The organism is Actinomadura sp. NPDC048021, from assembly GCF_040653135.1.
Taxonomy (GTDB): domain Bacteria; phylum Actinomycetota; class Actinomycetes; order Streptosporangiales; family Streptosporangiaceae; genus Spirillospora; species Spirillospora verrucosospora.
The window spans coordinates 109,896-167,153 of sequence record NZ_JBEZJQ010000012.1; the positions used below are offsets into that span (position 1 = coordinate 109,896).

The following is a 57,258-nucleotide window of genomic DNA, read 5'->3' on the forward strand; positions in this document are numbered from 1 at the left end:
CGAGGACGTGTAGGGCCGCAGCGCCTCGAAGACGGCGTCCGTGCCGGGTGCGCCCGTCCTGGCGAGGACGCCGAAACCGAACACGGCCGGGACGATCTGGAACCGCCAGTCGCCGGTCCCGTCCAGCGCGTCCTCGACGGCCGTGAGGACGCCGTTGCGGGGTCCGCCCGCCCGCTCGGCCACGGTGTAGGCGCCGTCGCCGACGAACCCGGCGGGGGTGAGCTCGTCGTGCCAGACCGTGGGGCCGTCGGTCGTGGCCGGGTGCGCGTCCTCCGGCGCGACCGGCGACGGCTGGTAGTAGAAGTCGCGGCGACCGCACGGCCACAGCACGTCGTGCAGGACGACCACGGCGTCCGGGGCGTTCGCCATGATCCAGGCGAGTTCGTCGCGGACGACCGCGTAGTTGTGGTCGCCGTCCAGGATGTAGAGGTCCGCCAACGGCAGGTCGGGCAGCACGGCGGGCGAGAGGCCCTCCACCAGGTTCAGGCGCGGGTCGCCGTCGAGGACGGCGCGCAGCTCCTCGCCGGGTGCGGGCTCGACGCAGTGGACGGTCGCGCCGAGGTCGGCGTACAGGGCGCTGACCTGGCCCGACTCCACGCCGACCTCGACGACGACGCCGATGTCGCGGCAGCGGAAGACCGCCTCGAACAGCTCGCGGAACACCGCCATCGAGTGCAGCAGCAGCGGCTGCTCCCGGGCGGCGCGGGACTGCTCGTGCGGGTCGTCCGGGGATCCGGTCGACGCCGCCCCGAGGTCACGTGTCACCGAGCTTCCTCCTGGCCACTCGTCCGGCTCCGGCGGCGATGCCGCGGACCCCGGCGGTCCGGTACTCCGTGCGGACGCGTTCGGTGATCCGCGCGGCCCGGGCGGCCCGCTCGGCCCTCCGGTCGACCGGCATGCGCGGCGCCATGCCCGTCGCCGACTGGGGCAGCATCGCGAACGCGATCGTGATCTGCCCGGACGAGACCGCCGGCACCCCGGCGCGGCGGGCGAGCGGGAGCCACACGGCCGCGTAGGAGGTGTCGAACTCCATGAGGTTGCCGCCGAGGTAGCGGCAGTCGGCGTAGTGCAGGCCGACGAAGTCCTCCGGCTTGTCCCAGCGCAGCACCTGCTCGCGACGCCGCCCCCCGGCGATGACCCTGGCCTCGATCCAGTCGACCCGCACGATCGCGGGACGGCCGGGGATCGCGAGCGAGATGTCGACCGTGTCGTGGTGCTCGAAGGAGAGCCGGGAGAACGACAGGCCGTTGTGATTGATCCGGACGCGGCGCCGGATGGGCTCGTGCCACCGGTCGTCGGCCGTCCGGAACCGCAGCCGCGTCTCGTGCTTCTCGCCGGACGGGTCGAACGCCTCGGCGTCGATGGCGCCGTCGGCGATCGCCCTCGCCATGGCGCCGAGCCCGGTGTCGGACGCGGCGATCAGCGCGGGCCAGAACGAGTCGCGCATGTGCAGGTCGCCGAGGTCGCCCGGCGACAGGTACGGGACGGCCGCCTTGAGGTCGGCGGGCAGCAGCGTGGTGACCAGGGACGAGCCGAAGTTGTCCTCGTGGGTCCAGTTGCCGAAGACGGCGGCCTCGTCGGGGGTGGGCGACTCCAGAGCGGCCACCAGGATGCGCGCGAGCCGGTTCCGCGCCGCCTCCGGGCGGGCGAGGTCGGGCCAGGCGCCGCCGGACGCGGCGACGTACCGGTTCCACATGCGCTGGAAGGCCAGGACGCCGTCCTGCACGGTCCGGCGCTCGGCGTTCTGGGACGGCGAGTCGGCCGTCCGGCCGAGGACCGGCGCGCCGTCCTCGGTGTAGCCGATGAGGGAGCCGCACAGCGCGTTGACGCACTGCTCGACGATCTCGGGGCTGCGGGTGACGGTCGCCGCGACGTGCGTGGGATGCCCGGACTGGGCCAGGTAGCCCTCGGCGCGCAGGCCGGCCATGTGGACGCGCTCGGCCCGGCCGTCGGTGGCCAGGTACAGCCCCGCCGGCCTGACGTCGATGCGGGCGATCTCCAGGGCGCGGGCGAGCTGGCGCTGGATCGTCCCGCCCCAGCCGAGGTCGACGAGCGTCAGCTCGCCCGCGGCGAGGGCGTCGTCGTCGAGGGCGCCCGCGTCCCGCAGCGACTTGATCATGCGTTCGCGGGCGGCGGTGACGGTCACCGCGAGCCGGTTGCACAGGTGCGGCGTCTCGGTCAGCGCGCGGGCGACCCGCTCGGCGATGTCGCCGTTGTCGATGACGGTGTCCAGCTCGGTCGCGAGGCCGGGCACGTCGCCGGGCTGGAGTTCCAGGACCGACAGCGCCTGCCGGACGGTCAGCCGGTAGCCGGTGCGGACGAAGGCGTGCACCGCGCCGGTGTCGTGGGGGTCGAGCCCGGCGAGCGAGGTCGTGAACCGCGACAGCCACACCGGGGCGGCGCGCACGTCCCAGCCGCGCGCCGCGGCGGCCTCGTTGATCAGCCGGGACAGCAGTTCGCCCTCGCGCATCGGGCACCACAGCCGGCGGATGCCGGTGTCGTGCGCCCGCCACGCCGCCCATTCGGCGAAGCCGGTCAGCACCGGGCCGAGGACGCCGGCGCCGTAGCGCCACGCGACGTCCAGCGCGGAGGTGGTGAACGGGACGCCGGAGTGGACCGCCTTGGCGCGCAGGCTGGTGAGGCCGAAGTCGCCGTGCCGGTCGTCCAGGTCGGGGGCGTGGTCTCCGAACGGTCCGACGGGTTCCTTCTCGCGTCCGAGCACGTCGAGGTAGGGGTCGTCGAGCCTGCGGTAGTGCACGGTGCGGATGCCGAGCTTGCGGGGCACCTCGTGGTCGGCGATCTCGTGGTCGCCGACGTGCACGATCTGCTCAGGGCCGCGGTCGAGTTCGCGCAGCACGATCTCCCAGAGGCCGGACGCCTTGTCGGTGCCGTGCTGGTTGGAGCGGAAGACGCGCACGCCGTCCAGCGGGCCGAGTTCCGGCCGGTCGAGGAGCCGGGAGAGGTGTTCCTCGGTGAAGTAGGTGTCGGACACCAGGACGACCTGGAGGTCCTGCTCGCGCGCCGCCCGGACGACCTCGGCGACGTCCAGGTCCACGACGGTGAGCTCGCGCTCCACCTGGACCTCGGCCTCGACCAGCTCCTCCAGGGACGCGGCGCCGAAGATCCCGTCCGGCATCGCGCGCCAGACGTCGAAGAGGGAGACCTCGGTGCCGAGGGCGTCGCGGCCGCGGCGCGCGGCGTCCTCGGCGGCGATGCGCATGCGGCGGAACGTCGCGTCCGTCACCCAGGGCGGGCAGAGGCCCGACTCCCGCATCCGGGCCCCGAGCAGGGCGAACGCGTCGGTGGGACGGGGCACCCGGCGCCACAGCACCGTGTCGAAGACGTCCAGCGACAGGACGGCGCACGCCCGGTCGGCGATGACGCGGTGGACGTCGTCGAGCAACGGGCTGCCGGACTCCTGCTTGGTCAACGCCGCACCTCTCCCCTGGTCCTGCATCCCCTGGTCCTGCACCGGCGGGCGCGGCCCCCGGCCGCGGCTCGGGACACCCTATCCACCGAGAACTCCGTTTCCCCCGGAAACTCCCGGTGCGGCCGTCGTCCCGGCCGCCGCGGCGCGGCGGGCGGCGCGGTCCTCGCGGACGAGCCGGCCGGCCTCCTCCGTCGGCCCGTCGAAGATCACCCGGCCCTGCCGCATGGTGACGCCGCGGTCGCACAGCCCGACGAGCATCCGGATGTCGTGCGCGACGACGACCATGGTCCGGCCCTCGCCGCGCAGCTCGCGGATGCGGTCCAGGCACTTCTCCCGGAACGGCGGGTCGCCGACGGCCAGCACCTCGTCGATGAGGAAGACGTCCGGCTCGGTGTGCGCCGCGATCGAGAAGGCCAGCCGCATGAACATGCCGGACGAGTAGAACTTCACCTGGTCGTCCAGGAAGCGCTCGACGCCGGAGAACTCGACGATCGCGTCGAACTTGCGGGCGATCTCGGCCTGCGGCATGCCGAGGATCGCGCCGTTGAGGTAGACGTTCTCGCGGCCCGTCAGCTCGGGGTGCAGGCCGGCGCCCACGTCGATCAGGCCGGCGATGCGCCCCCGGACGAGGACCGACCCGCTGTCCGGGCGCAGCACCCCGGAGATCATCTTGAGCAGGGTGCTCTTGCCGGAGCCGTTCAGCCCCATGAGCGCGACGGTCTCGCCCTGGCCGATGGTGAGGCTCACCTCGTCCAGCGCCCGGAACCGGTCCGACAGGCGCTGCCCGCGGAACGCGCGGACGCTCATCTCCTTGATCGAGCGCGCGTGCCGCAGGGTGAAGTTCTTCGTGACGCGGTCGATGACGATCGACGGGGCCGCGGTCGGGTGCGAGGCGTTCAACGGCTACAGCTCCTGCGCGAAGCGCGCCTGCATGCGGGAGAACGCCGCGTGCCCGGCGGCGAACACCAGCACGCTGGCGGCCAGGGCGACCCCGGCGTGGGCGTAGAGGTGGGGCGGGAAGGCGTGGTCGCCGCGGGTCCCGGGGTACCAGAAGGCCCGCTGGAACAGAGAGACGGCGCTGACGAGCGGGTTGGCGAGGTAGACGTCCAGCACCCAGCCGGGCGCGTGCTCCCGGACGTGGGTCCATGGATAGATCATCGGCACCGACCAGGTGATGACGATCATGGAGATGTCCACGACCTGCTCCAGGTCGCGGAAGAACACGTTCACGGCCGCGCAGAGCAGCCCGAGCCCGAAGCCGAGCACGAGGACGATCGCGAACCCGTACAGGGCCGCGCCGAGCTCCGCGGGCGACGGCCGCCATCCGGCGGCGACGGACCCGCCCAGCAGGATCATCATCCCGGGCAGGAAGTGGACGAGCGAGACCAGCACCGACGCGGTCGGGAACAGCTCGCGCGGCAGGAACACCTTGCGGACGAGCGCGGCGTTGCCCGTCACCGAGCGGGTCGTCGAGTGCAGCGTCTCGGTGAACAGGTTGATCAGCACCATGCCCGAGAACAGGTAGACCGGGAAGTCCTCGACCCGGTCGTCCATGCCGAGGAACACGCCGATGACGTAGAAGTAGACGCCGAAGTGCACGGCCGGCCGCACGTAGGACCAGCCGAGGCCGAGCAGCGAGCCCTTGTAGCGGGCTCTGAGCTCCCGGCGCACCAGCAGCCGCAGCAGGTACTTCTCCCGGAAGGTCCGCCGGAGGCCGCCGTCCCCTCCCGGCGCCCGCAGCCCCTCGTCGGCGCGGACCGGCGTGGCGGTCATCCGCGCCCGCCCCCGTCGGCGCCCCCGCCGCCCGCGTCGGCACTCCCGCCGCCCGCGGCGTCGAACGTCGCCCGCCATGCCTCGGCGGAGGCGAGGTCGGCCATCGCGGCCCGGTAGCGGCGGCTCAGCTCCGGCCACTCGCGCCCCAGCCGGGCGTGCAGCAGCGACGTGCGCCGCAGCAGCGTCCGGAAACGCTCCGGGTCGCGCTGGTACCAGGCCACCCTGGTGCCGTCGGCGGAGGAGACGAGCGCGCTGTCGACCTGCGACAGCAGGCTCCAGTGCCGGTCGATGTGCGGGACGACGGCCTGCGGGTTGCCGCGCGAGCCGGGTTCGACCGGACGGAGCTGCCTGACGGTGCCGAGCATCGCGCTCGCGAGCACGTTCGCCGTCCCGCGCGGCGGCTTGAACCCGCGCCCGCGCTTCGGCGGCTTGGCGCGCCGGACCTGCGGGAACTCCTCGTGGCTGGCGCGGTTCTGCGCGTCGGGGAAGTCGGCGCGGAACGCGAGGATCTCCGGCAGCTTCGAGGCGATGCCCGCGTGCATGTGCTCGGGGCCGCTCAGCACGTCCTCGATCGCCGACAGCATCAGCTCGGCGGTGGAGTACTGCATGGCCAGCGCGTGCTTCACCGAGATGATGAAGCTCTCCTTGAGCAGGTTGCCGCCGCGCTCGTACGGCGAGTGCATGAGGGCGGTGACCAGGCGGTTGCGCTCGTGGAAGTACGCCTGCCAGTCGATGCCGTCGTCCTTGTCCTGCCAGGGGACGTGCCAGGCGGCCATGCCCGGCAGCGTCACGGTCGGGAAGCCGGCCTCGCCGGCGCGGACGCAGTACTCGGCGTCGTCCCACTTGATGAACATCGGCATCGACAGCCCGACCTTGCGGACGACGTCGGTGGGGATCAGGCACATCCACCAGCCGTTGTAGTCGACGTCCACGCGCCGGTGCAGCCACTTCGTCTTGAGGAGGCTGCCGGAGCTGGTCCGCGCGCGGGGGCTCGGGTCGGGCGGCCTGGCGAAGTCGTGCTCGCGCTTGGTGTGCGGGGCCTCCTCCCACCACCAGCGGTACCGTCCGATGGTCTCGCCGTAGGCGTGCAGCTGCGAGCGGACGAAGAGGTTGAACATGTGGCCGCCCACGATCGTCGGCGTCCGGGCGAAGTCCGCGAACGCGACGGCGCGCAGGACGCCCTCGGTCTCGGTGACCACGTCGTCGTCCAGCAGCAGGACGTAGTCGCTGGTCCCGGCCTTGAGGGTCTCGTCCATCGCGCGGGAGAAGCCGCCGGAACCGCCGAGGTTGCCCTGCTCGATGACGTGCAGCTTCGGCCCGAGCGACGCGGCGGCGCGCGCGAAGCCGTCGTCGTCGCGGACGCGCTGGTCCCCCTGGTCGACGACGTAGACGGCGTCCACCACCTCCAGCACCTCGGGCGCGCCGCCGAGCGCGACGAGCTGGTCGACGCAGAAGCCCGGGCGGTTGTACGTCGTGATGCCCAGGCTGACCCGCCCCTGCCGGACGGGTCCGGTGGCGCCCGTGTCGGCGCACCAGTCGGCCCGCTCCAGGACGGCGTTGCTCTCCCCGGCGAGCACGTCCATCCAGTACCAGCCGCCGTCGATGAACGGGCGCAGCGTCAGCCGGAACGTCTCCTCGCGGGAGGTCGCGGAGTCGACGCGGACGGAGTCGACGCGCTGGACGTGGCCCTTCGCGCTGGACCGGTAGACGATGACCGTGGCCTGGCCCCGCAGCCGGACCCGCAGCACGACCTCCTCCACCGACGTCCAGCGGCGCCAGTAGCTGGCGGGGAAGGCGTTGAAGTAGGTCGCGAACGAGACCCGGCGCCCGACCGGCACGACCACGCTGCGCCGGCCGACGCCCTCCGGCCCGTCGGCCGGGGCCCCGGCCGAAGCCTCGGCGGCCGTCTCCGCCGCGACGGCCTCGGCTCCACGGGCGATCTCGCCCTCGACGTACAGCTTGAGCACGTCCAGGTCGCGGTCGACCGGCATGACGACGCGCTGCAGGACCCGCAGCCCGGGGGCGGCGCCGGACTCCCCGGACGCCTCGGCGTGTTCGGTCACTCGTCCATACCTCCGCTAGTGAGACGCGAACCCTCGCCGAAATGGGGACGCAGCCGGTTGTCGACCATGGTGAGCGCGCTCGCGATGGCCATGTGCATGTCGAGGTACTTGTAGGTGCCGAGCCGCCCGCCGAAGAGCACGCCGTCCTCACGCCGGGCCAGTTCCCGGTAGGCGAGCAGCCGGGCCCGGTCGGCGGCGGTGTTGACGGGATAGTACGGCTCGTCGCCGCGGGCGGCGGCCCGCGAGTACTCCCGCATGATGACCGTCCGGTCGGACGGGTAGGCGGCCCGCTCGGGGTGGAAGTGCCGGAACTCGTGGATCCGGGTGTAGGGAACGTCCTCGTCGGCGTAGTTCATGACGGGGGTGCCCTGGAAGTCGCCGGTCGGGACGACCTCCGTCTCGAAGTCCAGCGTCCGCCAGCCCAGCTCGCCCTCGGCGTAGTCGAAGTAGCGGTCCAGCGGGCCGGTGTAGACGACGGGGACGTTGCCGACGAGGTCGTCGCGCAGGTCGAGGAAGTCGGTGTTCAGCCGGACCTCGATGTTCGGGTGGTCGGCCATCCGCTCCAGCCAGGCGGTGTAGCCGTCGACCGGGAGCCCCTCGTGGGCGTCGTCGAAGTACCGGTTGTCGAAGGTGTAGCGCACCGGGAGCCGGGTGATGATCTCCGCGGGCAGGTCGCGGGGGTCGGTCTGCCACTGCTTGGCGGTGTAGCCGCGGATGAACGCCTCGTACAGCGGGCGCCCGATCAGCGAGATCGCCTGCTCCTCCAGGTTGGCCGGGCGGCGGATCTCGGCGGCCTGCTCGGCGATCAGCGCGCGCGCCTCGCCGGGGGTGAAGACCCGGCCGAAGTACTCGCAGATCGTGCCGAGGTTGATCGGCATCGAGTAGACCCGGCCCTTGTAGGTGGAGTACACGCGGTGCCGGTAGCCGGTGAAGGCGGTGAACCGGTTCGCGTACTCCCAGACCCGCTCGTTGGAGGTGTGGAACAGGTGCGCGCCGTAGCGGTGCACCTCGATGCCCGTCTCCGGCTCCGCCTCGCTGTAGGCGTTCCCGCCGATGTGGTCGCGGCGGTCGAGCACGAGCACGCGCAGGCCGAGGCCGGCCGCGCATCGTTCGGCGACCGTGAGACCGAAGAAACCGGCACCGGCCACCACGAGATCAACGTTCACTGGACGGCGTCCATCCGACTCGTGCGGGGAGCGAGGGACCTGGCCGCACGGGGGCGCCGGCCGGATCCACTGTACGGAATGCGGCTAAGATACCCGGGGTTCGTTCGGTACCGTCGCAGGAAGCCAAGGATCGCGGTGGCCCCACCCACTCCCGGCAGTGCGGCGCACAGCCCTGCCAGCGGTGCGGCGCGGGGGGCGCGCCCCGCGGTCTTCCTGCACGTCGGCGCCGCCAAGAGCGGCACGACCTTCCTCCAGCACGTGCTGTGGCACAACCGCGACCGGCTGCGCGAGCACGGCGTCCTCTACCCGGGCCGCGACCAGGCCGCGCACGTCCGCGCCGCGTTCGACCTGCGGCGGACGTTCTTCCGCGAGGCGTCCGACCCCGCCACCCGGGGGGCGTGGCACGACCTCGTCGCCGAGGCCCGCGACTGGCCCGGCACCGTGGTCATCTCGCAGGAGCTGTTCGCGCCGGCCCAGCCGCAGTGGATCCGGCAGGCCATGGCCGACCTCGATTTCGCCGATGTTCACGTGGTCTTCACCGCGCGCGACCTCGGCCGGCAGATCCCGGCGCACTGGCAGGAGGACGTCAAGAACCGCTTCACCACCTCGTTCGGCGAGTTCGTGGCGTCGCTGCGGCGGAAGGACTGGCACGCCTACGAGAGCGCGCGGCTGTTCTGGGGCCTGCAGGATCCGGTCGCGGTGCTCGGCCGCTGGGGCGAGGACCTGCCGCCCGAGCGCGTCCACGTCGTCACCCTCCCCCAGCCCGGCGCGCCCCGCGACCTGCTCTGGCGGCGCTTCTGCGCGGCCACCGGCCTCGTCCCGGACGACTACGACCTGTCCCGGACGTTCGCCAACCCGTCGCTCGGGCTGAGCGAGACGCAGTTCCTGCTGCGCCTCAACGAGACGCTCGGCGACCGTGTCGGCTGGCACGCCTACAACGAGGACGTCAAGCTGTTCCTCGCGCAGCGGCTCCTGACCGGACGTCCGTCGCCGGTCAGGATCGAACTGCCCGGCGAGCACGTTCCGTGGGCCGTGGAACGGGCCGTGGAGACCGTCGAGGCGCTGCGCGCGGCGGGCTACCACGTGGTGGGCGACCTGTACGAGCTGATGCCGGCGGCGGCGTCAGGCCCCGCCCTCGGGACCGCGCCCGCGCCGCCGCCCGACGAGGTCCGCTGGGCGGAGATGGCGGACGTGGGCCTCGACGCCGTCGCGGCGCTGCTGCGGCGCGTCCAGGACAATCGGAGGCGGGCCGAGGCGGTGCCCGGCGCCGGCCTCCCCGCCCGCGACCAGATCGGCATGCTGCGCGCGGGCTCGGCGGGGCTGCTCGCCACGACGGACCGGCTCGTGCAGGACGCCGCGCCGTTCGTCGAGCGGGCCAAGCGCACGGCGCGGGAGCGCTACCCGGCGGCGCTCCGGCTGCGCGGCGCCTACCGCAGGTTCCAGGGCGGGACGCGACGGCCCGACGCCGAGACGAGAACGAGGTGAGCGCCCGTATGGGGGATTCCGGTAAGTCCGTCTACCTGCATGTCGGGGCGCCGACGGCCGAGGCGGACTTCCTGCACCGAGCGCTGTGGAGCAACCGGCGGCGGCTGGGCGACGCCGGTGTCTGCTACCCCGTCACGGGGCCGCAGGAGCACTTCGCGGCCGTGATGGACCTGCGCGAGATGAGCTGGGGCGGCCACCGGGACCCGGACTGGGACGGCGCGTGGGACCGTGTCGTGGAGCGCGCCCGCGACTGGGACGGCCCCGCGGTCGTCTTCTCCCAGCCTCTGCTGGGCGGGGCGACCGAGCAGCAGGTCAAGCGGGCCGTCTCGGCGCTGGAGCCCGCCGAGGTGCACGTGGTCCTCGCCACCCGCGACCTCGGCTGGCAGCTGATCCTCGACTGGCAGGAGCAGATCCGCCACGCGCACACCATCACGTTCGAGCGCTTCGTCGACGATCTCGTCGCGCTCGGCATCGACGCGCCGGAGCCGTACGGGGAGATGTTCTGGGGGCTGCACGACCCGGTGCGGGTGCTGCGGGCCTGGGGGTCGGCGGTGCCGCGGGAACGCGTCCACGTCCTCACGCTGCCGCCGCCGGGCGGCCGCGCCGGCCTGATGTGGGAACGCTTCAGCGCCCTGGTCGGCGTCGAGGACGGGGTGTGCGACCTCGGCGGCATCCCCGGCGACGAGCCGCTGTCGGCGGTCGAGGCGGAGCTGCTCCGCCGCCTGAACGAGAGGATCGGCACGACGCTCGGCGGCGACTACGAGCACATGGTCCAGGACCACCTCCTCGGGCGCGGCGCCGCCGGATCCGGGGGGTCGACGCGGCTCGCCGACGGGACGGACCGCACCCGGATGGGGCTGCCCGCCCGGCACGCCGAGTGGGCCGCGCACCGGACCCGCGAGCTGGCCGAGTCGCTGCGCGCCTCCGGCTACGACGTGGCCGGCGACCTGGACGAGCTGACCACGTCCCGGGTCCCGGAGGCCGCGCTGCTCCCCGGCGACGTCCCGGAGGAGCTGGTCGCGACCGCGTCCGTCGAGGTGGCGGCGCACCTGCTGGAGGAGCTGTCGCTGGCGCGCGAACGCGTCGGCCTCGCCCACCTGCACAGCGAGATGGCGGGCGTGAAGGAGAACCTGGAGCGACTCATGGAGACCGCCGCGTCGCCGTCGCCGGCGCTGCAGCGCGCCGCCCGCAGGGCCGCGGGCAGGCGCAACCCGTGACCCCGGGCGCGAGGAGCGGCAACGGACCGTCCGTCACCGCGGTCGTCGTCACCTACAACCGGCGCGACCTGCTCGGTGAGGCCCTGACCGCGCTCGGCGCCCAGACGCGGCCCCCGGACCGGATCGTCGTGGTCGACAACGCGTCCGCCGACGGAACCGCCGCGATGGTCGCCGAGCGGTTCCCGGGCGTGCACCTGCTCGCCCTGCCCCGCAACATCGGCGGGGCCGGCGGGTTCAGCGCGGGCATGGCCCGGGCGATGGGCGAGGGCGCGGATCTGCTCTGGCTGCTGGACGACGACACCGTGCCCGAGCCGGAGGCGCTCCGAGCCCTGCTGGACGCGCGGGAGGCCGCGACCGGCGAGGACGGGCCGCCCGTGCTCGTGGCGAGCCGGGTCGTCTGGACCGACGGCCGGGACCACCCGATGAACACCCCCCGCCCCAAACCGCGGGCGACGGCCGCCGAGTCGCGGGTCGCGCACGCGGCCGGCTGCGTGCCGATCCGGTCCGCGTCGTTCGTGTCCGCGCTGGTGGACGCGGCGGCGGTGCGCGAGCGCGGGCTGCCGGTCGCCGACTACTTCCTCTGGAACGACGACTTCGAGTTCACGACGCGGCTGCTGCGCGGGCGCCGCGGGCTGCTCTGCCCCGGCAGCGTCGTCGTGCACAAGACCAGGGAGTTCGGCGGGACGGACGCGGACCCGGGCGACCGCTTCTTCTACGAGGTGCGCAACAAGATCTGGCTGTTCACCGGGAGCCGCGGGCTCGCGCCGCCCGAACGGGCCCTGTACGCGGGGTCGACGGCGCGGCGCTGGGCCCGCACGTTCGCCGGCTCCTCCGACCGCGCGGTGCTGCGCCGGGCGCTGGCCCGGGGCGTGAAGGACGGCCTGTTCACCCGTCCGAGGCCGACCGCCGCGATCCTGCGGGAGGCCGGTGTCCTGCCAGAAGCCGAGTTACCTCCCGACGGTCGCGGCCATGGTCGCGACGGCTAGCCGGCCCCGGGACGGGACCGCGCGCGTCACTCGCCTGCTCGCCGGTCCGGCGCCGCCGGTCGCGTGCGCCGCGCTGACGCTCGCCGTGGCGCTCGTCGGCATCGGCACCCCGTCCCTGTGGCTGGACGAGGGCGCCACGATCAGCATGACGACCCGGTCGTACGGCGACATGCTGCGCGTCTTCCCGCATCTGGACCTCGTGCACGCCCTCTACTACATGCTCATGAAGCCGTGGGTGGCGGTGTTCGGGACGGGCGCGCTCGCGCTGCGGCTGCCCAGCGCGCTCGCCATGGCGGCGGCCGCCGCGGGCCTCGCCGTCCTCGGCCGGCGCTGCCTCGGGCCGCCGGCCGGGCTCGCGGCCGGGCTGGTGTGGGCCGCCGGTCCGCAGACGAGCCGGTGGGCGCAGGAGGCGCGCTCCTACGCCATGACCGCGGCCGTCGCGGTGCTCGCCACCTACCTGCTCGTACGGGCCCTCGACCGGGACGAACGGCGTCCCTGGCGGTGGTTCGCCGGCTATGCCCCCGCGGTCGCGGTGCTGGGGTTCCTGCACCTGGACGGGGCCCTGCTGCTCGCGGCGCACGGCGTGACCGTTCTGCTGACCCGTCCCAAGGCCGGAGTGTGGCTGCGCTGGCTGGCGTCCGCGGCGGTGGCCGCGGCCCCGCTCGTGGTTCTGACGCTCGCGGCGCAGGACCAGAAGCGCCAGGTGGAGTGGCTTCCCCGGCCGTCGTGGGACGTCGCGTGGACGCAGCTCCAGTTCCTGACCGGAGACCGCGCGCTCGTCGCGCCGGTCGTGGCGCTCGCTCTGCTCGGCGTGGCGGCGAGCATCTCGGGCCGCGTCTCCGTCCCGCACCGCACGGCCTCCCTTGCCGCCGTCGCGCTCCCCTGGGCGCTCGTGCCGACCGTGCTGCTGCTCCTCGTCTCCAGCGTGACGGACCCGGTCTTCTACTACCGGTACACGACCTACTGCCTGCCCGCCGTCGCGCTGCTCGTCGGCGCCGGCCTGGCCGGGCTGCTCACCGTCGCCCGCCGCCCCGCCGCCCGCGCCGTACCGGTGGCCGCCGCGGCGGCGGTGCTCGTGGTCCCGTCCCTGCGCGTCCACGGCGACATCCGCCGCCAGGACAGCCGCCTCGACGACATGCGCGCCGCCGCCGACGCCGTCCGCGCGCACGCCCGGCCCGGGGACGCCATCGTCTACCTCGCCGGGAGCGCCCGGTGGAGCGCCGCCGCCTACCCCGGCGTCTTCGGGCGGCTGCGCGACGCCGGCGTGAGCACCGACCCGGTGGCCGCCGCCAACCTCAAGGGCCGTGACCTGCTCCCCCGCGAGCTGCCGCCGAGGCTCGCCGGGACGGACCGGGTGTGGGTGATGAACCACCGCTCCCTCGACCCGCACAACCCGATCATCGAACGGCGGGAGCGCGCGGTGCAGTCCGCCGGGCCCTGGCGGAGGGCCGGGACGTGGACGTACCGGGGCGGCTGGCTGGTCCTGTTCGAGCGGACGGGCCCCTACCGCAGTTCCAGGTAGTCGACCTGCCCCTGACCGTCGAGGCGGCGCAGGCCGATCGTGTTCCAGCCCGCCGCCAGCTCCACCGTCGCGGGGACGTCCGCCCAGTCGGCGCCCGCCGTGGCGCGCAGCCGTACGGACGTCGCGGCATAGCCGTTCACCGACATCTCCAGGTCGGAGTCGCGGCCGGAGCGGTTGGCGTACCGGGTGCGGACCGCGTAGCTCCCGGCGGTGGGCGCGAACACCGGCACCTCGACGCGGCAGTCGTCGCGCGCGAAGGGCCCGACCGCCGACCCCCCGGACGCGTTGGGCCGCGCCAGCGCCGAGACGCAGCCGTTCAGCCGCCCCCGCTCCGCCTCGTACCGGACGGGGACGCCCCGGACGGCGGGACGCGCGCCGTCCCAGCCGAGGCGGGCGACGTACATGCCGCGGGTCACCCGGGAGCCGCCGTGGTGGTCGAGGATGCCGTGGAAGACGAGGTAGTCGCCGGTGTCGTCGGCGAACACGTCCGCGCTGCCCGGCCCCTCGACCTTCCCGCCGTACAGGCCGGTGGACTGGACGGCGCCGCCCTTGGCGTACGGCCCCTCGATCGACGAGGCCACCGCGTAGCGCGTCTGGTACTCCGGCGTGAAGTACCAGCCCGCCGAGTACAGCAGCACGTACTTCCCGCCGCGCCGGACCAGGTCGGGCGCCTCCACCAGGACGGGCTCGTCCGCCGCGCGCCCCATGATCAGCCTCGCCGGGCCGGCCGGGCGCAGCCCGTCCGGGCTCAGCCTGACCAGGTAGATCGCGGCCGTCTTCTGGTCGTCGGTCTTGTAGAGCAGGTAGCGGGTGCCGTCCGGCTCGACGTAGGACCCGGGGTCGATCGCGCCGCCGAGGTCCAGCGGGCAGACCAGCGGCCCGCCCTCCTGCGGGACGAACGGGCCCGCGGGCGAGGACGCGGTCGCGACCCCGATGCACTGCTCGGCGCCGTCCCTGCGGCGCGCGGAGAAGTACAGCACGTAGGTGCCCTCGGGCTCGCGCGGCGCGACCACCTCGGGCGCCCAGGTCCAGCCTCCGGCGGCCCAGGCCGGGAGCCGGGCCAGGCCGTCGCCGGGCCTCGTCCTCCACGGCCCGGTCGGCGATGGGGCCGTCGCGACCGGCATCGTCGCGTCCGCGTTGTTGGTGCCGTAGGCGAAGTACGTCCCCGCCACCTTGATCACGGTGGGGTCGGCGAAGGACCCGTCGATCACCGGTGCGGCGGGCGAGTAGCCGGGCGGGTCGATCGCCGCCGGAGTGCCCGCCGGGCTCGGCGGCGGCGCGCCCGGCGACGCGCCCGAGCCGGGCCGGCCGGAACCGCCCCGCGGGTGGGCGCCCGTCCCGCCGGACGGCGGGGCCACCGTCACCGCCAGCCAGACGACCAACGCGACCAGGGCGCTGATCGCGGCCCCCGCGATCAGCGGCAGCAGCGGTGCGAGCGCCCGCGGGTCACGGTCCGTCCACCTCATGGCACCCCGCATCATGCCAACAACCGGGGCGGGACGGCCAACGGGCGCCGCATGCGCGACCCGCGTCCGGATCGTTACGCTTGCCCGGCGATCTCGCCACAGAAAGGACACGCTCATCACGGAGGGGACGCTCGACACGGGCAGGACGCCCGGCGCGGAGAGGTCACGGACGTTGAGCCGGCATCGGCGGCTGGCGGCCGTGCTGTGCCTGCTCGCCGTCCTCGGGACGAGCGGCTGCCTCTTCCGGCCGGACGAGCGCCCCGCGCCGAAGGCGGTGAAGCCCCCGAAGAAGCCGAACGTCGTGTTCGTCCTCACCGACGACCTGTCCTGGAACCTCATCGCGCACATGCCGCAGGTGGTGCAGATGCAGCGGGACGGCCTCACCTTCGACGACTTCATCATGGCCGACTCGCTCTGCTGCACCTCGCGCGCCACGATCTTCACCGGGCGGTACCCGCACAACACCGGTGTCCGCACGAACTTCCCGCCCGACGGCGGCTACGAGGTCTTCAAGGACAAGGGCGGCGAGCAGGCGTCGTTCGCCCCGTCGCTGCAGAAGGCCGGCTACCGGACGGCGCTCCTCGGCAAGTACATGAACGGCTACCAGCCCAACGACACCCAGGGCGACACGAAGCCGTACGTGCCGCCGGGGTGGGACGAGTGGCACGTCAGCGGCAACGGCTATCCCGAGTACGACTACAACCTGAACGAGAACGGCCGGCTCGTGCACTACGGCGCCCGGCCGCAGGACTACCTGACCGACGTCCTGGCGAACAAGGGCGTCGAGTTCGTCCAGCGGTCCGGAGCGTCCGGGCAGCCGTTCTTCATCCAGATCGCGACGTTCGCGCCGCACGGGCCGTTCGTGCCGGCGCCGCGCCATGCCGGGCTGTTCGGCGGCCTGACCGCGCCGCGCCCCCCGTCGTTCAACGAGGCCGACATCCGCGACAAGCCGTCCTGGCTGCGGTCGCACGCGCCGTTGCGCAGGTGGGGGATCCGCCGCATCGACGAGGGTTTCCGCGACCGGGTGCGGATGGTGCAGTCGGTCGACGAGATGGTCGGCCGCATCCGGACGACGCTGAAGGAGCGCGGCCTCGACCGGGAGACCTACCTGGTGTTCGGCTCCGACAACGGCTTCCACCTGGGCGAGCACCGGCTGGCCGGCGGGAAGATGACCGCGTTCGACACCGACGTCCGCGTGCCCTACATCGTCGTCGGGCCGGGCGTCCCCGCCGGGCGCAAGGTCAGCGAGCTCGCGCAGAACACCGACCTGGCCCCGACCTTCCAGGAACTGGCGGGCGTGCGCCCGCCGGCGGCGACCGACGGCCGGTCGCTCGTCCCGTTCCTGCGCGGCGCCGCCCCGGCGGGCTGGCGCGAGTCGGCGCTGGTCGAGCACGTCAAGCCGCCGCCGTCCCCGCTGGACCCCGACCGGCAGGACTCCGCGCCCGGCGCGCCGACCACCTACAACGCGATCCGCACCCGCGACATGCTGTACGTGGAGTACACCGGCGGGGAGACCGAGTACTACGACCGGGTCCGCGATCCGCACGAGCTGGACAACATCGCCGCCGGGCTGCCGGAGCAGCGGCGCCGCCACCTGTCCGACCTCCTGTACGCGCTGACCCACTGCACGGGCTCCGGCTGCACCCCCGCGGGCCGGAGCCGATGACGAAGTTCCGTCCTTTATGCGCCGCTATCATCGCTGACGACTGCGGACGCGCCAGGGCGATGTGCAGGGTGAGACGTGCAGAGTGACCGGAAGCTGGGAGAGGGCGTGACTCCAACCGGAAAGCCGGATGACGACCACGAGGGTGAGCGTCCCGAACCCGGGCAGCCGGAGCAGACGCCTCCCCCGTCGCACTGGCTGGACGACCAGGACACCTCGTCCGGCCCTCTGCTCCCCGCGGACGATCCGGAGGACGATCCCGAGGACGATTCCGACGAGGCCGACGCGCCCGAGGACTACCCCGAGGACTCCCCGGAGGACGACCCGGAGGCGGACATGGCGGACCGCACCGTCATGGACCCCAAGTTCAACCAGACGCTGATCCTGCCGAAGCGGCAGAAGCCCGCGGCCGACCGGCCCGCGGAGACCGCCGGAGAGCCGGGCGGCGATGGCGAGGAGGCGGCCTCGCCCGTCCTGCCCGCTCCCGTCGCGGACGCTCCGGCCGCGTCCACCGACGTCCGCCCGCCGCAGCCCTCCCCGTACGGGCAGGAGATGGCGGACGTGACGAGGACGGAGATCCCTCTCCCGCCGCCCTCCTCCTACGAGGAGGACATGGCGGACGTGACGAGGATCGAGTCCCCCGCCCAGCCGCCTCCCTCCCAGGGGCATGACATGGGCGACGTCACGAGGGTCGAGTCCCCCGATCAGCCGCCTCCCTCCCAGGGGCAGGACGCGGAGGAGGTGACGTGGATCGGGCCCCCCGTCCAGTTGCCTGCCTCCCAGGGGCAGGACGCTGAGGAAGTGACGTGGATCCAACCCCCCAACCAGCCGCCTGCCTCCTATGGGCAGGACTCGGGGGACGTCACGAGGACCGAGTTCCCCGCCCAGCCGCCTCCCTCCTACGGGCAGGACATGGCGGACGTCACCCGCGTCGAGAAGCTGCCGTCCTTCCCGCAGGCCGCGCATCCGCAGCCCGCGCCCCCGCAGAGCCCCCCGGCCCACGAGCCGTTCCCGTGGGCGCAGGAGATCCCCGGCACCCCTGCGCGCCCGGCCCCCGAGCCGTTCCCCTACGCGCAGGACATCCCCGGCGCGCAGGCCTCCCCCGCCCCGCAGGCCCAACCCGCGGCGGAGCCGTTCCCGTGGGCGCAGCAGATCCCCGGGACGCCGCCCCCCGCCCCCGGCCCGGAGGCCGTCCACCCGGTGGCGCCCCCGCCGGTGATCGAGGAGCCGTGGCGGACCGGGGGGCCGGGCGGCCCGAAGGGGCCCCGCAGGAGCCTCAGGAAGCCGCTGCTCATCGGCGCGGGCGGGCTCGCCGCCGTGGCGCTGGTCGCCGCGGGCGTGCTCGTGGTGCCCGGCCTGGTCGGCGGTGACGACGACGGCGACGGCGGCGCGGGCGCCAAGCTCGCCGGCGCGCTGTTCCCCGTGGACGCCGCCGCTCGCACCGACGGCCGCGACCAGCAGGTCACCGGCGTCGCGGCGCGCGGCTCGACGGTGGTCGCGGTCGGCGGCGAGACCGACCCGCAGAACTCCCGCGGCCTGTTCCTCGTCTCCACCGACGGCGGACGCACCTTCACGTCGGTCGACCAGCAGGACACCGACGGCGGCCTCGCGCCGCCCGGCGGTGTCCCCGAGGCGGTCGGCGCGTCACGCCGCGGCTGGGTCGCCGTCGGCCGCCGTGTCAACGGCGGCGGCGCCGTCTGGACCAGCAAGGACGGCAAGGAGTGGCGCCGCCAGCCCGACGCCGTCGGCGACGTCTTCGGCCCGCAGAACCGGGTGACCCGGATCGTCGGCACCGGCGGCGGGTTCCTCGCCGTCGGCGAGAACTCCCCCAAGGGCGACTTCAGCGACGCGCGTCCGGCGGTGTGGCTGTCGAGCGACGGACGCCGGTGGGAGGCGCGGGTCGGCGACCAGATCGGGCTGCAGGTCCAGAACGCCGGGTTCTCCCTGGTCGAGACCGCGGCGAACGGCGACGTGATCCTGCTGGAGGGGCTCATCACGCCCGACTCCAAGAAGCCCGGCCCGTACCGGAAGGTCTGGCGCTCCGACGACGCCGGCCGGACGTGGGCGACATCCGACGTGCCGGCGCCGAAGGGCAGCCGCGGCCTGATGATCGGCGGGGGCGGCGGGGCGGGGTTCCTGGCGATGCGCGAGATGTCGGCGTCCGGGAAGCTCTTCGGCCAGGCCTACACGTCCAGGGACGGCAGGTCGTGGACCAGGACCGGCAAGCTCGAACCGGCCGGCTACCAGCGCACGAACGGGATCGTCTCCGACGGCCGGGGCTTCACCGCCGTCGTCGTCCGGGGCACCGACGTGCTGCTCGCGCGCACCGCGGACGGCGCCGCCTGGAAGGCGGCCGGCACCGCCGAGTCGAAGGCGGGCCGGGAGGTGCTGGGCGCCGCCGCGGCGGGCGGCCAGACGGTGCTCGTCGGCCGCGAGCCCGGCGGCGGCGACCTGGACCCGATGCTCGGCGTGTGGGACGCGGGCGGCGCCGCGCTCCCCGTCGACCCGGCGAAGATCCCCGGCGCCGTCCGGCCCGACCACGCCGTGCGCGCCGTGGCCGCCACGAACGGCCTCGCGGTCGCGGTCGGCAGCGCGAGCGGTGATGCCGCCGTGTGGTCGTCGCAGGACGGCGCGTCCTGGAAGGCCGCGCAGGGGCTCGGCGCCGCGTTCACCCGGCCCGGCCCGCAGCAGCTGGTCGACGTCGCCGCGGGAGCCGCCGGCTGGCTGGCGGTCGGCTACGACCAGTCCGCGCCGCGCCGCCCCCTCGTCGTCACCTCCCAGGACGGCTCGACGTGGCAGGCGGCCGACACCGCGCCCGCCTTCGCGGCGAACAAGCAGGGCCCGCCCGTCACCCATGCCGCGGCGGCCGGCTCCGCCGGGTACGTCGTCGTCGGCACGCAGGGCTTCTCCGTCGCGACCTGGTACTCGCCCGACCTGAAGAACTGGGCGCGGGGCGCGGGCACGGACCCGAAGATGATGGCGGGCACCAAGACCGCGAGCCGCTGGATGCTGGACGTCGCGTCCGGTTCGTTCGGGTACGCCGCCGTCGGCGGCAGCCGGGACGGCAAGGGCAACCACCCGTCGGTGTGGCTGTCGCCCGACGGCAAGCGGTGGACGCTCCAGGAACTCCAGCTCCCCGGGGCAGGGGTGACCGAAGGCCACCTCACCCATGTCGCCGCCAAGGGGAGCACGCTCGTGGCGGCCGGGATCGCGGCCACCCCGAAGGGGCTCGACTGGCTCGGCTACGTGTCCACCGACGCCGGCAGGACGTGGCGTCCCCTGCCGTCGCCGAGCGGCGGCACGACCGTCGGCGTCAGCGCGCTGACCGCGACCCCGAAGGGCTTCGCCGCGACCGGCACGACCGGGCGCGCGGGCGCGACCGATGTGGTGTCGTGGACGTCCGCGGACGGCGCGTCCTGGCGGGCCTCCACGCCCGGCGGCACCGGCCTCGGCGGCGTCGGCGACCAGGAGATCACCGGCCTCGCCGCCTTCGGGAACACGCTGCTCGGAGTGGGCCGCAGCGCCGACTCGGGCGGCGGCCAGCCCGTCCTGTGGAGCCGGCCCGTGCCGTGACCCGGCCCCGCGCCGCCCCGCGCTACTTCTCCGGTTGCGGCGGGGCGGCGTCCAGGCCGGGGAGCCCCTGGTGCCCGCCTCCCGCCGGGCGCGCATGCCGGGGGATGTAGGGGATGGCCGGGCGGGTGCCCGGCCGGGCCCGGTCGCGGTCGCGCAGGCGGTTGCGGCGGGCGCCGTAGGGGGCGACGACCGCGCGGTAGAACGGTTTGCGGATCAGCGTGGGGACGAGCCGGTAGCCGCCGCGCACCATGACGTTGCGCCAGTACTGGGGCTGGGAGATGAAGCCCTCGCGGAGCATCTCGCGCTGCAGCCGCAGTTCGGAGCGCAGCAGGTCGCGCCCGCCGCGCCGCTCGTAGGCCCCCTGGCCGACGCGGTAGTACACGAGGGGCTCGGCGACATTCACGATCCGCGCCCCGCCCGCGATCATGCGGGCGAACAGCCAGTAGTCCTCCATCAGGGGCAGGTCGCCGTAGCCGCCCGCGGCGACGACGGCGCTGCGCCGGTAGACGACCGTGGGGTGGTTGAACGGGTCGTGCAGGCGGGAGTAGCGCGCGATGTCGGCGGGGTCGCTCGGCGGGATGCGGCGGCCGACGATGTCGGTGATGTCGGTGCCGAACTCCAGCAGTCCCGCGCCCACGAGCTCGGCGCCCGCGCGCACCAGCGGGACCTGCGTCTGGAAGCGGTGCGGCATCGAGTAGTCGTCGGCGTCCATGCGGGCGACGATGTCGTGGCGGGCGGCGTGCAGGCCGGCGTCGAGGGCGGGGCCGAGGCCCCGGTTGTGCTCCAGGTGGACGAACGTGACCTCGACCGGGCTGATCCTCACGAGGTCGCGCAGGCCGGAGGCGAGCGCGGGCGGGACGGGCCCGTCCTGCACGAGGACGACCTGGTCCGGGCGGAGGGTCTGGAGGTGGACGGCGCTGCGGAAGGCGTCCCGGACATGCTCCTCACGATCACCGCCGTAGACGGTCATCAGCAGGGTGAAGGGTTCGGGCTGCATGCGTCCGTTCCGGGGGGGAGCGTGGCGGCCGTGGGGGGCGCCCGTGCGGGGGCGGGGCGGCGGGCCAGGTCGGGGGGTAGAGGGGGGCGCCGTCCTAGATGAGACGTTTCAAGAGGGTCGATGGTTTGCGCGGCCAAGATACCGCTGAGACGGCTCCCAACGGGTTCGGGCGCGTCATCAGGTCGGTGCGCAGATGTTGCGGTCGGCGCGGATCTCCCCCGCGATCTGCGGAACCATCGGGCCCAGCCCCCGCAGTTGGGCGCCGTCCCTGCCGATGACCAGGTAGACGTAGCCGGGTTTCGCGGACGCCCACGGGCGCGGCTGGTGGCCGGGCACCGCGATCGCCGTGCGCGCGGCCTGCCGCTCGGCGCCCGCGCCGTAGAGGATCCGGGTGTGGGGGACGGGCTTCCTGGCGGTGCCGACCTTGACGACCTGGAAGCCGCGCTCGGTGAGCTGGTCGGCGGTCCGCTGGGCGAGGCCGCCGGTGCCGGAGGCGTTGTAGACAGCGAGCCTGACCTGCGTGGGCGGGACGGGCTGGACCTTGTTGTTCGCGGGCACGGGCTCCGGCTGGGGGAGCTTGTTGTCCTCGCGGATGGCCCGGAACAGGGGCTCGGCGGCGGCCTGGGCGAACTGGACGCGGTTCTTGTCCTGCGGGAACGCCTGCACGGGCACGGTGACGAAGCGGACCTTGCCGGCGCTCATCCCGCCCAGGGACGCGGCGAGCTTCTGCATCACCGACAGGGTGAGCCCGTCGTCCGCCTTGATGGACCTGGTGGCGGCGGACAGGAAGGCGTAGGTGCGGCCGGGGTCGGTGAGCATGCCCTTGTCCGTGGCCTTCTTGACGACGGAGGCCATGAACGCCTGCTGCCGCTTGATCCGGTCGAGGTCGGAGCCGTCGCCGAGGACGTAGCGGGTGCGGACGTAGCCGAGGGCCTGGTCGCCGCGGACGGTCTGCCGGCCGGCCCTGAGGTGCAGTTCGGCCTTGGGGTCGTCGATCCGCCGGGGGACGCAGATCTCCACGCCGCCGAGCGCGTCCACGACCCGCTTGAACCCGGCGAAGTCGACCTCGACGTAGTGGTCGATGTGGATCTTGGTGAGCGACTCGATCGTCCGCCAGGTGCAGGCCGGGCCGCCGTTGGAGAACGCCGCGTTGATCATTCCGAACTGGGCCGGGACGGTCGTGCCGTTCTTGCGCTTGCACGGCGGCATCTGCACCATCGAGTCGCGCGGGAAGCTGACGCCGATGGCGCTCTGCCCGCCGGGCGAGATGTGCAGCAGGATCGTGGTGTCGGAGCGCTGCCCGGCCTCGGTGCCGTAGCGGGCGTTCTCCCCGGCGCGGCTGTCGGAGCCCATCATCAGGATGTTCAGCGAGTTGTTCAGCTTGGGCGGCCGGTGCTCGCCGAGCCGGCCGTCGACGTTCTCCCGGTCGATCTGCCCGTCGAGCCGGCGCCAGAACCCGTAGGCGGTGAGGCTGCCCGCCACGAGCACGACCGACAGCCCGATCGACACCCAGCCGAGCATGCGCCACAGGCGCCCCCGCACCGGCGGCTCCGGTGGCGGCGGGGCGCTGTCCGCGTAGTACACGGGCGGGGGCGCGACGGCTCGCTGCATCCGGAACATTTCAGCACAGATTGGACATGCGCCACGGGCGTCGCGGGAAAGAGCCGGGCCCGCGTTCCGACCGCCGCATAAGGGGCACCGGGTAGATGATCTAGACGTAAGGGATGCTGTACGGTCCTGCCCATGGAAGAGGCCGGTCAGCTCGACGCGCTTGAGCGGGCCGTCGAAGGGACGCTCGCCGAGGGGTCGTTCGAGTTCGACGACGAGGAGGCGGTGCTCCGCATCGAGGGGTCCCTCGTCCTCACGACCGGCTGGTTCCTCGGCCTCGGCGCGGGCGGCGTGGGCCTGCTGCTGACCGGTGCCGTCCTGTCCCTGACCGGGCTCCCGGACCAGGCACGGTGGGCGCTGGCCCCCGGCGCCGTCCTGCTCGCCCTGGTGGGCGGGTTCGTCCTGCTGCTGCGCTTCACCCCGCTCGCCGGGCTCTGGTCGGACCTCGAACTGCGGTTCGCCGAGCAGGCCATGGTCCACCGGCGCACGCGGATCCCGTTCGGCGACCTGCGCCCCGAGCACCTGGTGTGGAAGAACGGCCGGTTCTTCCGCCGCCTCTACGTCCGGCACCCGGCGCTGCGCAAGCAGCTCGCCGGGTTCTTCGGCAGCGAGGAGCGGCAGGCCGAGGAGTTCCAGCGGCGGCTCTGGGATCTGATCCGCGCGCCCGACCTGAACGGCGCCCTCGCCCGCGGCAGCGACCTCACCCCGGTGCAGCGCTGGATCATCGCGGCCGGCGCCCCCTACGGCGCCGTCAACGGGTTCCGGGTGGACCGGCTCGGCGCCGCCCCCGGCGCGTCCGCCGCGGCCGCCGACCGCCGCGCGGCGCAGGACCTGCTCCAGGACCCCTGGGGCGCCTACGACCTGGAGCAGCTCCTCGGCGCCGTCAACTGGCTCGTCCAGGACGGGCACCGCGCCGACTTCACCCAGGACGCGCACCTCGCCGGCCGCTCCCCCGCCGAGCAGCGGGAGTACGAGTCGCTGCTGCGCGAGGTCGACGGCCTCATCGCCGGCGACCGGCTGGAGCCCCCGTTCGTCGAGCGGCTGATCGAGCTGGTCCGCGTCCGGTACGGGGACGAGGGCGACTCGTACGCGCGGCTCGTCCCGCCGCTGCTGCGCGACGAGCCGGGCGCGGACGCGAGCGAGGGGGGCGCCGAGCTGGCCCAGTTCCTCCACCAGCTCTTCAACGACCGCAACCACGCGGCGGAGGAGCTGCACCGGCTGAAGGCCCTCGCCGACCCCGCGCTGCGCGCCAACGTGGGACGGTTCCTGATCTGGGACTACGGGCGCGCGCTCATGCTCTTCCGGTGGGGCCACATCGTCGGCTGGCTGACCGAGGAGTACTGCTGGGACCGGATGCTCCCGCTCGCGCTCGACATCCAGCGGCGGTACACGTCCTGGCGCGACATGGCGACCTGCTACCTGCAGGGACGCCTGCTCTGGTCGGGCGGCGGCGGCCCGGCGCAGGCCGAGTACGAGCGGCTCGTCGAGGAGCTCGCCACCGAGCCCCTCAGCCCCTGGAACCTCGTCCCCTGGGACCTGGAACTCACCCGCGACTGGACCTAGTCCGGGATTCGCCGCCCGCCGCAACCGGACCCGCGTGTGATCTATCTCTCCGGTCCCCGGAATGCCCACCGCGGAACGGTTGTGTCGGCGCGGCCATCTGTATATGGGAAATCTGCCACGAAATCACCATTCACCGCACGTAGTCTGGTCCGACCTCAGTCGGCACCCCGCACGTGAACCGCCCGGAGCGACCATGAACCCCCCACCTTGGCCCGGCCAGCAGCCCGGTCGGCCGGGATTCCCGCCGCCTGCCGCGCCCGCCGGCCCTCCGCCGATGCCCGGCGGCCCCGGCTTCCCACCCCCGTACCCGCCGCGGCGCGGCGGCGGCAGCACGCTCGTGTGGCTGCTCGTCGTCGGCGCGGTGCTGGTGGTGGCCGTCGCCGGGACGTTCGCCGTCCTCGTCTTCAGCGGCGATGACGACGACCCGGCCCGGCCCGTGACGCTGCCGTCCACGACGCGCCTCCCGAGCTACGGCTCCTCGACGGAGCCGACCGTGCCCTCGCCCACCTACTCCAGCGGCGGGGCGGTCGACCCCGCCGGCGTCCTGAAGCGGACGATCACGACGGCGAAGGGCAACGTGTTCACCCAGGCGGGGACGCGCACCGAGTCGTGCGTCACCCGCGCGAACTCCGTGCTGCTGCCGGCGCTGCGCCGGCACCCGTGCATGGGGAGCATGTACTCGGCCGTCTACGCCAGCCCGTCCAGGCAGATCATCACCTCGGTCTCGATCCTGAAGTTCGCCACGTCGACGGACGCGGCCATCGTCAAGGGCTACACGAACCAGGAGGGCTGGCCGAAGCTGCTGACCCCGTCGGACGCCAGCGGGCTTCCGCAGCCGAAGGCCGACCCCGCGTACTGGACGCGGACCTGGGCGCAGGGCTCCACGGTCGTCTACGCCCAGTCGTACTGGTCGAGCGGCGGCCCGACGGGCGACCGCACCGGCAGCGTCTTCGCCACCGCCGGGGAACTCGGCGTCGAGGTCACCAACACGCTGACGTTCAGCAACTGACCCCCGGACGCGACGAACCCCGCCGCCCCGAGGGGGCGGCGGGGTTCGCGGATCCGGACGCGGGTCAGATCGTGACTTCGAGGCCGGCGACCTCGCCGGTCTTCGCGGTGACGCCGGTGTCGACGCTCACACCGCCGGCCGCCAGGACGCGGACCGTCCAGTCGCCGTCGGCGGCGAAGAAGCGGAACACGCCCTCCTCGCCCGTCACCACCTCGGCGGTGAACTCGCCCGACGAGTCGAGGAGGCGGGCGTAGGCGCTGGACACAGGGGCGCCGTCACGCGTGACGGTCCCCTGGATGACGGCCTCGTTGGCCAGGTCGACGGTCGCCGGAAGGTGCGCCGTCTGCTCGGGCGCTGCGCAGCCCTGGGTCATGGTTCCTCCAAGTGTGGTGCTGCGGGACTTACTTGCCTGCGCCGAGCTCGATCGGCACGCCGACGAGCGAGCCGTACTCGGTCCACGAACCGTCGTAGTTCTTCACGTTCTCCAGGCCCAGCAGCTCGCGCAGCGCGAACCACGTGTGCGAGGAGCGCTCGCCGATGCGGCAGTAGGCGATGGTGTCCTTGTTCAGGTCGACCCCGGCCTCGGTGTAGAGGGCGCGGAGCTCCTCGTCGGACTTGAACGTGCCGTCGTCGTTGGCCGCCTTCGACCACGGGATGTTGGCCGCGGTCGGCACGTGGCCGGCGCGCTGCGACTGCTCCTGCGGCAGGTGCGCCGGGGCGAGCAGCTTGCCGCTGAACTCGTCGGGCGAACGGACGTCGATCAGGTTCTGCTTGCCGATCGCGTCGACGACCTCGTCGCGGAAGGCGCGGATCGTCAGGTCCTGGTCCTTGGCCTTGTACTGGGTCGCGGGACGGCTCGGGACGTCGGTGACCAGCTCGCGGGAGTCCAGCTCCCACTTCTTGCGGCCGCCGTCGAGGAGCTTCACCTTGTCGTGGCCGTACAGCTTGAAGTACCAGTACGCGTACGCCGCGAACCAGTTGTTGTTCCCGCCGTACAGGATGACCAGGTCGTCGTTCGCGATGCCCTTGCTCGACAGCAGCTGCTCGAAGCCGGTCCTGTCGACGAAGTCGCGGCGGACCGGGTCCTGGAGCTCGGTCTTCCAGTCGATCTTCACGGCGCCACGGATGTGGCCCTTGTCGTAGGCGGACACGTCCTCGTCGACCTCGACGAGCACGAGCCCGGGGTCGTCAAGGTGGGCCTCGACCCAGTCGGTGTCCACCAGGACGTCTGAGCGGCTCATGCGGGAACCTTCCCTTCGGAGCGGACTTTCGCGGTGATGCGGCGGAAGAGCGGATACATCTCGCAGCCGAGGCAGAACCCGAACGCCGCGTTCAGGAACGCCGCCGCCAGTGCGAGGGCGGTGGCACCGATGCCGAGCCAGGTCGTTCCCGTCGCGTACCCGACGGTGCCCAGGAGGGCGAAGGCGAACCCGACACCCTGCGCGAAGCGGGGCGCGGCCTCGTCCTCCAGTTCCCTGGGCGGGGCGAGACGGGGACGGATGAGCACTTTGAACACCAGTCCGTACGGGGCGTACCGAAGGCCGAAGGAGGTCGCGATGGCGAACACGACGGCCTGAGCGGCGAGCAGTGCCCAGCTTCCGGTCACCAGGACGACGACGAGGACGGCCGTGGTGACGGAGGCGCCGAAGCGCGGCCCGCGTGGATCGACCTGCATCGGGGATCTCCTGGCGGAGTGGAAGCGTGCGTACGAGCTAGAAGGAGAAGGTGCTCGGGGGCGGACGGGCTCGATGCCTCAGGCCATGCGACAGAGCGAGGCGGCCACGCGGCAGAAGTCCACCGCGCGGCGCTTCGTGAGCATCTGCTCTGTCCAGTAACGCACGGACACGATGTTAAGCCGACAATCCACGGGCTGTCACATCCGTCTCGCCTTGCGAGACAGTGACATTCGTCTTAGCGCAGGTCATGAGGCTGCGGCTCAGGGAGTGACTCACGTGATGACCTCCCCCAGAGCGGCGATGACATCGGGCTTGCGGGGCGCGCCCGCGGCGCGCCGGACGACGCGGCCGGCCCCGTCCAGGACGAGGACGGTCGGCGTCCGCACGACGTTCAGCCGCCGGACGAGATCGAGGTGCGCCTCCGCGTCGAGCTCGACATGGGCCACGCCCTCCACCATCCGGCTCACCTCGCCGAGGACCCGGCGGGTGGCCCGGCACGGCGCGCAGAAGGCGCTGGAGAACTGCAGCAGCGTGGCCTTCTCGCCGAGTTCGGCGCCCATGTCGTCCGGGCCGACGGTCTCGCCCACCTGCCCGCCCTCCCCTCGCCGGGCGCGCAGCACGCCGTCACGGCGCCGCCTCACCAGGCCGAACGCCGTGGCCGCGAGCAGGACGCCCGCCGCGATCAATGCTCCGATCATCTCGTGCGACAACCCCGGGGCCTGCGCTTTTCTTCCCGCGGTCCGCCTTCTCTCACCGCCCGCCGCCCGCCGGGCCGCTCCCGGTCACGTGGGAATCGTGAGGAGGGGCCGCCCGTCCAGGCCGACGATCTCGAAGGAGAACAGCTGGCCGCGCGGGAACATCGTGGACCCGCGGTACTCGCCGTAGCCCTCGTCGTACGGGACGTACCAGCTGCCGAGCGCGTCCCGGCGCCCGTCCCGGGCGATCACCTGCAGCCGGCAGTGCGACCCCTTCGGGACGCCGGCCAGGTGCAGCTCCACCTCGGTCCCCCACGGCTTGCGGCGGAGCACCACGTAGCCCTTGACGGCGGTCCTGGGGTCCTCCGCGGTGATCCGCTCCCCCGCCGCCCCCGGCGCGGGGGACGCCGTGGACGGCGGCGGCTTGGCGCCCGCGCCGCCGGTCCCGCCGGTCCGCGACGGGAACACCAGGCCGCCGAACAGGCCCCCGACGACCAGCAGCAGGCACGCCGCGGCGGCGAGCGGGGCCCACCCCGCGGCCCGCCCGCCGGCCAGGCGCCCCAGCGGTCCGAGCCGTCCCCTCCGCCGCTCGGCCGCCCTGGCCAGCAGCCCGTCCAGCAGTTCGGGCGGCGGTCCGGCGATCCCTTCCAGCTGCGCCTCGTCGACCCGTCCGAGCAGCGCGGGCAGGCCGGCCATCCCGGCGAGCTCGTCGCGGCAGGCGGGGCAGTCCCGCAGGTGGGCCTCCAGTTCGGCGCGCTCGCCTGGATCGAGCGCGCCGAGCACGTACGACCCGAGCGCGGTGCGCGCCCGCGTGCAGCCGCTCACGGCGCCAGCCCCCGCTCCTCCAGCGCGAGCCTGAGCGCCCGCAGCGCGTAGTAGGTGCGGGACTTCACGGTGCCCGGCGGGATGCCCAGCGTCTCCGACGCCTCCGCGACGGAGCGGCCCCGGTAGAAGGTCTCGACCAGGACGGCCCGGTGCGGCGGGCTGAGCCCGGCCAGCGCCTCGGCGACCGTCCAGGACTCTAGCGCCCGGTCGATGTCGTCGGAGCCGTCGGCGGTCATCAGGACGTGCTCGTCGATGCCCGTCTCCGGCGGCCGGGCCCGCCTGGCGCGGTGCGCGTCCACGACGAGGTTCCGCGCGACCGTGAACAGCCACGGCCGGACGGGGCGGCCCGCGAGGGCCTCCGGATGCTTCCAAGCGCGCAGCAGCGTCTCCTGCACGACGTCCTCTGCCTGGGTTCGGTCTCCGCCGGTCAGCCGCAGGACGTAGCCGAGGAGGGCGCCCCCGTGCTCGCTGTACAGGGCGCGCAGCAGCCCCTCGTCGGCGGTCGGTCCCACACCACTGTCACGTACGCTCCCCCGGCGCGGTTCACGGGTTCCGGGATTACTTCTGCGCGGGCGCCTGGAGATCGTTCAGCCGGACGTTCTCGGCGGTCGCCGCCACGCGCAGCCCGTCCGGCGTCGGCTCGATCTTGCTGATCCGCGACCCGACGGGCAGGTCGGAGACGGGCACCACCCACGTGAGCTGCCGCTTCACCAGCGCCAGCGGGATCTGCGCGGCGCCGTTCGACCCCACCGACACGGGCGAGATCGCGATGCCCTTGGCGGTCGGCCTGACCTCCACGACCGCGGTGCCGTTCACCGGGAACCCGAGGACGTTGCCGGTCAGGTCCACCGACAGGTCGTCGCCCTTCGGCCCGATCCGCTTGACCTCCTTGGGCGCCTGCTTCTGGATCACGTCGTAGGGGACGACGGCCGAGGCGGTCGCGGTGCGCGCGGTCACGTTCGCGGCGCTGCCCTTGGTGACCTCCGACAGCGGCGCGTCGACGCCCCGCATGTCGACCTTGACGCCGGTGACGGTCACGCCCTGCTGCGTCCAGTCGCCGATCCCCACCTCGATGTGCTTGTACTCGCCGCCGACCGCCTGCGTCAGGAACGGGATGCCGTGGATCGTGACGTCCGGCCGCTCCTGGAGGTTGTACTGCGCGGCCACCTGCTCGCCGATCTTGTCCTCCGCGATCCTGACCCCCAGCCGGTCCGCGGCGACCAGCCCCGCGGCCACGAGGATCAGCAGGACCAGCAGTACTTTCCGCATGTCTCTCCTTAGGCCTGGCGCATGCGTTCGCCACACGATAGTGAACGAACCACCCAAAAAGGGTCGCTCCGGAGAATGACCTCTGAGCCGGGAAAATCACCCCGGTGTGAGATCAGCCACCTCCTCCGCCCCCGCTCAGCCGCCCGCTCAGCCGCCCGCTCAGCCTCCCGCGAAGGGCGGCAGCACCTCCACGACCCCGCCCTCCGGCAGCGTCACCGACGCGTGCGGCCGCGTCCCGACCGGATCCCCGTCGACCAGGAACGAACTCCGCCCGACGACCCGGGCGAACTCGTCGCCGCGCCCGGCCCTGGCCGCGGCGACCGCGTCCTCCAGCGTCGCCGCGTCGTACGGCTCCTCGTGCGTCCCCGCGGCGGACTTGGCGGCCGCCCAGTACCGCATCGTTCCCTTGGCCATGCCTCCAGGCTCTCATCTCCCGCTGACACGGTTCCCGCTGACACGGTCCGGCCAGGCCGCGACATGGCCGCCGGAGGCACCTCGGTTATGCTCAGGGGTGAGGGATCCGGGCGACGAGGCCATGGAGTTCATCCGCAAGGCTCTGCATGGCCGCCTCGTCTTCGAGCCGCCGGCCGTGCGCCGGTCTTGGGGGTGGGCCGCCTGGGTCCTACGTCTTTTAGGGACGGGAGGCGGCATTGAGCAGCTTGCTCTTGCTGACCAACGCGTTGGAGCCCTCTGACGAGGTCCTGCCGGCGCTGGGACTTCTGCTGCACTCCGTGCGCGTGGCGCCCGCCGAGGGCTCCGCGCTCATCGACGCGCCGCCGGCCGACGTCGTCCTGGTGGACGCCCGCCGCGACCTGGTCCAGGCCAAGGGCCTGTGCCGCCTGCTGCGCACCACCGGACTCGACTGCCCGCTGCTCGCGATCGTCACCGAGGGCGGTCTCGCCGCCCTGAGCTCCGAGTGGGGCCTGGACGACGTGCTGCTCCAGACCGCGGGCCCCGCCGAGGTCGAGGCGCGCCTCCGCCTGGCCCTCGGACGGGCCGCGGCGGGCGCGGAGGCCGACGAGGTCCCCGGCGAGATCCGCAGCGGCGACCTCACGATCGACGAGGCCACCTACACCGCCCGGCTGCGCGGCCGCGTCCTCGACCTGACGTTCAAGGAGTTCGAGCTGCTGAAGTACCTGGCCCAGCACCCGGGCCGCGTCTTCACGCGGGCCCAGCTCCTCCAGGAGGTCTGGGGCTACGACTACTTCGGCGGCACCCGCACGGTCGACGTCCACGTCCGCCGCCTGCGCGCCAAGCTCGGCGCCGAGTACGAGTCCCTGATCGGCACCGTCCGCAACGTCGGCTACCGCTTCGTCCCCGACCACCGCCCGGGCGACGCCGAGGAGAAGACCCCCGCCCGCGCCTGACCGCCCCGCTCCCCGCCGGCGAAGCCGCTCAGACGGAGCAGCAGCGGGGTCAGGGCGAAGAGGACGACCGCGAGCGCCGCGACCGCGACCATGGCGCCGCGCAGCCCGACGGCCTCCGCCCAGAGCCCGACATAGACCGGCCCGGCGAGGAACCCGAGGTAGGACACGGTCGTGACGACCGACGTCGCGCGCCCCCGGTGGTCGTCGCCGACGTTCCGGGCGACCAGGCGGAGCAGCGTCGGGAACAGCACGGCGGTCCCGGCGGCGGCCGTCGCGAGCCCGGCCCCGGCGACCGCCGGCGTGGACGCGACCGCGATGACCAGGGCTCCGCCCGCGGCTCCGGCCGCCCCGGCGAGAAGGATCCCGCGGACGGCCCTCGCCCCGCCCGCCGAGAACCGCGTGATCGCCACCGTCCCGGCGAAGACGGCGGGCGCGACGGCGCCGAGCCCGCCCGCGTGCAGCTCGTCGTCGGCGAAGACCGCGCTCCAGCTCTGGTGCGCGTTCTCGCCGGCGAACGCAAGCGCGCCCAGAACCCCGATGAGCAGCAGCGGGACGATCCGGTGCCGCCCCAACGGCGCCGCCGCCTCACGCCGGACGACGAAGTCACCGGGAAACGCCCACAGGCACGTCCCGGCGGCCACGCAGGCGCCACCCGCCGCCACGAACGGCACCACGAGCGGCAGGGGCGACGCCGCCCCACTGGCGAGGCTCGCGAGCACCACGAGACCGGAGAAGACACCGTGGGCCCGGGTGATGACCGCCTTGCCGGCGGCTCTCTCCGCCACCCCGGCGACCGCGTTGATGCCCACATCGGCCGCCCCGCTGGCGGCGCCCACCATCGCGAGCCCGGCGCACAGCCCGGCAAGGTTCGCGGCGGTGAACGCCACCACGACTCCGGCCCCGCCCAACGCCGCGAGGGCGGCGCCCGCGACTCCCGGCCCCCACCGGTCCAGCGCCCGCCCCGTCAGCAGCATCGCCGGGAGGGCGCCCGCGCCCACGAACAGCAGCGCGAAGCCGAGCGCGCCGTCCCCGATCCCCGCCTGGTCCTGGACGCGGGGCACCGACGCGCCCCACACCCCCCAGAACGCCCCGAACGCAGCGAACCCCACGAACGCGCGCCACGAGGTCCCGACACCCATGTGTGTAACGATACACAACTAGCATGAGGTCTCATGGAGCCGTCAGGAGGCGCGAAGCGCGTGACCCTGGCCCAGGTGGCGGAACGGGCAGGCGTGTCCGTCATGACCGCCTCCTACACCTACAACCGCCCGAACCGCGTCTCGGACCAGGCCAGATCCAGGGTCCTCGCCGCGGCGGCCGAACTGGGCTACGCCGGCCCCGACCCGAGCGCCCGGTCCCTGCGCCGAGGCAGCAACCGCACGCTCGGCGTGGTGATGGGCGAGCATCTGGGCTACGCGTTCGAGGACCCGGAGGCGGTGTCCTTCATGGCGGGCGTCGCCGGCGTCTGCGGCGAGCACGGGTACGGCATGACCCTCGTCCCCGTCACGGGCACTGCCGACGACGTCACCCGGATCACCGACGCCGCCGTCGACGGCTTCATCGTCTGGACCACCTCCGACGACGACCCCGTCCTGGCGGCGGTCCGGGCGACGAGGCGCCCCGCGGTGGTCCACGGGGGCCCGGCGGTCGGCGGCATGGCCCTGGTGGGCATCGACAACCGCGCGGCGGCCCGCGCGGTCGGCGCCGCCGCCTGGGCGGGCGCCGAGCGCCCCGCCGTGGTGAGCTTCCCGCTCTCCCGCGACCGGCGCACCATGATCACCAAGGGCGCGGCCCTCCCCAAGGCCGCCTTCCCGGTGACGCGCGACCGCCTGGAGGGCTACCGGCAGGCGGCCGAGGACGCCGGGATCGCCTGGCGGGACGTGACCGTCGCGGTGTGCGCACGCAACGACGCCGCCGAGGCGGAGCGGGTCGCCGCGGCCCTCCTGGCCTCGGCGGAGCCGCCGGACGCGATCGCCGCGATGAGCGACCAGCAGGCGTCCGGAGTCCTCCGCGCGGTCCGCGCCGCCGGCCGCTCCGTCCCCGGCGACGTGGCGATCACCGGGTGGGACGACGCGGCGGCCGCGGCACCGCTGGGCCTGACCACGGTCGCCCAGTCCCTGCGCGACCAGGGCGCGTCCTGCGCGCGGATCGTCCTGGGCCGGCCGGACTTCCGGGCGGCGGCATGGTCCCTCGTCCACAGGACCAGCACGCGCCCCTGACCTCCGGCCGGTCAGGACCCGGAAGACTCGGGCGCGCCGTTGAAGCAGAATCGGGGCGGCGCCTTCAGGGTGGGCGGCTCGGAGCCGGGAAGCTCGGCGATCTCGATGCCCTCGCGCTCCGCCATGGCCGTCACCGTGGGCAGGTGGTCGTGGTAGAAGACCGGGACCCACCGGTCGGACGGCTCGCCCCGGCCGGCGGGGAGCTCCACCAGCTCCTCATCCCGGGTGACGCCCGCCCGGGCGGCCACGTCGAGCGCTTCGCGCGGGTCGGCGTCCCCCGCGTCCAGCGCCGCGAGCAGCGCCTCGACGGCGGGACGCTCGACGTTCCCGGCGGTCACCGCGCGCATCAGGTCCTGGTACGCCAGCGCCGACGGGGATCCGTCCTCGTCGATGAACTCGTCCATGCGCTCGGCCCCGTCGGCCAGGATGATGGCGAGCCCGTCGTCCACGTGTTCGGGAAGCGGGGGGCCGCCCCAGGAGCCGTCCCACCAGCGCAGGAAGGCCACGGAGTAGTCCTCGTCCACCAGAAGGTTCTGGAGCCATTCCCACGGCAGCCACGCCGGGCCTCCGGCGAGCAGGTCGACGGGCAGGTCCTGGATGTGCGTGTCGGAGGCCTCGTTGTCGTAGCCGTACAGCAGCGCCCGGCCGCCCTCCACCCAGCGCAGGGCCCAGAAGCCGTTCCCGATGTCCTCGGTGCGCAGGAAGCCGCCGTCCACGTGGACCTGTCCGGAGCAGTCGTCGAGGTAGGGGGCCATCATGGCTTTGACGACGCCCTGGGCCCAGAGTTCGGCGGGCGGCGGCACGTCGGTGGAGACTTGGTCGAACACGGCACTCCTTCTGTCGGAGGTTTTCCGGCCGTCCGACGCTTGGGGAACCGGACTGGTTCCCGGCGCTCCCACCGCGCTCGCGGCCGTTCCCGCCGCGGCACGGCCCTCGACGCCTTGACCTCAACTTAACTTCAGGTTCTACGGTTCCCGTACTAGTGATCAACCAATGGGGGACACCGCACATGAAGACCGGAGAAGTCTCCGACGCCGAACTGGCCGCCCAGCCGGCCGCCTACTGGACCGGATTGGCCTACGAGGCCCTCATCGCGTTCACCCGAGCCCGGCAGGCTGAGTTCGGCTTCACGCAGCCGCAGTTCTGGCTGCTCCGCAACCTGTCGAAGAACGACCTCTCGCCCGACGGCCACGGCATGACCATCCCCGAACTGCGGGAGGCCATGAAGTCCTACCTGAGGCCGGAGGACGACCTGGAGGCCGAGTCGAAGGTCCTCCTGGAGCACGGCTGGTCGACCCGCGACGGCGACGGACGCCTGTGGATCACCGAGGCGGGAGAGAGGACCCGAACCGAGTGGAAGGAGCACGCCCCCGCGATCCGCGACCTCATCCACCGGGGCATAGACGACGCCGACTACGTCACCGCCCTGAAGGTGCTCCGGCAACTGATCCACAACACCAGCACCCCCGCGCCCGACCGCACAGGTCGGTGACGCGTCAGCCGGATGCCGCGTCCACGCCCGTCGGCGGCCCGGTCAGAACACGTGCGAGCAAGTCACGAAGGTGCCTCTGGTCGGAGCCGGGCAGCTCGAAGAAGTTCCGAGCCAGCGCGTGGGCCCTGGACCGCAACTGCCGGCGTTTGCTCTCCCCGGCTTCGGTGAGCACCACATGCTTGACACGACGGTCACCCGGCGCGGGCTGACGGGTCACCAAGCCGCGACGTTCCAGACCGTCGACTATGCCGGTGACGTTCGACGGCTCGCATGACAGCCAGTCGGCCAGCTGACGCATGGGGGGCTCATGACAGCTGAAGGAGTTGTGGCGATGAACGAGATCTTCGACAGCCCCACGCCCTGGGTCGCCGACCACATCCGCGCCTACCTGGAGACCGGCGGCGTCCAAGGACACCTCTACCAGGGCTGGCCGACGCTGCTGCTCACCACGCGAGGCCGCCGGTCCGGCAAACTGCGCCGCACCGCGCTGATCTACGGCCGGGACCAGGACCGTTACCTGCTGGTGGCCTCGAACGCCGGAGCCGCCCAGCCTCCCGCCTGGTACCTCAACCTCACCGCGCACCCGCAGGTGACCGTGCAGCTCGGAGCCGACACCTTCGTCGCACAGGCCCGCACCGCCACTCCGCAGGAGAAGCCACCGCTCTGGGCCCGGATGACCGCGGTCTTCCCCCTCTACGACACCTACCAGGCCACCTCCGAACGCGACATCCCGGTGGTGGTCCTGGACGCCGTCTCGCCCTGACTGGCCGGCCAGAGGGCGTTCAGGGCCTCCCGGCGACCGCTCCGGTGTCCGGGTCGATGAGGACGCGGGGCGCCCTCGCGCCGGAGAAGTCGAACATCGAGTCCAACGCATTGGCGCGGGTGTCGAAGGAGGCGTCTCCGATACGGCCGGCGCCCCAGTTGTCCTCGATGAAGCGCAGGATCGACGCCTGCTCCGAAGGGCGGTGGTCGACGTGGTTCACCCTGGCGTACGGCGAGATCACGATCAGGGGCAGCCGCTGGCTAGGCCCGCACCGGTCCTGGTAGCCCCCGGCCGCCCCGACCTTCCGGCAGGCCGGCCCGTCCTGCGCGGGGTCGGCCGAACCGTTCGTGATGCGCGGCGGGACGTGGTCGTACCAGCCGTCGGAGTCGTCGTAGGCGAGGATCACCGCCGTCGAGGCCCATTCGGGGGACTTCTCGATCGCGTTGACGGTGGACGCGACGAACCTCTGCTCGTCCAGAGGATCGGAGTAGCCGGCGTGGCCGTCCTGATAGGCGGGGGCCTTGAGGAAGGAGACGGCCGGCATGCGGTGCGCGGCGAGGGCGGCGTGGAAGTCGGCCAGGTCGTACTGGTGGTTGGCCTGGTCGGTGTGGCCGATCGCAGCCACCCCTGACGGAGGCAGGTGCTTCTCGTTGGCCGTCGACCTGTAGTACTGGAACGGCTCGTGGTGCGGGCTGTAGTCGACGACCCGGCTCTTGCCGATGTTGGCGTGCGCGGCGCCGCAGACCTTGTAGCCGTTCCTCGTGCCGGTCGGACGGAAACCGCCCTGGAACCAGCCCCACGTCACGTGCTTCGCGTTCAGGAGGTCGCCGATATTGCGGCCGGTCATGACGGTGAGGCCGCCGCCGGACGCGTGGCCGTCGCCGGAGCAGTCGTCGAACGCCGGATCAGGGTCGTTGATGACCGTGCCCACGCCGTCCCCGTCCGGGGACGAGACGACCGACGGATCCGAGACTTTCTCGTGCGTCTTCGGGTCGACCGCGTAACCGCCGTGCGTCTGCCCTGAGACGAGATTGAGGGCGCCGGGGGTGGACGGCCCGAACACCGAATCCCAGGAGTTGTCGCTCATCGCATAGTTCTGGGCGTAGTTCCACATGGCGGTGACCGTGTTGCCGTCGTAGTAGTCCATGACGAGGCCGGGCCCGCTGAAAAAGTGCGGCCGGCCGCCGCACTCACCGCGCTCGGTGAACTCGACGAACCTGTCCATGCGGCCGCCGTTGACCGCCTTCTGCTCGGCGGCGTAGCCGTGGTCCTGGTCGCAGGTGAGGGCCTGGGAAGGACCGAGCCGCCTCGGGTCGTACCGGTTGGGGTTCCTCGTCAGGAGGCGTCCGCTCAGCCCGTCGGCCTTCGGCGTGCCCGGCGCGGCGTGGAACGGCGTGCCGTCGGTGTTGGCGGCCTTCGGATACGTCCCGAAGTAGTGGTCGAAGGAGACGTTCTCCCCGTAGATCACGACGACGTGCTCGATCGGGCTGCGCGCCGCCGCACTGGTGCGCGGGGAAGGCGCGACTCCCTCGCCGCCGCAGCCAGAGCTCAGCGCCGCCGTGCCGACCACGACCATGGACGCGGCCAGGACCGAGGGCCTGCGCATCTCTCCACCACCCAAGCGTCGGGACGACTGGCGATCCCGCCCGTCACGCACCGACTGCGCGGGGCGGCGATCGATCCCTAGGGGCAATGCCCCGCCGATGACGTCCGCACCGTTCGCGACGCCTGGAAGCGCGAAGAAATGGCCTCCGCCGAACGGAGAGATGGAGTCCGAGCGTCCCAGCGGGCCGGGAAGGCTCCGAGACGCGCGGAAAGCCCGGAGCCGAAGACCGGCTCCGGGACCGATCGGGCCGGGATCAGCCGAAGCGGCCGGTGATGTAGTCCTCGGTGGCCTTCTGCTCCGGGTTCGCGAAGATCTTGCTGGTGTCGTCGATCTCGATGAGCTTGCCGGGCTTGCCCGTCCCCGCGATGTTGAAGAACGCGGTGCGGTCGCTGACCCGGGCCGCCTGCTGCATGTTGTGCGTGACGATCACGATCGTGTACTGCGTCTTCAGCTTCTCGATCAGGTCCTCGATCGCGAGGGTGGAGATCGGGTCGAGGGCCGAGCACGGCTCGTCCATCAGCAGCACCTGCGGCTGGACGGCGATCGCCCGCGCGATGCACAGCCGCTGCTGCTGTCCGCCCGACAGGCCGGCGCCGGGCTTGGCGAGCCGGTCCTTGACCTCGTTCCACAGGTTGGCCCCGCGCAGCGACTCCTCGACGACCTCGTCCAGCCGGCCCTTGCGGCGGACGCCGTTCAGCTTGAGCCCGGCCGCCACGTTGTCGTAGATCGACATGGTGGGGAACGGGTTGGGCCGCTGGAACACCATCCCGACGACGCGCCGCACCGCGACCGGGTCGACGGCCGAGTCGTAGAGGTCCTCCTCGTCCAGCATCACCTTGCCCTCGACGCGGGCGCCCGGGATGACCTCGTGCATCCGGTTCAGGGTGCGCAGGAACGTGGACTTGCCGCAGCCCGACGGCCCGATGAACGCCGTCACCGAGCGCGGCTCGATCGTCATCGAGATGTCCTCGATGGCGTGGACGCCGCCGTAGTAGGCGTGCAGCCCGGATACCTCGATCCGCTTGGCCATGGGGTCAGGGTTCCTTTCTCTGGGTCAGCGGGCTCCGCGCGTGCGCGGCTGTCGAACCAAGGGGGGATCAGCGCCCCGCGGGCGCCTTGCGCCGCGCGACGAGCCGGGCGACCAGGTTGAGCAGCATGATGATCCCGATCAGCACGAGCGCCCCCGTCCAGGCCCGGTCGATCGAGTTCTGGTTGGGGTCGGCGGCCTGCTCCCAGATGAAGGTGGGCAGCGAGGCCTGCGCGCCGTCGAACGGGTCGTTGTTGATCGCCTTGGTGAAGAAGATCGTGAGCAGCAGCGGCGCCGTCTCGCCCATCACGCGGGCGACGGCGAGCATCACGCCGGTGACGATGCCGGTCATCGCGGTCGGGAGGATGACGAAGCAGATCGTCCGCCAGCGCGGCACCCCGAGCGCGTAGGACGCCTCGCGCAGGTCGTTCGGGACGAGCTTGAGCATCTCTTCGGTCGCCCGCACCACCGTGGGGATCATCAGGATCGTCAGGGCGAGGGATCCGGCGAGTCCGGAGAAGTCGAAGCCGAACGTCAGCAGCCACAGCGCCAGCACGAACAGGCCCGCGACGATCGACGGGATGCCGGTCATCACGTCCACGGTGAAGCTGATGACCTTGCCGAGCCGCCCGTTGCCGGCGTACTCCACCAGGTAGATGGCGGTGAGCACGGCGATCGGCACGGCGATCAGGCTGGTGATCAGCACCTGCTCCAGCGTGCCGATGATCGCGTGGTAGGCGCCGCCGCCGGCGTCGCTGCCGCTGACGGCGTTCATCGAGAACTGGAAGAACGTCAGGTCGAGGCGCTTGGCGCCGTTCACGACCACGGTCCACAGGACCGACACCAGGGGGATGAGCGCCAGCGCGAACGCGAGGTAGACCAGGCCCTGGACGGCCCGGTCCTTGATCTTGCGCCCGGCGGACACCGGCCCCAGCCGGGCGCCGGGGGCGGGCTTGCTGGTGGAGACGGTGGTCACACGAACTCCTTCCGGCGCGCGACGACCGCGCGGGCGGCCATGTTCACGAGCAGGGTGATCACGAACAGCACCAGGCCGGAGGCGATGAGGGCGCCGCGCCCGGTGGTGGACGCCTCGGCGAAGCTGTTGGCGATGTTGGAGGCGAACGTGGCGCCGCCGTTCTCCAGCAGGTGGATGTTGATCCCGGGCACGAAGGTGAGGACCATCGCGACCGCGATCGTCTCGCCCATGGCGCGGCCGAGCCCGAGCATGGCGCCGCCGATCATGCCGGAGCGTCCGTAGGGCAGCACCGCCATCCGGATCGTCTCCCAGCGGGTGGCGCCGAGCGCGAGCGCGGCCTCCACGTTGGCCCGCGGCACCTGCAGGAACACCTCGCGCGAGATCGACGAGATGATCGGCAGGATCATGATCGCGAGCACCACGGAGGCGGTGAAGATCGAGTTCTTGCCGGGAGAGTCGCCCCCGAAGATCGGGATCCAGCCGAGGACGGAGTTCAGGAACGCGCTGATCCCCTCCATGTGCCGGGACAGGAAGACCAGGCCCCAGAGCCCGTAGACGATGCTCGGCACCGCCGCGAGCAGGTCCACGACGTACCCGAGCCCGGAGGCGAGCCGCCGCGGCGAGTAGAAGGAGATGAACAGCGCGATGCCGACCGCGACCGGCGTCGCGATGAGCATCGCCAGCAGCGACGACACGACCGTCCCGAACGCGAGCTGCGCGATGCCGAACCTCGGCGGCGCGGCGTTCGGGTTCCATTCCTCCGCGGTCAGGAAGTTCGCCTTGTTGTCCTGCAGCGCCGGAACGGCCTTCCACACGAGGAAGACCGCGATCGCGGCCATGATCAGCAGCACGATGATGCCCGAGCCGCGGGCCGCCGAGACGAAGATCTTGTCTCCGGCGCGCCCGGTGCTCATCCGCCTCGCGGCGGCAGGGCGGTCGACGCCGGCGGCCGCGCCGACGCCGGTCTCGCTCATCACGGGACGTCCTCCTTCGATCATGTCGCCGGAACCCGCGTCGGCCCCGCCGCCGATGTGCTCGGCGGCGGGGCTGCGGTTCCCGTCTTCTGCTGTCAGGACAGGGCCTTGACGGACGCCTGGACCTTGGTCAGCACGCTCTGGGGGAGCGGCGCGTAGCCCTTGTCGGTCAGGATCTTCTGGCCGTCCGCGCTGGAGGTGTAGGTGAGGAAGGACTTGACGAACTTGCCCTGCTCGGAGGGCAGCCCCTTCTCGCACGCGATCTCGTAGGTGACCAGGACGATCGGGTAGGCGCCCGGCTCCTTGGTCGCGTAGTCGATCTTCAGCGCGACGTCGTTGCCGGTGCCGGTGACCTGCGCGCCGGCGACGGCCTTGGAGGCGCTGTCGGGCGACAGCTCGGCGAACTCGCCCGCGCCGTTCTTGACGTGCGCGGTCTGCAGCTTGTTGTTCTCCGCGTACGACATCTCCACGTAGGAGATCGCGCCCGCGGTGCTCTTCACCTGGCTGGTGACGCCGTCGGACTTCGGCGCGCCCTGGCCGGTGGAGTTCGGCCACTTCTTGGCCTTCTCCCACGTCCAGGTCTTCGGCGCGGTGGTGTGCAGGTAGTTCGTGAAGTTCTCGGTGGTGCCGGACTCGTCCGACCGGTAGATCGGCTTGATCGGCTGCGACGGCAGCTTGGCGCCGTCGTTCTCCTTGGCGATCGCCGGATCGTTCCAGGTCTTGATCTTGCCGGAGAAGATGCTCGCGAGCGTCTCGGGCGAGACCTTCAGGCCGTCCACGCCCTGCACGTTGTACACGACCGCGATCGGGCCGACGACCATCGGCAGGTTCAGCGCGTTGCTCCCCTGGCAGCGCTTCTGCGCGGCGGCGGCCTCTTCGGGCTTGAGGGACGAGTCGGAGCCGGCGAAGGCCACCTGACCGCTCGTGAACGCCTGGATGCCCGCACCCGAGCCGCTCGGGTTGTAGTTCAGGTTGGCGCCCGCGCACTTGGACGAGTAGAGCTTCGTCCACTCCTCCATCGCGTTCTTCTGCGCGCTCGACCCGGCGGCGTTGACGCTGGCCTTCGCGCAGTCGATGTCGCCGGACGGCGCGGCGCTCGAACTCGCCGTCGTGTTGTTGTCGCTCCCGCAGGCGGAGAGGGCCAGCGCCCCCGCTACGACCACACCGCCCAGAGCAGCGAGTCGGGAACCGTTCTTCACCGGAGGGTCTCCTTGAGTTTCGTCGGGCGGGTCCCCCGAGCCGCCCCGGCCCATGTCGACCGGACGACGGGTTCGCCGTCGAGTGCGACGCTAGGCAGGCGAGGTGACCAGCCGCCCCGATCCAGGTGAACGGCAAATGAACGCAGACGAGCACAGTTGCGAAGAATGCCCCGATTTGCCGTGGACACCGGGTTAACATCGCAGCTCATCGCCCCAAAATCCCGGTCGAGACGCCTCCAGGGAGGGTTGGCCGACCGGCATCCGGGGAACCACGGATTTCCCGAGGTCGCGGGCGTTCACGAGGCGGGCCGGGCACCCCCGCGGAGCGCCCCGGGGAGCGGGCCTCATCCGGCGCCCGAACCGCTACAGGGTGGCGGGCGCCAGACGGTGACGGGCGCTACGCGGTGGCGGCGTACATGACGTCAACGGCGTGGCGGGTGAAGCCGAGTGACTCGTACAGGCGGACGGCCGCGGTGTTCGACTCGTCCACGTAAAGCATGATCTGGTCCATGCCGATGTCGCGCAGGTGGTGCAGGCCCCGCAGGGTGAGCGTGCGGCCGAGCCCGAGGCCCTGCGCGGACGGGTCGACGCCCACGACGTAGACCTCGCCGACGCCGCCCGGGTGCACCTTCGTCCAGTGGAAGCCGGCGAGCCGGCCGTCCCGCTCGGCGAGGAAGAAGCCGCCCGGGTCGAACCAGTCCTCGGCCTCGCGCTCGCGGACGTCGTCCATCGTCCAGGCGCCCTGCTCCGGGTGGTCGGCGAACGCGCGGGCGTTCACCTCCAGCCAGGCGCCCTCGTCCCGCCCCGGCTCGAAGGCGCGGATCGTCACGCCCCCGGCGACGCGCGCCTCCGGCAGCGGATCGGCCGCCGGGCGCCGCATCTGGAACAGCGCGCGGGCCCGCCCCATCCCCTCGGCGGACGCGAGCGCGGCGGCGGCCGGGAGATCACCGTGCGCCCACACCCGCAGCGGCCCTCCGGCCTCGTTCTTCAGGGCGCGCAGCAGCGCCCGCCCGTACCCCCGGCGCCGGTGCTCCGGATGGACGACCAGCTCGCCCGCCGCGGGTTCCTCCCCGGACGCCGGATCGAAGTGGGCGTAGGCGACGACGGTCCCGCCGTCGGTCACCGCGAGCCCGGACCGGCCGCCCCGCAGGGCCAGCAGAGCGTGCTCCGACAGCGGCCCCACCCCGTCGGCCTCGGTCGCGGCCCTGGCCGACTCCAGCGCCCCGGCCACCTCGTCGTCCCCCAGCGTCCCGCGCGCCCGCAGCTCACTCACGGTCCACACCCTATGCCGACGCCGCCGGCCGCCACACGGACGCCCGATCCGCCTCCCCCATGATCGACTCAGCTCCTGATCGATTCGTCATGAAAACGTCATCGGGCCGCCGGGAACCGTATGCCGAGCGAACCTAGCGTCCTCAGAATGATTCGACGACGGACCTTACTGGCCTGCGCCGCGGCGGGGGTGACGGTCGTGGGCGTGGCCGCGCAACCCGCCGCCGCGCGCCCCGCGCCCACCGCGTCCGTGCGGCTGCTCGCGCTGAACGACTTCCACGGCAACCTCGAACCCCCGTCCGGCAGCTCCGGGACGGCCATCGACGAGAACGGCGACGCCGTGCCCGCGGGCGGCGCCGCCTACGTCGCCGCCCACCTCAAGCGGCTGCGCGACCGCGACACCCTCACCGTCGCGCAGGGCGACCTGATCGGCGCCTCGCCCCTGATCTCGGCCGCCTACCACGACGAACCGTCCGTGCAGTTCCTCGGCGACGCCGGCGTCACCGCGTCGGCGGTCGGCAACCACGAGTTCGACGAGGGCTACCAGGAGCTGCTGCGCATCCAGAACGGCGGCTGCCACCCCGTCGACGGCTGTTCCCCGGCGGGACGGTGGCGCGGCGCGAAGTTCGACTACCTCGGCGCCAACGTCCTGCTGAAGAAGAATGACCGGCCCGCCGTCAAGCCCTGGACGATCCGCCGCATCAACGGCGTCCGGATCGGCTTCATCGGCCTCGTCACCAAGACCACCCCGAGCATCGTCACGGCCGAGGGCATCAAGGACCTGAAGTTCCAGGACGAGGTGGACGCCGCGAACCGGGCCGCGCGCGAGCTGAAGCGCCGCCGCGTCCGCGCGATGGTCGTGCTCGTGCACGAGGGCGACCAGGTCAAGTCGGGCGAGCGGCCGGACGAGTGCGGCGTCGTGCCGGGCGCCGGGACGCGCATCGCGCAGCAGGCCGACCCGGAGATCGACATGGTGCTGTCGGGGCACACCCACCAGCAGTACCTCTGCTCGGTCCAGGACCCGGCGGGCAACCCGCGGCTGTTCTCCTCCGGCTCGTCCTTCGGCCGCGTCATCACCGAGGTGAACCTCAGGGTGAACCGGCGGACCGGCGACATCGTGCGGTCCTCGGTCAGGGCCGACAACCACGTCGTCACGCGGGACGTCCCGCCGGACCCGGCGACGCAGACGTTCGTGCAGACCTGGAAGGACCGGGTCTCCACGATCGCCGACAAGCCCATCGGCAAGATCACCGCTGATCTGACCCGCGCCCCGTCCGCCGCGGGCGAGACCGCGCTCGGCGACGTCATCGCCGACGGCCAGCTCGCCGGGACCAGGGACCTCGGCGCCCAGGTCGCGCTGATGAACCCGGGCGGCGTGCGCACCGACCTCGTCTACAAGAAGAGCGGCTCGGAGAGTGAGGACGGGATCGTCACCTACGGCGAGGCGTTCGCCGTGCAGCCGTTCAGCAACGTGATGGGCGTGACGTCGCTGACCGGCGCGCAGATCGACGCCCTGCTGGAACAGCAGTGGACGTCGGCGGGCGAGAAGATCCTCCAGCCGTCGGCGAATCTGCACTTCGCCATCGACCGCGCCAAGCCCGTCGGCGACCGCGTCTCGGCGATCACCATCGACGGGACCCCGGTCGACCCCGCCGCCGTCTACAAGGTCGCGGCGAACAACTTCCTCCTGGGCGGCGGTGACGGCTTCTCCGTCTTCACCCAGGGCAAGGACCAGGTCCTCGGCCCCATCGACCTGGACGCGTTCGTCGCCTACTTCACCGCCCAGGGGACGGTCTCCCCGCCCGCGCTGAACCGCATCTCGGGCAAGTGAGCACCCTTCCGGACCGGTGAGCGCGATCCCGGGCCGGTGAGCACGGGCGCGGCCCGTGTGCCGGGACGCCTCAGGGCGTCCGGGCGCACGGGCCGCGCGCATGCCGGTCCGGCGTTCGACCAGGGGCGAGGGCCCCGGTATCACGCGCCGAAGAAGTGGACGACGTAGTAGACGATCGCCGCGACCGCCGCGGCGGCGGGCATCGTCAGCACCCACGCGACGAGGATGTTGCCGGCGACGCCCCAGCGGACCGCGGAGAGCCGCTTGGTGGCGCCCGACCCCATGATCGCCGAGGTGATCGTGTGGGTGGTGGAGATTGGAGCGTGCCAGATGAAGGCGGTCGCGTACAGGACGACCGAGGCGGTCGCTTCGGCGGCGAACCCCTTCGGCGGATCGACCTCGATCACCTTGCGGCCCAGCGTGCGCATGATGCGCCAGCCGCCCGCGTAGGTCCCGGCCGACAGCGCGCCCGCACACGCGATGATCACCCACCAGGGCACGGACTTGCCGTCCGAGTGCCCGGTCGTGACCAGCGCGAGGACGATGATGCCCATCGTCTTCTGGGCGTCCTGCAGCCCGTGGCCGAGCGCGAGGGACGCCGCGGACATCGTCTGCGCGATGCGGAACCGGCGGCCGACCCTGCTCGGGTTGGACCGCCGGAAGATCCACAGGATCGCGACCATGACCAGGTAGGCGAGACAGAACCCGACCACCGGGGACAGCACCATCGGCACCGCGACCTTGTCGATGACGCTGGACCAGTTGACCTCCGACAGCGAGGCCAGCCCGGCGCCGACGACCCCGCCGATCAGCGCGTGCGAGGACGACGACGGCAGCCCGAAGTACCAGGTGATCAGGTTCCAGGTGATCGCGCCCAGTACCCCCGCTGCGACGACGGTGAGGCCGTGCAGGCCGGTCGGCGGCGTGATCACCTCGCTGATCGTCTTGGCGACGCCGACGCCGAGCAGGGCACCGATCATGTTCATCGCGGCCGCCATGCCGAGCGCCACCCGCGGGGTGAGCGCCCGGGTCGAGACCGCCGTGGCGATCGCGTTGGCCGCGTCGTGGAACCCGTTGGTGTAGTCGAACACCAGGGCCACCACGACGACGAGGATCAGCACCGCCGTCTGCGCGCCCGAGCGAAGGCCCAGCGCGCCCGCGATCATGACGACCAGCACGCCCGCCAGCAGGAGCAGCCAGGCGCGTCCGGATACCCGGCGGGTCGCCTGCTCCCCCAGCGTCTCGGCGTTGGCCGGGGACTCTCGGGTGAGGGTGGCGCCGGGGTCCTCGGCAGCGCTCATGATTCCTTGACCGCGATGGTCTCGACCGTGTTCGCCACATGCTCGAAGGCGTCGGCGGCGTCCTCCAGCCGGTCGATGATCTGCTTGAGCTTCAGCACGGTCAGGGTGTCGTACTCACCGCTGAACAGCTGGGCCAGCAGCTTGCGGTAGACCTGGTCGCCCTGGTTCTCCAGCCGGTTGATCTCGATCCAGTACTCGTTGAGCTCCTTCATCGACCGCAGCCGGGGCATGGCCTCGGCGGTCAGTTCGGCGGCGCGCTCCAGAACCTCGACCATGTGGACGATGCCCTTCGGGAACTCGTCGATCTTGTAGAGGACGACGAGGTCCGCGGCCTCCTCCATCTCGTCCATGACGTCGTCGATCGTGGAGGCCAGCCGGTAGATGTCCTCACGGTCGAAGGGCGTGATGAACGTTTCGTTCAACCGTCGCATGATCGCATGGGTGTTTTCGTCGCCTGCGTGTTCGCAGGCGCGCATCTTCTCCGCGATCGCCGCCCGGTCGGCGCCGTCGCTGATGAGTTCCACGAGCAGCCTGGCGCCGGTGACCAGGTTGTTCGCCGAGTCGGCGAACATGTCGTAGAAGCTGTCCTCACGCGGCGTGAGACGCAAGCGCACGTCGTTCTCCTGATGTGCCGGAACAGTCCGCTGAGGATCGTAGGCGCAACCAGCCGTAAAAAGAACCTTTGCCCCGGCTTCGGCTGCTGTCCGCCATCCTCTCACCTACAAGACTGCCCTAGATCAGGAGGTACATACCCCGCGAGAAGGGCCCTATCTGGAGGAACGTTCGCCGTTTCGGGCCCTGCGGGCGCTCCGAGCGCACCGACGGCGGTGACCGCGAGTGAGATTCGTTACAGTGCCGCGACCTGGGCGGCGAGCTTCGGCGGGCTGAAATGACGAACCGGGGACGCCCCGAAACGGCGCCCCCGGTTACGGTGCTCAATCTCGTGGCGTCAGCTCACGTCGACCGGCGTCGCCGGACCGCACTCCCAGTACCACGTCGATCTCGGCCACGGTCAGCGGCCGCTCCGCCGCCGCCACCGCACCGAGCATCTCGGCATAGAGTTCGATCTCGTCGAGCGCGACGCGGTCGTGGACGCGCAGATCGAGGTTCTGGCGCACCGCGTCCACCTCCGTTCGTTCCCCACACCCGTCGTCGAGGCTACGCGTCTCGCCGCGGCGGGCACATGACCCAAGAGGGCCATTCGAGGGCCACCTCGGCCCCGTCCGTCCGGGGGAGGTCCGCACGCGCCGCCGGACGGCCGCACGCACCGGTTTCGGGAGCCGCACCCCGGACTGGCTAGCCTTCCCAGGTGATGCCCGTCTGATGCCCGTCTGATGCGCATGACCCATGCCCCATGGGACGAACGGGCGGTCACCGCTCCTACTGGAAGCCCTGCCCCGGCCCCTGGTGGAAGCCGCCGAGCATCTGCTCCAGCGGCGATTCGGGCAGGTCGCGGACCGTCAGCCGGGCCACGGTCGCGGCGTTGACGTCGGCCCCGGCGAGCCGCGCCGCCTGCCGCGCCACCGTCTGCTCGAACAGCGCGCGGACCGTCCGGGCGTAGGCGAACTGCGGGTCGTCCCGCAGGCGCGAGAAACGGTTGAGCAGCTCGACGCGCAGTTCCTCGTCCAGCATGTAGAGGTCGCGTTCGGCGTAGCTCTGGAAGAGCTGGACCATGTCGCGGTCGCCCATCCCGGTGAACTCCAGCGTCCGCCCGAACTCGGCGCGGAAGGCGGGGTTCCCCGCGAGGAAGCCCTCCATCTCCGCCGCCGGGCTGGAGCAGACCACCATGAACCTGGCCCTGCCCTGGCCCTCCGCGCCGCGCTTCATGTGCCGCAGCAGCTCCGCCACCACGGCCGGGGAGCGGTCGAGCAGGTACGCCTCCTGGATGAGCAGCACGCCGCCGAGCGCCTGCTCGACCATGCCCGCGACCCGGTTCTCGGTGTCGACCCGGTCGCGTCCCGCCAGGTGGACGGGGCGGCAGGCGACCACGTGCCCGGAGTTCAGCAGCCCGAGCGCCGCGTAGATGCCGCCGACGAGTCCGGCGACGGTCGTCTTGCCGGTGCCGGGCGGCCCGGTGAAGACCAGGTGCCGCGCGTCGCCGCCGGACATCCCGTACCGGGCCCGGTCGGCCGCGAGCCCCGCCTCCTCGGCCAGCTCCGCCACGGCGGCCTTGACGTCCTCCAGGCCGGTGAGCTGGTCGAGCCGGTGCAGGTAGCCGTCGATGTCGCCGGGCGGGCGCAGCGCGGGCTCGATCCCCTCGGCGACGCCCGCGAGGTCGTCGGGGGTCAGCACGAGCCGGTCGTGGGACGCCCCGGCGCGCTCCATGTTCCGCTGGGCCGCCTGGTCCAGGTACGCCTCGACCAGCCGCGCGTTGACCAGGTCGCCGGGCCCGCGCAGCCGCTCCAGGTCGGCGCGGACCGTCTCCAGGGCCGCCGCGCCGATCGTGACGCGCCGCTCCTCCGCCAGCAGGTGCAGCAGCGTCATCCGGTTGTCGAGGTCGCCGAAGTCGGGCAGCCGGTGGACGCGGAACGACTGCACGAGCTTCGGGTGGTCCTGCAGCAGCCGCTTGTAGGCGCGCGGTTCACAGGTCGCGATCACCGGCGTGGTGTTCACCGGGTCGCGGCGGGCGCGGCGCACCGCGCCGACGAGCGCGGCCGGGTCGGACGCGCCGGCGACCGCCACGTCCAGCCGCTCGAAGAGGATCACCGGGCCCGGCCGCCCGAGCAGCCGCCCGAGCTCCTCCGGCGGCGCGTTCCGGACGTCCTCGGCGTCGTGCGCGCGGATCGACCCGTCGCCGAGCCCCGCGTTGGCCAGCGTCAGCGCGATCATCCGGGCGAGCCGCCGCTGTCCCGAGTGCGGGGCGCCGACCAGCAGCACGCCGGGCACGCCGGACCTGATCGAGCTGGGCGCGCCGTCCACGCGGGTCTGCTCGACGTCCTCGTCCGCCGCGGCCTTCCACTGCTCGGCCCGCGCCTTCAGGTCGCCGAGGAGCGCGGCCGCGTCGTGCTCGCCGTACACGAAGCCGAACCCGAACCGCTCCAGGACGCGGCGGGTGCTGCGGTCGCTCGGCGGCGGGATCTCGTGGACGGGCTGGTCCGGCGACGGCGTGTCGTCCAGGAAGTCGAAGCCGCCGACCATCGTGCCGGACATGACCTTCGTCCCCGGCCCGCCCCCGGGAACCGGCGCACCTGGGCCGGGCGGCACGGGGCCGGGCGGGGCGTCCTCGAGGTCGCCCGGGCCGAGGATGCGCGTCCCCGGAGGCTGCCCCGGCTGGCTCTGCGGATTCGGCGGGCCCTGCTGGTGCTGCTGCGGGGGGCCGCCCTGGCCCTCCATGCGGGTCGCGTACGGGTCGAACGCCTGCGGCTCGGGGACGGGAGGCGCGGGGTTCGGCACGCCCGGCGGGACGTTCGGCTGCGCGCCCGGCTGGGGCGGCGGGGCGGAGCCCGCCGGCTGGTACCCCAGCACCGTGTACGGGGGCACGAAGTTCTCGTCCTGCTGCTCCTCCTCCGGAGGAGAGAAGCCGCCGAGCTCCGGCGGGGGCACCGGCGCACGGCCCGGCTGGACCGGCTCCGGCGCGGCGGGCTGAGCCGGCGGCGAGGGCGGAGGCGCGGGCTGGCTCTGCATCGGCGCCGGAGGCGCCTGGTGCTGCGCGGGCGCGGGCGGCGCCGCCCCGGGGCGCTGGAACCCCAGCTCGGTGTACGGCGGCGCGACGCTGCCCTCGTCCTTGTCCTCCTCGGCGGGCGAGTGGCCGCCCATCACCGGGTCCGGGGACGCGAACCCCGGGGCGGGCGGGGAGGCGAACGCCGCCTGCTGGCCGGGCGCGGGCGGCTGGGCGTGCCCGGCGGCCGGGCCGGGGGCGTTCTCCCAGCCGGGCTGCGCGGGCGGCTGGACGAACGGGCGGTCGGGCTCGGACGGCGCGAAGTTCGCCCCGGACGCCTCCTGCGGCGACGCGCCAGGGGCGAGGCCGGGCTGGCCCGGCATGTTGAACGGCGCGGGCTGCGGCGGCGCCGGGTTGGGCGGCGGCGTGGCCGTCGGCGCGGCGGCCGTGGCACGGGCCCGGTTGCGTCCGATGATCCCGGCGACGACCGCGGTCGGGACGGGGAAGCCGCGCGGACGGGCGGGCATGCCGCCGAGCCGGCACCACGCCAGGTCGACCTCGTACATGGCGGCGAGCAGCGACTCGGCTCCCGGCCCCGACCCGGCGGCCGACCGCAGCGGCTCCGGGAGCCGCATGTCCTGCGGCCACAGCCGGCGCAGCGGATGCCCCTTCTGCTGCGACACCGCCTGGACGGTGTAGCGGATCTCCGGGTCCAGCCAGGGCACGATCGTGCCGACCATGTCCTTGCGGACGACGTCCAGATCGGCGGCGAGCAGGGCGGCGGCCACGAGCCGGGGCTCGATGTAGGCCGGTTCGGCGGGATCGCCCGACAGCTCGGCTATCAGCTCGCTGAGCGTGTAGAAGGCGTGGCGGAAGTTGTCCCCCGGCGAGCTCTCGTTCCTCAGCGCGGGCACGAGGTTCGGCGGGCACCGCGTCAGCCACTGCTGGACGATCGCCTGGTCGCCGTAGGGCAGCGCCCCGTAGTCGACGGTCGGGTTGGACAGGGTGGCGCCGAGGATGGCGAGCAGCGCGTCCGCCCTCACCTGGAACCGGACGTCGTCGCGGAGCGCGCTGGCGACGGCCCACATCGTCCGCAGGACGACCACCGCGGCGTCCACCCGGCTGGCGCGCAGCCGCTCGGCGTAGAGCGCGACCAGCGACTCCAGGGCGGGCGGGGTGAGCCAGCGCGGGCCGTCCACGTCGGGGAGGGGCCTGGCGCGGTAGGGCTTCCACAGGTCGAGCATCTGGGCGTCCAGCCGCGAGTCGAACGCGGGCGCGGCGGAGCACCAGAGCATCACGCCCCAGGCGACGGCGACGGTGGACGGCGTCTCGCTCGTGAACTCCCGCCACCAGTGCGGGTAGTCGGGCGCCGCCAGCGTGGCGGCGGACTCGACGGTCGAGCGGACCCGCGAGGTCAGCTCGGTGGCGAACCCGTGCGCGACGAAGGGCAGCCCGGACGGCGGGTCGTAGGAGAAGTCGGGCCCGGCGGGGATGACGTGCGGCGGCAGCGCCGGGACCTGGCCGGCCCCCTGCTGCGCGGGCCGCGCGGCCGTGCGGACGGAGGGGATGCGCGGCGGCGGGCACAGGTACCACTGGCCGTCGGCCGGGTGCAGCCGGTACCAGCGGGCCCACGCGCCGAACAGCCACCACGTCCCGTCCGGCAGGACGAGCATGCGGCCGGCGATGGCGTGATGGCGCTGCTGCGGAGGCGCCGACGGCCACCACGCGGCGGCCACCATCGCCCTCGTGTCGCGCTCTGCCTCCGTGAACGGATCGTGCCCCGCCGGGGGGCTGGGCGGCGGAGCACTGCCATAGCCCGGTCCCCACACCACGATGGTCATCGTAGTCAGCAGAATCCGGCCGAGGCTCCCCCCAGCACCCCTTTCTCCGCGTTATCGCAGGTCAAAGGATTATCAGAGGCAGGGAAACAGCCGTGCCGGGTAAGGCCTCGGCACTTTGGCGCCGACCCCGTCACGCGTTTCGGACCGCGCCGCGCCGTTCTCGCGGGCCGCGCCGCCGCCTCGCGCCGCCGCCTCGGATCGCGCCGTTCAGTCCCACTGGGCGGTGCGGTGCCGCTCGGCCTTCTGCACGTAGACCTCGGGCGTGTACCGCAGCACGGCGCGGTCGTCGTCGGTCAGCTCCCGGACGATCTTGCCGGGGGTGCCCGCGACGAGGACCCCGGACGGGATCTTCTTGCCGGGCGGGACGAGCGCGCCGGCCGCGATGAGCGTCCCGGATCCGATGCGGGCGCCGTTGAGCACGATGGCGCCGATGCCGATGAGCGAACCGGTCTCGACGTGGGCGCCGTGCACCATCGCCTTGTGGCCGAGGCTGACCCGGTCCTCCAGGACCGCCGGCATGCCGGGATCGGAGTGCAGGCAGCTGAGATCCTGGATGTTGCACTCCTCGCCGACGACGATCTCCTCGTCGTCGCCGCGCAGCACCGAGCCGTACCAGACGCTGGACGCGCGCCCCAGCGTCACCCGTCCGACCACGACCGCGCCGGGGGCGACCCACGCCGTGGGGTCGATCTCCGGCCGGTCCTCGCCCAGCGCTCCCAGGTAGCTCATGGCGCCGATGGTAGCCGCCCCCGGTGAAGCGATTTCTCCATAGATTGGATAGTTTGTCGCACACGCCCGTGTGACGAAACGACAGCGAGAAGTGCGTTCCGGTTGCGCGAATGGGGTGGACCGGACAAGAGTCGTCCTGACGTTTCCCACCGTGGGCCGCTCACCGGCGGGTGAGGATCGCAACTCAACCGACCCTGACGGGGCGCCGACCCCCGCCAACGACCCCCAAGGCATCATGAGCAACGAAGCCGAAATCCTGCCGAACCTCCTCCAAGAAGAGTCCTTCGAGATCGTCATGCGCGGCTACAACCGCCGCCAGGTCGACGACTACATCGCCCGCGCCCAGCAGAAGCACCGTGAACTAGAGGCGCGGCTCGCCCGCGCGCAGGACGAGGTCGAGCGGATCCGCCGCGAGATGGCCGAGGTCCGGGAGGCCCGCAAGCCGACCGGCGACGACCTGAGCGACCGGCTCCGGCAGATCATCAACCTCGCCGAGGACGAGGCCCGGGAGAAGCTGGCCGAGGCCGAGGCCAAGGGCGGCGAGATCCGCAAGGACGCCGAGCACGAGTCCAAGCGGATCATCGACGAGGCCCGCGCGCACGCCGAACGGAACCTCGCCCAGGCGCAGGAGAAGGCCGACCACGTGCTCGACTCCGCCAAGAAGGAGTCCGACAGCGTCCTGTCGTCCGCCAAGCAGGAGGCCGAGCAGACGGTGACCAGCGCCCGGCTGGAGGCCGAGCGCACCCTCACCGCGTCCGAGCGCCGCGCCAGCGTGATCAACGAGGGCGCGACCCAGCGGCTCACCGCGCTCACCAAGAACCACACCCAGGCCCTCCAGCGCCTCACCGAGATCAGCGACACGCTGCACCGGCTGCTGACCGCCGAGAACGAGGCCGGCCCGCTGGAGAAGATGGTCGAGGACGCCGTCCGGCAGAGCCCCGCGCCCCGCGCCCAGGCCAAGCAGGCCCCGCCGCAGCCCGCGCCCACGACGGGAGCCAAGCCCCCGCAGGCTCCCGCCAAGCCCGCGGCCGCCAAGCCCGCCCCGGCCAAGCCCGCCCCCGCCGCTCCGGCACCGGCGAGCCCCGCCCAGGCGAGCCCGGCACCGGCCGGTCCGGCGCCGTCGGCCCCGGCTCAGACGACCCCGGCGCAGCCGGCGGCGCCGCAGGCGAGCCCGCCGCAGACCGCGCCGCCGGTCAAGAAGCCCGAGCCGTCCCCGGCCGCCGACGCCCCGAAGCCGCCGGTCCCGCCGCAGGCCAAGCCCGCCCGCCCGGCCGACGACTCCGGCGGTCCCGCGACCACCCCCATCCCCCCGCAGCAGCGCGGCCCCATCGAGTTGTAGGGCGAGACCGAGTCGCGGAGCGAGCAGCGCGACGACGCACGCCGCCGGGCGGTGCGCCGGGCCCTGAGCAGGCCTGGTGCACCGCCCTTCGCGTTCTCGGGGATCCGGCGCCCTCTATAGGATCTTCGACGTGAGCAAACGGACCCATCCACGCGGAACCGCCCGCCCGGTCAGGCTTCTCGGCGACCCGGTCCTGCGCACCGAGTGCGACCCGGTCCGGACGTTCGACGCGTCCCTGGAGCGCCTCGTCGACGACATGTTCGTCACCATGTACGAGGAGGACGGCGCCGGCCTCGCCGGCAACCAGATCGGCGTCGGCCTGCAGATCTTCGTCTACGACGTCGAGGACGACCGGGGCCGCCGCCACGTCGGCCACGTCGTCAACCCGAGGCTGGTGGCCGCCGACGGCGAGCTGGTGGTCGAGTCGGAGGGCTGCCTGTCGGTCCCCGGCCTGCGCTTCGACACCCCCCGCCACCACCACGCCGTCGTCGAGGGCGTGGACGTGAAGGGCAGGCCCGTCCGCGTCGAGGGGACCGGCTACTTCGCCCGCTGCCTCCAGCACGAGTGCGGGCACCTGGCGGGCGCGGTCTACATCGACGTGCTGTCCGGGGACGCCCGGCGCAAGGCGATGCGGGCGATCCGCGCCCTCCGCGAGTAGGCGCCCGTCCGGCGCGGACGCTCGACCTTTACCCTGCCCGCGTTCAGGGGACGTTCAGGTTGAGATGGCAACCTCTCGATGATGTGGAGGGGGACTGTGCCAGTGGTCGAACGTACGGCGAACGGCGGCAGGGCGGCTGAGGCGACGCTGCTCGTCGTCGAGGACGAGCCCAACATCCTGGAGCTCCTCGCCGGCAGCCTGCGCTTCACCGGATTCGACGTGATCACCGCCACCAACGGCGCGGACGCGGTCCAGTCGGCGCGCCGGCACCGGCCCGACCTGATCGTGCTGGACGTGATGCTGCCCGACATCGACGGGTTCGACGTCGCGCGGCGGCTGCGGTCCGGCGGGAACCACACCCCCGTGCTGTTCCTGACCGCGCGGGACGCCGTCCAGGACCGGATCAAGGGACTGACGATCGGCGGCGACGACTACGTCACCAAGCCGTTCAGCCTGGAGGAGGTCATCGCCCGCATCCGGGCGGTGCTGCGCCGGTTCCGCGGCGGCGTGACCGAGCCGCCGCCGCGCATGGTCTTCGCCGACGTCGAACTGGACGAGGACAGCCACGAGGTGTGGCGGGGCGGCCGGCCCGTCCAGCTGTCGCCGACCGAGTTCAAGCTGCTGCGCTACTTCATGGCGAACGCGGGCCGGGTCGTGTCCAAGGCGCAGATCCTCGACCACGTGTGGAACTACGACTTCCGCGGCGACGCGGGCATCGTCGAGTCGTACGTCTCCGCGCTGCGCCGCAAGGTCGACAACACCGAGCCCCGGCTGATCCACACGCTGCGCGGCGTCGGCTACGTGCTGCGCGAGCCGTCGAGAACGGGCTGATGGCCACGCGGGTCCCTCCGGCGGCCGCCCCTCCCCCGGCGCGGGGCGCCGGCGCGGCCCCGGCGGGGGGCCTCGCGCGGCTGTGGTCCCGCACGTCGCTGCGCGTCAAGCTGATCGCCGGGATGCTCGTCCTGGTCACGCTCGGCATGACGGTGATGAGCGCGGCGGGCGCGTCCGTGCTGCGGCAGTACCTCGTCGGACGGGCCGACGACCAGCTGCGCGGTTCGGTCGGGCGGGCGATCGACCAGGTCGTCCCGCAGCTGGAGAGCGGGCAGACGCGGATCACGGTGCGGATCCCGAGCGAGATGTACGGGCAGGTCCGCACCACCGACGGCCGCTCGCTCGGGCAGAACGAGGCGTGGAGCGAGGCCGGCCATCCGCGCCTGCCGGCCGACCTGAACAGGCACGTCGACCAGCCGTTCACCGTGACCGGGACCGGCGGGTCGACGTGGCGGATCCTGGCCGAGCCGATCCCCGGCGGCGCGGTGATCGTGCTCGCGTTCAGCCTGGAGGAGATCGACCGGACCGTGCAGCGGCTGGTGGTGATCGACGCGATCGTCGGGCTGGCCGTGCTGGCCGTGCTGACGGTGGTCGGCGTCGGCGTCGTCCGGGCCAGCCTGCGCCCGCTGTCGGCGGTGGAGGAGACGGCGGGCGCGATCGCGGCGGGCGACCTGTCCCGGCGCGTCCCGGAGGCGGACCCGGGGACGGAGATGGGCCGGCTCGGACGGTCGCTGAACACGATGCTCGGGCAGATCGAGGCGGCGTTCGGGGCGCGCGCGGAGTCGGAGGCGGCGGCGCGGCGGTCGGAGGAGACGGCCCTGCGCTCGGAGGAGACGGCGCGGCTCTCGGAGGAGCGGATGCGGCGGTTCGTCGCGGACGCCAGCCACGAGCTGCGCACCCCGCTGACCGCGATCCGCGGATTCGCCGAGTTCTACCGGCAGGGCGCGGCCCGCTCCCCCGAGGAGCTGGACCGGCTGATCGGCCGGATCGAGGAGACCGCGTCCCGGATGGGCCTGCTCGTGGAGGACCTGCTGCTGCTCGCCCGGCTGGACCGCCAGCGCCCGATCGAGCGGCGCCCGGTGGACCTGCTCGCCGTCGCCGCGGACTCTGTCCAGGAGGCGAGAGTCCTGGCACCCGAGCGCACGATCGACCTCACCGTCGAGGGAGGGCTGGCCTACCAGGTGCTGGGGGACGAACCGCGGCTGCGGCAAGTCCTCGGCAACCTGCTCGCCAACGCGGTCACGCACACGCCGGAGGGCACGCCGGTCGAGGTGCGGCTGTCGCCGGGCACTCTGCGGGGCGAGCCGGCCGCGGTCGTCGCGGTCGCCGACCAGGGGCCCGGGCTGGCTCCCGACCAGGTGGAACGGGTCTTCGAGCGCTTCTACCGCTCCGACGAGGGCCGCTCGCGCGACGACGGCGGCGCGGGTCTCGGCCTCGCCATCGTCGCCGCGCTCGTCGCCGCCCACGAGGGCGTCGTCCGGGCCGACTCCACTCCCGGCGAGGGCGCGACGTTCTCGGTCGTCCTGCCTCTGGCGGACGGCTAGGGGCGACGGCCGGGGGACGCCGCCGCCCCGTTCAGGAAACGTTCAGGATCGTGGGTTCCAATGGACCCACAGGGCGCGCCCCGGTCTCGACGGGGAGCGGGAGGCCGCGCCCTGGCCAGCTTCGCGACGGTCGGCACGGCGGCCGAAGGGACCACCCTTCCGGCCGCCTTTTTCATGACATGTAGGCGTTCAGCACACTTTCAGGTTGGCTCCAGGCGGCCTGCAGACCCGGGACGCACTCTTCATGGTGAGAGAGCGACAGGGGGATCCGATGAACGCCGACCGGCCGCAGCAGCAGCCCTGGGAGCCCAGCCGACCCGGGGAGTCCAGCACACCCGGGTTCGAGCCATACCCGCCGTGGGCGGGCGACGCCCCGCCGCAGCAGCAAGCGGCGGCGCCGTCTCGTCCGGGCGTGTTCGGCATGGGGGTGCTGAGCACGACGCGGCACAAGCTCGCCGCGGCGGGCGCCGCGATGGCGCTGGCCCTGGGGGCGGGCGGCGCCGGCGCGGGAGTGGTGCTCGCGCTGACGCACGAGAGCACCGTCTACGCGAGCCCGACGGCCGTCTCGGGCGTCTCGTCCAAGAGCACGACCGCGCAGGTCGCGGCCGCCGTTCAGCCGAGCGTGGTGTCGATCCAGGCGCGGACGGCGTCGGGCGTCGAGGGCGGCTCGGGCGTGGTCCTGCGTTCCGACGGGGTGATCCTCAC

Annotated in this window: 50 protein-coding genes (2 of these 50 running past the window's edge); 18 read left to right on the forward strand and 32 right to left on the reverse strand. The window is 73.0% G+C overall.

Translation table 11 applies throughout. The features are described 5' to 3' along the window. The 6 genes from AB0C87_RS21280 to glf all read right to left on the reverse strand — a co-directional run. Window positions 1-765, reverse strand: partial view of a class I SAM-dependent methyltransferase gene (locus AB0C87_RS21280; protein ID WP_360579125.1) — the 5' portion only. 324 nt of this gene lie to the left of the window's left edge; 765 of the gene's 1,089 nt are visible here — the first part of the coding sequence; the start codon lies at window positions 763-765; its stop codon lies off the left edge, out of view. After that, window positions 755-3,430: an HAD family hydrolase gene (locus tag AB0C87_RS21285; RefSeq protein ID WP_360579127.1), complete on the reverse strand. Its 2,676-nt coding sequence runs from the start codon at window positions 3,428-3,430 to the stop codon at window positions 755-757. Before AB0C87_RS21285 ends, AB0C87_RS21280 begins: the two co-directional genes overlap by 11 nt. Before the next feature lie 78 nt (window positions 3,431-3,508). Continuing rightward, the gene (locus AB0C87_RS21290) at window positions 3,509-4,330 is read right to left on the reverse strand and encodes an ABC transporter ATP-binding protein (protein ID WP_345172830.1); all 822 of its coding nucleotides are present in this window, start codon (window positions 4,328-4,330) and stop codon (window positions 3,509-3,511) included. 3 nt (window positions 4,331-4,333) lie between these two features. Continuing rightward, a complete protein-coding gene (locus AB0C87_RS21295; RefSeq protein ID WP_345172828.1) occupies window positions 4,334-5,203 on the reverse strand; it encodes an ABC transporter permease in 870 nt (289 codons plus the stop codon). Beyond that, window positions 5,200-7,266: a glycosyltransferase gene (locus AB0C87_RS21300; protein WP_360579129.1), complete on the reverse strand. Its 2,067-nt coding sequence runs from the start codon at window positions 7,264-7,266 to the stop codon at window positions 5,200-5,202. Before AB0C87_RS21300 ends, AB0C87_RS21295 begins: the two co-directional genes overlap by 4 nt. Beyond that, window positions 7,263-8,432 carry a UDP-galactopyranose mutase gene (glf, locus tag AB0C87_RS21305; RefSeq protein ID WP_345172825.1) on the reverse strand — a complete coding sequence of 390 codons (1,170 nt, stop codon included), beginning with the start codon at window positions 8,430-8,432 and terminating at the stop codon, window positions 7,263-7,265. The genes AB0C87_RS21300 and glf overlap by 4 nt, the downstream gene beginning before the upstream one ends. Before the next feature lie 135 nt (window positions 8,433-8,567). On the opposite strand from glf, the gene AB0C87_RS21310 reads away from it, so the two are divergent. From AB0C87_RS21310 to AB0C87_RS21325, 4 genes are read left to right on the forward strand one after another with little or no spacing between them, the layout of a single operon-like run. Beyond that, window positions 8,568-9,917: a hypothetical protein gene (locus AB0C87_RS21310; protein WP_345172823.1), complete on the forward strand. Its 1,350-nt coding sequence runs from the start codon at window positions 8,568-8,570 to the stop codon at window positions 9,915-9,917. Between the two features lie 8 nt (window positions 9,918-9,925). Beyond that, window positions 9,926-11,134, forward strand: a complete 1,209-nt coding sequence (locus AB0C87_RS21315; protein WP_360579132.1) for a hypothetical protein — start codon at window positions 9,926-9,928, stop codon at window positions 11,132-11,134. Beyond that, on the forward strand, window positions 11,131-12,120 hold the full coding sequence (locus AB0C87_RS21320) for a glycosyltransferase (protein WP_345172819.1): 990 nt from the start codon (window positions 11,131-11,133) through the stop codon (window positions 12,118-12,120). The genes AB0C87_RS21315 and AB0C87_RS21320 overlap by 4 nt, the downstream gene beginning before the upstream one ends. Then, window positions 12,104-13,642, forward strand: a complete 1,539-nt coding sequence (locus AB0C87_RS21325; RefSeq protein WP_360579134.1) for a glycosyltransferase family 39 protein — start codon at window positions 12,104-12,106, stop codon at window positions 13,640-13,642. Before AB0C87_RS21320 ends, AB0C87_RS21325 begins: the two co-directional genes overlap by 17 nt. Here the strand turns inward: AB0C87_RS21325 and AB0C87_RS21330 are convergent. After that, window positions 13,624-15,108, reverse strand: coding sequence for a family 43 glycosylhydrolase (locus tag AB0C87_RS21330; protein ID WP_345172815.1), 1,485 nt, complete (start codon window positions 15,106-15,108; stop codon window positions 13,624-13,626). The two genes, AB0C87_RS21325 and AB0C87_RS21330, sit on opposite strands and share 19 nt — an antisense overlap. A gap of 172 nt (window positions 15,109-15,280) precedes the next feature. On the opposite strand from AB0C87_RS21330, the gene AB0C87_RS21335 reads away from it, so the two are divergent. Then, window positions 15,281-16,774, forward strand: coding sequence for a sulfatase (locus AB0C87_RS21335; protein ID WP_345172813.1), 1,494 nt, complete (start codon window positions 15,281-15,283; stop codon window positions 16,772-16,774). Between the two features lie 105 nt (window positions 16,775-16,879). Then, on the forward strand, window positions 16,880-20,344 hold the full coding sequence (locus tag AB0C87_RS21340) for a hypothetical protein (RefSeq protein ID WP_360579137.1): 3,465 nt from the start codon (window positions 16,880-16,882) through the stop codon (window positions 20,342-20,344). Window positions 20,345-20,366: 22 nt separating this feature from the next. Here AB0C87_RS21340 and AB0C87_RS21345 read toward each other — a convergent pair whose 3' ends face one another. Together AB0C87_RS21345 and AB0C87_RS21350 are read right to left on the reverse strand one after the other, a co-directional pair. Next, the gene (locus AB0C87_RS21345; RefSeq protein WP_345172809.1) at window positions 20,367-21,341 is read right to left on the reverse strand and encodes a glycosyltransferase; all 975 of its coding nucleotides are present in this window, start codon (window positions 21,339-21,341) and stop codon (window positions 20,367-20,369) included. A gap of 177 nt (window positions 21,342-21,518) precedes the next feature. Continuing rightward, window positions 21,519-22,952 (reverse strand): LCP family protein, encoded by a 1,434-nt coding sequence (locus AB0C87_RS21350; protein ID WP_345172808.1) that lies wholly within the window; start codon window positions 22,950-22,952, stop codon window positions 21,519-21,521. 132 nt (window positions 22,953-23,084) lie between these two features. Here AB0C87_RS21350 and AB0C87_RS21355 point away from each other — a divergent pair, with 132 nt between their 5' ends. Both AB0C87_RS21355 and AB0C87_RS21360 read left to right on the forward strand, forming a co-directional pair. Further along, window positions 23,085-24,512, forward strand: coding sequence for a DUF1266 domain-containing protein (locus tag AB0C87_RS21355; protein WP_360579139.1), 1,428 nt, complete (start codon window positions 23,085-23,087; stop codon window positions 24,510-24,512). A 193-nt stretch (window positions 24,513-24,705) separates the two neighbouring features. After that, a complete protein-coding gene (locus AB0C87_RS21360; protein ID WP_345172804.1) occupies window positions 24,706-25,521 on the forward strand; it encodes a hypothetical protein in 816 nt (271 codons plus the stop codon). A gap of 64 nt (window positions 25,522-25,585) precedes the next feature. Here AB0C87_RS21360 and AB0C87_RS21365 read toward each other — a convergent pair whose 3' ends face one another. From AB0C87_RS21365 to AB0C87_RS21405, 9 genes are all read right to left on the reverse strand, one after another. After that, window positions 25,586-25,894 carry a DUF1416 domain-containing protein gene (locus AB0C87_RS21365; RefSeq protein WP_185031495.1) on the reverse strand — a complete coding sequence of 103 codons (309 nt, stop codon included), beginning with the start codon at window positions 25,892-25,894 and terminating at the stop codon, window positions 25,586-25,588. A gap of 28 nt (window positions 25,895-25,922) precedes the next feature. Continuing rightward, a complete protein-coding gene (locus tag AB0C87_RS21370; RefSeq protein ID WP_345172801.1) occupies window positions 25,923-26,762 on the reverse strand; it encodes a sulfurtransferase in 840 nt (279 codons plus the stop codon). Continuing rightward, window positions 26,759-27,196 (reverse strand): DUF4395 domain-containing protein, encoded by a 438-nt coding sequence (locus AB0C87_RS21375; protein WP_345172799.1) that lies wholly within the window; start codon window positions 27,194-27,196, stop codon window positions 26,759-26,761. The genes AB0C87_RS21370 and AB0C87_RS21375 overlap by 4 nt, the downstream gene beginning before the upstream one ends. 78 nt (window positions 27,197-27,274) lie before the next feature. Then, the gene (locus AB0C87_RS21380; protein WP_353819285.1) at window positions 27,275-27,340 is read right to left on the reverse strand and encodes a putative leader peptide; all 66 of its coding nucleotides are present in this window, start codon (window positions 27,338-27,340) and stop codon (window positions 27,275-27,277) included. A 129-nt stretch (window positions 27,341-27,469) separates the two neighbouring features. Then, window positions 27,470-27,895, reverse strand: a complete 426-nt coding sequence (locus tag AB0C87_RS21385; protein ID WP_345172797.1) for a thioredoxin family protein — start codon at window positions 27,893-27,895, stop codon at window positions 27,470-27,472. 84 nt (window positions 27,896-27,979) lie between these two features. After that, a complete protein-coding gene (locus tag AB0C87_RS21390) occupies window positions 27,980-28,717 on the reverse strand; it encodes a zf-HC2 domain-containing protein (protein WP_345172795.1) in 738 nt (245 codons plus the stop codon). Next, window positions 28,714-29,229, reverse strand: a complete 516-nt coding sequence (locus AB0C87_RS21395; RefSeq protein ID WP_345172792.1) for a sigma-70 family RNA polymerase sigma factor — start codon at window positions 29,227-29,229, stop codon at window positions 28,714-28,716. Before AB0C87_RS21395 ends, AB0C87_RS21390 begins: the two co-directional genes overlap by 4 nt. A 46-nt stretch (window positions 29,230-29,275) precedes the next feature. Beyond that, on the reverse strand, window positions 29,276-29,986 hold the full coding sequence (locus AB0C87_RS21400; protein WP_345172791.1) for a DUF2993 domain-containing protein: 711 nt from the start codon (window positions 29,984-29,986) through the stop codon (window positions 29,276-29,278). A gap of 159 nt (window positions 29,987-30,145) precedes the next feature. Beyond that, window positions 30,146-30,400: a MoaD/ThiS family protein gene (locus AB0C87_RS21405; protein WP_345172788.1), complete on the reverse strand. Its 255-nt coding sequence runs from the start codon at window positions 30,398-30,400 to the stop codon at window positions 30,146-30,148. A gap of 236 nt (window positions 30,401-30,636) precedes the next feature. Between AB0C87_RS21405 and AB0C87_RS21410 the strand changes: the two genes are divergently transcribed. Continuing rightward, on the forward strand, window positions 30,637-31,353 hold the full coding sequence (locus AB0C87_RS21410) for a response regulator transcription factor (RefSeq protein ID WP_345172786.1): 717 nt from the start codon (window positions 30,637-30,639) through the stop codon (window positions 31,351-31,353). Here AB0C87_RS21410 and AB0C87_RS21415 read toward each other — a convergent pair. After that, complete coding sequence (locus AB0C87_RS21415; RefSeq protein ID WP_360579142.1) at window positions 31,290-32,492, reverse strand: MFS transporter; 1,203 nt, start codon at window positions 32,490-32,492, stop codon at window positions 31,290-31,292. The two genes, AB0C87_RS21410 and AB0C87_RS21415, sit on opposite strands and share 64 nt — an antisense overlap. Window positions 32,493-32,525: 33 nt before the next feature. On the opposite strand from AB0C87_RS21415, the gene AB0C87_RS21420 reads away from it, so the two are divergent. Further along, window positions 32,526-33,572, forward strand: a complete 1,047-nt coding sequence (locus tag AB0C87_RS21420) for a LacI family DNA-binding transcriptional regulator (RefSeq protein ID WP_360579144.1) — start codon at window positions 32,526-32,528, stop codon at window positions 33,570-33,572. A gap of 11 nt (window positions 33,573-33,583) precedes the next feature. Here AB0C87_RS21420 and AB0C87_RS21425 read toward each other — a convergent pair whose 3' ends face one another. Further along, a complete protein-coding gene (locus tag AB0C87_RS21425; protein ID WP_345172782.1) occupies window positions 33,584-34,399 on the reverse strand; it encodes a hypothetical protein in 816 nt (271 codons plus the stop codon). A 182-nt stretch (window positions 34,400-34,581) separates the two neighbouring features. Between AB0C87_RS21425 and AB0C87_RS21430 the strand changes: the two genes are divergently transcribed. Next, window positions 34,582-35,064 carry a MarR family winged helix-turn-helix transcriptional regulator gene (locus tag AB0C87_RS21430; RefSeq protein ID WP_353831814.1) on the forward strand — a complete coding sequence of 161 codons (483 nt, stop codon included), beginning with the start codon at window positions 34,582-34,584 and terminating at the stop codon, window positions 35,062-35,064. Between the two features lie 4 nt (window positions 35,065-35,068). On the opposite strand, the gene AB0C87_RS21435 is transcribed toward AB0C87_RS21430, so the two are convergent. After that, entirely contained in the window at window positions 35,069-35,362 is a 294-nt protein-coding gene (locus AB0C87_RS21435; protein WP_353831815.1) for a MarR family transcriptional regulator, read from the reverse strand. A 33-nt stretch (window positions 35,363-35,395) separates the two neighbouring features. Between AB0C87_RS21435 and AB0C87_RS21440 the strand changes: the two genes are divergently transcribed. Next, window positions 35,396-35,827 carry a nitroreductase family deazaflavin-dependent oxidoreductase gene (locus tag AB0C87_RS21440; protein ID WP_360579147.1) on the forward strand — a complete coding sequence of 144 codons (432 nt, stop codon included), beginning with the start codon at window positions 35,396-35,398 and terminating at the stop codon, window positions 35,825-35,827. 19 nt (window positions 35,828-35,846) lie between these two features. Here AB0C87_RS21440 and AB0C87_RS21445 read toward each other — a convergent pair whose 3' ends face one another. From AB0C87_RS21445 to mshD, 6 genes are all read right to left on the reverse strand, one after another. After that, window positions 35,847-37,433 carry an alkaline phosphatase family protein gene (locus AB0C87_RS21445; RefSeq protein ID WP_360579149.1) on the reverse strand — a complete coding sequence of 529 codons (1,587 nt, stop codon included), beginning with the start codon at window positions 37,431-37,433 and terminating at the stop codon, window positions 35,847-35,849. Window positions 37,434-37,686: 253 nt separating this feature from the next. Next, window positions 37,687-38,463 carry a phosphate ABC transporter ATP-binding protein PstB gene (gene pstB / locus AB0C87_RS21450; RefSeq protein WP_185031461.1) on the reverse strand — a complete coding sequence of 259 codons (777 nt, stop codon included), beginning with the start codon at window positions 38,461-38,463 and terminating at the stop codon, window positions 37,687-37,689. Window positions 38,464-38,530: 67 nt separating this feature from the next. Next, a complete protein-coding gene (pstA, locus tag AB0C87_RS21455; RefSeq protein WP_353831818.1) occupies window positions 38,531-39,436 on the reverse strand; it encodes a phosphate ABC transporter permease PstA in 906 nt (301 codons plus the stop codon). After that, window positions 39,433-40,413, reverse strand: a complete 981-nt coding sequence (gene pstC / locus AB0C87_RS21460) for a phosphate ABC transporter permease subunit PstC (RefSeq protein WP_345172767.1) — start codon at window positions 40,411-40,413, stop codon at window positions 39,433-39,435. Before pstC ends, pstA begins: the two co-directional genes overlap by 4 nt. Window positions 40,414-40,505: 92 nt before the next feature. Next, a complete protein-coding gene (pstS, locus tag AB0C87_RS21465) occupies window positions 40,506-41,609 on the reverse strand; it encodes a phosphate ABC transporter substrate-binding protein PstS (protein WP_345172765.1) in 1,104 nt (367 codons plus the stop codon). A gap of 397 nt (window positions 41,610-42,006) precedes the next feature. Continuing rightward, window positions 42,007-42,873, reverse strand: a complete 867-nt coding sequence (gene mshD / locus AB0C87_RS21470) for a mycothiol synthase (protein WP_353831854.1) — start codon at window positions 42,871-42,873, stop codon at window positions 42,007-42,009. Window positions 42,874-43,029: 156 nt separating this feature from the next. Here mshD and AB0C87_RS21475 point away from each other — a divergent pair, with 156 nt between their 5' ends. Next, window positions 43,030-44,712, forward strand: a complete 1,683-nt coding sequence (locus AB0C87_RS21475; protein ID WP_360579152.1) for a bifunctional metallophosphatase/5'-nucleotidase — start codon at window positions 43,030-43,032, stop codon at window positions 44,710-44,712. Window positions 44,713-44,852: 140 nt separating this feature from the next. Here the strand turns inward: AB0C87_RS21475 and AB0C87_RS21480 are convergent, their stop codons facing one another. The 5 genes from AB0C87_RS21480 to AB0C87_RS21500 all read right to left on the reverse strand — a co-directional run bounded on the left by AB0C87_RS21480 (window position 44,853) and on the right by AB0C87_RS21500 (window position 52,181). Then, complete coding sequence (locus AB0C87_RS21480; protein ID WP_345172761.1) at window positions 44,853-46,013, reverse strand: inorganic phosphate transporter; 1,161 nt, start codon at window positions 46,011-46,013, stop codon at window positions 44,853-44,855. Further along, on the reverse strand, window positions 46,010-46,627 hold the full coding sequence (locus tag AB0C87_RS21485; protein WP_179844413.1) for a DUF47 family protein: 618 nt from the start codon (window positions 46,625-46,627) through the stop codon (window positions 46,010-46,012). Before AB0C87_RS21485 ends, AB0C87_RS21480 begins: the two co-directional genes overlap by 4 nt. Window positions 46,628-46,948: 321 nt before the next feature. After that, window positions 46,949-47,140 (reverse strand): hypothetical protein, encoded by a 192-nt coding sequence (locus AB0C87_RS21490; RefSeq protein WP_345172759.1) that lies wholly within the window; start codon window positions 47,138-47,140, stop codon window positions 46,949-46,951. A 253-nt stretch (window positions 47,141-47,393) separates the two neighbouring features. Further along, window positions 47,394-51,452 (reverse strand): AAA family ATPase, encoded by a 4,059-nt coding sequence (locus AB0C87_RS21495; protein WP_360579154.1) that lies wholly within the window; start codon window positions 51,450-51,452, stop codon window positions 47,394-47,396. A gap of 207 nt (window positions 51,453-51,659) precedes the next feature. Next, window positions 51,660-52,181, reverse strand: coding sequence for a gamma carbonic anhydrase family protein (locus tag AB0C87_RS21500; RefSeq protein ID WP_345172755.1), 522 nt, complete (start codon window positions 52,179-52,181; stop codon window positions 51,660-51,662). Between the two features lie 235 nt (window positions 52,182-52,416). On the opposite strand from AB0C87_RS21500, the gene AB0C87_RS21505 reads away from it, so the two are divergent. From AB0C87_RS21505 to AB0C87_RS21525, 5 genes are all read left to right on the forward strand, one after another. Beyond that, window positions 52,417-53,520: a hypothetical protein gene (locus AB0C87_RS21505; RefSeq protein ID WP_360579156.1), complete on the forward strand. Its 1,104-nt coding sequence runs from the start codon at window positions 52,417-52,419 to the stop codon at window positions 53,518-53,520. A gap of 130 nt (window positions 53,521-53,650) precedes the next feature. After that, window positions 53,651-54,178, forward strand: a complete 528-nt coding sequence (gene def, locus AB0C87_RS21510; protein WP_345172751.1) for a peptide deformylase — start codon at window positions 53,651-53,653, stop codon at window positions 54,176-54,178. 102 nt (window positions 54,179-54,280) lie between these two features. Further along, complete coding sequence (locus tag AB0C87_RS21515; RefSeq protein ID WP_353831822.1) at window positions 54,281-55,009, forward strand: response regulator; 729 nt, start codon at window positions 54,281-54,283, stop codon at window positions 55,007-55,009. Further along, a complete protein-coding gene (locus tag AB0C87_RS21520; protein ID WP_353831823.1) occupies window positions 55,009-56,553 on the forward strand; it encodes an ATP-binding protein in 1,545 nt (514 codons plus the stop codon). The genes AB0C87_RS21515 and AB0C87_RS21520 overlap by 1 nt, the downstream gene beginning before the upstream one ends. 271 nt (window positions 56,554-56,824) lie before the next feature. Next, window positions 56,825-57,258, forward strand: partial view of a trypsin-like peptidase domain-containing protein gene (locus tag AB0C87_RS21525; RefSeq protein ID WP_353831824.1) — the 5' portion only. 541 nt of this gene lie beyond the right edge of the window; the window shows 434 of its 975 coding nt (coding positions 1-434); its start codon is at window positions 56,825-56,827; its stop codon lies beyond the right edge, outside the window.

What these genes read in the sequence shown, in the direction of transcription:
- AB0C87_RS21385 (WP_345172797.1), bottom strand. Translation starts at nt 27,895, where the DNA reads ATGATCGGAGCATTGATCGCGGCGGGCGTCCTGCTCGCGGCCACGGCG.
- AB0C87_RS21350 (WP_345172808.1), bottom strand. Translation starts at nt 22,952, where the DNA reads ATGCAGCGAGCCGTCGCGCCCCCGCCCGTGTACTACGCGGACAGCGCC.
- pstB (WP_185031461.1), bottom strand. Translation starts at nt 38,463, where the DNA reads ATGGCCAAGCGGATCGAGGTATCCGGGCTGCACGCCTACTACGGCGGC.
- AB0C87_RS21400 (WP_345172791.1), bottom strand. Translation starts at nt 29,986, where the DNA reads ATGCGGAAAGTACTGCTGGTCCTGCTGATCCTCGTGGCCGCGGGGCTG.
- AB0C87_RS21520 (WP_353831823.1), top strand. Translation starts at nt 55,009, where the DNA reads ATGGCCACGCGGGTCCCTCCGGCGGCCGCCCCTCCCCCGGCGCGGGGC.
- AB0C87_RS21295 (WP_345172828.1), bottom strand. Translation starts at nt 5,203, where the DNA reads ATGACCGCCACGCCGGTCCGCGCCGACGAGGGGCTGCGGGCGCCGGGA.
- AB0C87_RS21435 (WP_353831815.1), bottom strand. Translation starts at nt 35,362, where the DNA reads ATGCGTCAGCTGGCCGACTGGCTGTCATGCGAGCCGTCGAACGTCACC.
- AB0C87_RS21420 (WP_360579144.1), top strand. Translation starts at nt 32,526, where the DNA reads ATGGAGCCGTCAGGAGGCGCGAAGCGCGTGACCCTGGCCCAGGTGGCG.
- AB0C87_RS21440 (WP_360579147.1), top strand. Translation starts at nt 35,396, where the DNA reads ATGAACGAGATCTTCGACAGCCCCACGCCCTGGGTCGCCGACCACATC.
- AB0C87_RS21375 (WP_345172799.1), bottom strand. Translation starts at nt 27,196, where the DNA reads ATGCAGGTCGATCCACGCGGGCCGCGCTTCGGCGCCTCCGTCACCACG.
- AB0C87_RS21430 (WP_353831814.1), top strand. Translation starts at nt 34,582, where the DNA reads ATGAAGACCGGAGAAGTCTCCGACGCCGAACTGGCCGCCCAGCCGGCC.
- AB0C87_RS21325 (WP_360579134.1), top strand. Translation starts at nt 12,104, where the DNA reads ATGGTCGCGACGGCTAGCCGGCCCCGGGACGGGACCGCGCGCGTCACT.
- AB0C87_RS21315 (WP_360579132.1), top strand. Translation starts at nt 9,926, where the DNA reads ATGGGGGATTCCGGTAAGTCCGTCTACCTGCATGTCGGGGCGCCGACG.
- AB0C87_RS21415 (WP_360579142.1), bottom strand. Translation starts at nt 32,492, where the DNA reads ATGGGTGTCGGGACCTCGTGGCGCGCGTTCGTGGGGTTCGCTGCGTTC.
- AB0C87_RS21370 (WP_345172801.1), bottom strand. Translation starts at nt 26,762, where the DNA reads ATGAGCCGCTCAGACGTCCTGGTGGACACCGACTGGGTCGAGGCCCAC.
- AB0C87_RS21505 (WP_360579156.1), top strand. Translation starts at nt 52,417, where the DNA reads ATGAGCAACGAAGCCGAAATCCTGCCGAACCTCCTCCAAGAAGAGTCC.
- AB0C87_RS21345 (WP_345172809.1), bottom strand. Translation starts at nt 21,341, where the DNA reads ATGCAGCCCGAACCCTTCACCCTGCTGATGACCGTCTACGGCGGTGAT.
- AB0C87_RS21360 (WP_345172804.1), top strand. Translation starts at nt 24,706, where the DNA reads ATGAACCCCCCACCTTGGCCCGGCCAGCAGCCCGGTCGGCCGGGATTC.
- AB0C87_RS21330 (WP_345172815.1), bottom strand. Translation starts at nt 15,108, where the DNA reads ATGAGGTGGACGGACCGTGACCCGCGGGCGCTCGCACCGCTGCTGCCG.
- AB0C87_RS21445 (WP_360579149.1), bottom strand. Translation starts at nt 37,433, where the DNA reads ATGCGCAGGCCCTCGGTCCTGGCCGCGTCCATGGTCGTGGTCGGCACG.
- AB0C87_RS21480 (WP_345172761.1), bottom strand. Translation starts at nt 46,013, where the DNA reads ATGAGCGCTGCCGAGGACCCCGGCGCCACCCTCACCCGAGAGTCCCCG.
- AB0C87_RS21405 (WP_345172788.1), bottom strand. Translation starts at nt 30,400, where the DNA reads ATGGCCAAGGGAACGATGCGGTACTGGGCGGCCGCCAAGTCCGCCGCG.
- AB0C87_RS21365 (WP_185031495.1), bottom strand. Translation starts at nt 25,894, where the DNA reads ATGACCCAGGGCTGCGCAGCGCCCGAGCAGACGGCGCACCTTCCGGCG.
- AB0C87_RS21500 (WP_345172755.1), bottom strand. Translation starts at nt 52,181, where the DNA reads ATGAGCTACCTGGGAGCGCTGGGCGAGGACCGGCCGGAGATCGACCCC.
- AB0C87_RS21475 (WP_360579152.1), top strand. Translation starts at nt 43,030, where the DNA reads ATGATTCGACGACGGACCTTACTGGCCTGCGCCGCGGCGGGGGTGACG.
- AB0C87_RS21495 (WP_360579154.1), bottom strand. Translation starts at nt 51,452, where the DNA reads ATGACCATCGTGGTGTGGGGACCGGGCTATGGCAGTGCTCCGCCGCCC.
- AB0C87_RS21355 (WP_360579139.1), top strand. Translation starts at nt 23,085, where the DNA reads ATGGAAGAGGCCGGTCAGCTCGACGCGCTTGAGCGGGCCGTCGAAGGG.